The sequence below is a fragment of the Chryseobacterium sp. L12 genome (assembly GCF_056133985.1).
This window is the reverse complement of the sequence record NZ_JBVYOF010000012.1, coordinates 230,686-272,796: the sequence shown is the minus strand read 5'-3', so window position 1 is coordinate 272,796 and position 42,111 is coordinate 230,686. Positions and strand designations below refer to the sequence as shown.

43 protein-coding genes and 1 tRNA gene (1 of these 44 only partly in view) are annotated in these 42,111 nt (G+C 35.9%); 20 read left to right on the top strand and 24 right to left on the bottom strand.

What is annotated here, in order from left to right; translation table 11 throughout:
• The coding region (arsB, locus tag AC0NBN_RS07995; protein WP_160812722.1) for an ACR3 family arsenite efflux transporter at positions 1–975 on the top strand (975 nt) is incomplete at its 5' end.
• A gap of 72 nt (positions 976–1,047) precedes the next feature.
• On the opposite strand, the gene AC0NBN_RS07990 is transcribed toward arsB, so the two are convergent.
• The 8 genes from AC0NBN_RS07990 to AC0NBN_RS07955 all read right to left on the bottom strand — a co-directional run bounded on the left by AC0NBN_RS07990 (position 1,048) and on the right by AC0NBN_RS07955 (position 9,712).
• Positions 1,048–1,926 carry an ORF6N domain-containing protein gene (locus tag AC0NBN_RS07990; protein ID WP_103913875.1) on the bottom strand — a complete coding sequence of 293 codons (879 nt, stop codon included), beginning with the start codon at positions 1,924–1,926 and terminating at the stop codon, positions 1,048–1,050.
• Entirely contained in the window at positions 1,926–4,010 is a 2,085-nt protein-coding gene (locus AC0NBN_RS07985; RefSeq protein WP_160812723.1) for a type IA DNA topoisomerase, read from the bottom strand. The genes AC0NBN_RS07990 and AC0NBN_RS07985 overlap by 1 nt, the downstream gene beginning before the upstream one ends.
• 6 nt (positions 4,011–4,016) lie before the next feature.
• Positions 4,017–5,486, bottom strand: coding sequence for a DUF3945 domain-containing protein (locus tag AC0NBN_RS07980; RefSeq protein ID WP_123879053.1), 1,470 nt, complete (start codon positions 5,484–5,486; stop codon positions 4,017–4,019).
• 102 nt (positions 5,487–5,588) lie between these two features.
• Positions 5,589–5,879: a helix-turn-helix domain-containing protein gene (locus tag AC0NBN_RS07975; protein WP_074230273.1), complete on the bottom strand. Its 291-nt coding sequence runs from the start codon at positions 5,877–5,879 to the stop codon at positions 5,589–5,591.
• An 11-nt stretch (positions 5,880–5,890) separates the two neighbouring features.
• Positions 5,891–6,244, bottom strand: coding sequence for a helix-turn-helix domain-containing protein (locus AC0NBN_RS07970; protein ID WP_074229993.1), 354 nt, complete (start codon positions 6,242–6,244; stop codon positions 5,891–5,893).
• A 251-nt stretch (positions 6,245–6,495) separates the two neighbouring features.
• Entirely contained in the window at positions 6,496–7,341 is an 846-nt protein-coding gene (locus AC0NBN_RS07965) for an RteC domain-containing protein (RefSeq protein ID WP_078674553.1), read from the bottom strand.
• A 407-nt stretch (positions 7,342–7,748) separates the two neighbouring features.
• Positions 7,749–9,056 (bottom strand): UDP-N-acetylglucosamine 1-carboxyvinyltransferase, encoded by a 1,308-nt coding sequence (gene murA / locus AC0NBN_RS07960; protein WP_160812724.1) that lies wholly within the window; start codon positions 9,054–9,056, stop codon positions 7,749–7,751.
• Positions 9,057–9,058: 2 nt separating this feature from the next.
• Entirely contained in the window at positions 9,059–9,712 is a 654-nt protein-coding gene (locus AC0NBN_RS07955) for a DUF4290 domain-containing protein (protein WP_143884595.1), read from the bottom strand.
• 253 nt (positions 9,713–9,965) lie between these two features.
• On the opposite strand from AC0NBN_RS07955, the gene AC0NBN_RS07950 reads away from it, so the two are divergent.
• Positions 9,966–11,393, top strand: coding sequence for an alpha-amylase (locus AC0NBN_RS07950; protein WP_160812725.1), 1,428 nt, complete (start codon positions 9,966–9,968; stop codon positions 11,391–11,393).
• Between the two features lie 66 nt (positions 11,394–11,459).
• Here AC0NBN_RS07950 and AC0NBN_RS07945 read toward each other — a convergent pair whose 3' ends face one another.
• Positions 11,460–11,873: a thiol-disulfide oxidoreductase DCC family protein gene (locus AC0NBN_RS07945; RefSeq protein ID WP_143884593.1), complete on the bottom strand. Its 414-nt coding sequence runs from the start codon at positions 11,871–11,873 to the stop codon at positions 11,460–11,462.
• A gap of 3 nt (positions 11,874–11,876) precedes the next feature.
• On the bottom strand, positions 11,877–12,335 hold the full coding sequence (locus AC0NBN_RS07940) for a heme-binding domain-containing protein (RefSeq protein ID WP_143884592.1): 459 nt from the start codon (positions 12,333–12,335) through the stop codon (positions 11,877–11,879).
• Positions 12,336–12,628: 293 nt separating this feature from the next.
• Here AC0NBN_RS07940 and der point away from each other — a divergent pair, with 293 nt between their 5' ends.
• From der to AC0NBN_RS07910, 6 genes are all read left to right on the top strand, one after another.
• On the top strand, positions 12,629–13,939 hold the full coding sequence (gene der / locus AC0NBN_RS07935; protein ID WP_160812726.1) for a ribosome biogenesis GTPase Der: 1,311 nt from the start codon (positions 12,629–12,631) through the stop codon (positions 13,937–13,939).
• Positions 13,940–14,021: 82 nt separating this feature from the next.
• Positions 14,022–14,675 (top strand): uracil phosphoribosyltransferase, encoded by a 654-nt coding sequence (gene upp, locus AC0NBN_RS07930; RefSeq protein WP_143884590.1) that lies wholly within the window; start codon positions 14,022–14,024, stop codon positions 14,673–14,675.
• Positions 14,676–14,804: 129 nt separating this feature from the next.
• Entirely contained in the window at positions 14,805–15,329 is a 525-nt protein-coding gene (locus AC0NBN_RS07925) for an RNA polymerase sigma factor (protein WP_143884589.1), read from the top strand.
• A complete protein-coding gene (locus AC0NBN_RS07920) occupies positions 15,319–15,603 on the top strand; it encodes a hypothetical protein (RefSeq protein ID WP_143884588.1) in 285 nt (94 codons plus the stop codon). Before AC0NBN_RS07925 ends, AC0NBN_RS07920 begins: the two co-directional genes overlap by 11 nt.
• The gene (locus AC0NBN_RS07915; protein ID WP_143884587.1) at positions 15,596–16,039 is read left to right on the top strand and encodes a Spy/CpxP family protein refolding chaperone; all 444 of its coding nucleotides are present in this window, start codon (positions 15,596–15,598) and stop codon (positions 16,037–16,039) included. The genes AC0NBN_RS07920 and AC0NBN_RS07915 overlap by 8 nt, the downstream gene beginning before the upstream one ends.
• Before the next feature lie 54 nt (positions 16,040–16,093).
• Positions 16,094–17,293 (top strand): cytochrome-c peroxidase, encoded by a 1,200-nt coding sequence (locus AC0NBN_RS07910; protein ID WP_143884586.1) that lies wholly within the window; start codon positions 16,094–16,096, stop codon positions 17,291–17,293.
• A gap of 42 nt (positions 17,294–17,335) precedes the next feature.
• Here the strand turns inward: AC0NBN_RS07910 and AC0NBN_RS07905 are convergent, their stop codons facing one another.
• From AC0NBN_RS07905 to AC0NBN_RS07885, 5 genes are all read right to left on the bottom strand, one after another.
• Positions 17,336–17,989 carry a ComF family protein gene (locus tag AC0NBN_RS07905; protein WP_160812727.1) on the bottom strand — a complete coding sequence of 218 codons (654 nt, stop codon included), beginning with the start codon at positions 17,987–17,989 and terminating at the stop codon, positions 17,336–17,338.
• A gap of 116 nt (positions 17,990–18,105) precedes the next feature.
• Entirely contained in the window at positions 18,106–19,080 is a 975-nt protein-coding gene (locus tag AC0NBN_RS07900; RefSeq protein WP_160812728.1) for a deoxyhypusine synthase family protein, read from the bottom strand.
• A gap of 26 nt (positions 19,081–19,106) precedes the next feature.
• Positions 19,107–19,775 carry an autotransporter domain-containing protein gene (locus AC0NBN_RS07895; protein WP_143884584.1) on the bottom strand — a complete coding sequence of 223 codons (669 nt, stop codon included), beginning with the start codon at positions 19,773–19,775 and terminating at the stop codon, positions 19,107–19,109.
• A gap of 48 nt (positions 19,776–19,823) precedes the next feature.
• Positions 19,824–20,216 (bottom strand): alternative ribosome rescue aminoacyl-tRNA hydrolase ArfB, encoded by a 393-nt coding sequence (arfB, locus tag AC0NBN_RS07890; protein ID WP_143884583.1) that lies wholly within the window; start codon positions 20,214–20,216, stop codon positions 19,824–19,826.
• Between the two features lie 20 nt (positions 20,217–20,236).
• Positions 20,237–21,259 (bottom strand): AMP-binding protein, encoded by a 1,023-nt coding sequence (locus AC0NBN_RS07885; RefSeq protein ID WP_160812729.1) that lies wholly within the window; start codon positions 21,257–21,259, stop codon positions 20,237–20,239.
• A 99-nt stretch (positions 21,260–21,358) separates the two neighbouring features.
• On the opposite strand from AC0NBN_RS07885, the gene AC0NBN_RS07880 reads away from it, so the two are divergent.
• Positions 21,359–21,429: transfer RNA gene (locus AC0NBN_RS07880), tRNA-Gln, on the top strand.
• Positions 21,430–21,541: 112 nt separating this feature from the next.
• On the opposite strand, the gene AC0NBN_RS07875 is transcribed toward AC0NBN_RS07880, so the two are convergent.
• The 5 genes from AC0NBN_RS07875 to AC0NBN_RS07855 form a co-directional block, all read right to left on the bottom strand.
• Positions 21,542–23,119 carry a DHA2 family efflux MFS transporter permease subunit gene (locus tag AC0NBN_RS07875; RefSeq protein WP_143884581.1) on the bottom strand — a complete coding sequence of 526 codons (1,578 nt, stop codon included), beginning with the start codon at positions 23,117–23,119 and terminating at the stop codon, positions 21,542–21,544.
• 146 nt (positions 23,120–23,265) lie between these two features.
• Positions 23,266–24,369, bottom strand: a complete 1,104-nt coding sequence (locus AC0NBN_RS07870) for an HlyD family secretion protein (protein WP_160812730.1) — start codon at positions 24,367–24,369, stop codon at positions 23,266–23,268.
• Between the two features lie 22 nt (positions 24,370–24,391).
• On the bottom strand, positions 24,392–25,591 hold the full coding sequence (locus tag AC0NBN_RS07865; protein WP_474467898.1) for a TolC family protein: 1,200 nt from the start codon (positions 25,589–25,591) through the stop codon (positions 24,392–24,394).
• Positions 25,592–25,688: 97 nt separating this feature from the next.
• Positions 25,689–26,315, bottom strand: a complete 627-nt coding sequence (locus AC0NBN_RS07860) for a TetR/AcrR family transcriptional regulator (protein WP_143884578.1) — start codon at positions 26,313–26,315, stop codon at positions 25,689–25,691.
• Positions 26,316–26,482: 167 nt separating this feature from the next.
• Entirely contained in the window at positions 26,483–27,601 is a 1,119-nt protein-coding gene (locus AC0NBN_RS07855; RefSeq protein ID WP_160812731.1) for a DNA polymerase III subunit delta', read from the bottom strand.
• Positions 27,602–27,846: 245 nt separating this feature from the next.
• On the opposite strand from AC0NBN_RS07855, the gene bamG reads away from it, so the two are divergent.
• From bamG to AC0NBN_RS07840, 3 genes are read left to right on the top strand one after another with little or no spacing between them, the layout of a single operon-like run.
• Positions 27,847–29,124 carry a BamG family beta-barrel-assembly machinery protein gene (gene bamG, locus AC0NBN_RS07850; RefSeq protein WP_143884576.1) on the top strand — a complete coding sequence of 426 codons (1,278 nt, stop codon included), beginning with the start codon at positions 27,847–27,849 and terminating at the stop codon, positions 29,122–29,124.
• A gap of 2 nt (positions 29,125–29,126) precedes the next feature.
• Positions 29,127–29,723: an LPS export ABC transporter periplasmic protein LptC gene (lptC, locus tag AC0NBN_RS07845; RefSeq protein ID WP_160812732.1), complete on the top strand. Its 597-nt coding sequence runs from the start codon at positions 29,127–29,129 to the stop codon at positions 29,721–29,723.
• A gap of 4 nt (positions 29,724–29,727) precedes the next feature.
• A complete protein-coding gene (locus AC0NBN_RS07840) occupies positions 29,728–30,771 on the top strand; it encodes an anhydro-N-acetylmuramic acid kinase (RefSeq protein WP_143884574.1) in 1,044 nt (347 codons plus the stop codon).
• 29 nt (positions 30,772–30,800) lie between these two features.
• On the opposite strand, the gene AC0NBN_RS07835 is transcribed toward AC0NBN_RS07840, so the two are convergent.
• Positions 30,801–31,190, bottom strand: a complete 390-nt coding sequence (locus AC0NBN_RS07835; protein ID WP_034674362.1) for a hypothetical protein — start codon at positions 31,188–31,190, stop codon at positions 30,801–30,803.
• A gap of 29 nt (positions 31,191–31,219) precedes the next feature.
• Here AC0NBN_RS07835 and AC0NBN_RS07830 point away from each other — a divergent pair, with 29 nt between their 5' ends.
• Positions 31,220–31,828: an NUDIX domain-containing protein gene (locus AC0NBN_RS07830; RefSeq protein ID WP_160812733.1), complete on the top strand. Its 609-nt coding sequence runs from the start codon at positions 31,220–31,222 to the stop codon at positions 31,826–31,828.
• Between the two features lie 100 nt (positions 31,829–31,928).
• On the opposite strand, the gene AC0NBN_RS07825 is transcribed toward AC0NBN_RS07830, so the two are convergent.
• Positions 31,929–32,594 (bottom strand): porin family protein, encoded by a 666-nt coding sequence (locus AC0NBN_RS07825; protein ID WP_089745299.1) that lies wholly within the window; start codon positions 32,592–32,594, stop codon positions 31,929–31,931.
• Positions 32,595–32,701: 107 nt separating this feature from the next.
• Positions 32,702–33,658: a PhoH family protein gene (locus tag AC0NBN_RS07820; RefSeq protein WP_089745300.1), complete on the bottom strand. Its 957-nt coding sequence runs from the start codon at positions 33,656–33,658 to the stop codon at positions 32,702–32,704.
• 123 nt (positions 33,659–33,781) lie between these two features.
• On the opposite strand from AC0NBN_RS07820, the gene AC0NBN_RS07815 reads away from it, so the two are divergent.
• The 3 genes from AC0NBN_RS07815 to AC0NBN_RS07805 all read left to right on the top strand — a co-directional run bounded on the left by AC0NBN_RS07815 (position 33,782) and on the right by AC0NBN_RS07805 (position 37,517).
• Complete coding sequence (locus tag AC0NBN_RS07815) at positions 33,782–34,609, top strand: SAM hydrolase/SAM-dependent halogenase family protein (RefSeq protein WP_143884571.1); 828 nt, start codon at positions 33,782–33,784, stop codon at positions 34,607–34,609.
• Between the two features lie 63 nt (positions 34,610–34,672).
• Positions 34,673–35,983 carry a dihydrolipoamide acetyltransferase family protein gene (locus AC0NBN_RS07810; RefSeq protein ID WP_160812734.1) on the top strand — a complete coding sequence of 437 codons (1,311 nt, stop codon included), beginning with the start codon at positions 34,673–34,675 and terminating at the stop codon, positions 35,981–35,983.
• Between the two features lie 175 nt (positions 35,984–36,158).
• A complete protein-coding gene (locus AC0NBN_RS07805; RefSeq protein ID WP_143884569.1) occupies positions 36,159–37,517 on the top strand; it encodes a chloride channel protein in 1,359 nt (452 codons plus the stop codon).
• On the opposite strand, the gene AC0NBN_RS07800 is transcribed toward AC0NBN_RS07805, so the two are convergent.
• Positions 37,514–37,900, bottom strand: a complete 387-nt coding sequence (locus AC0NBN_RS07800) for an immunity 22 family protein (RefSeq protein ID WP_160812735.1) — start codon at positions 37,898–37,900, stop codon at positions 37,514–37,516. The two genes, AC0NBN_RS07805 and AC0NBN_RS07800, sit on opposite strands and share 4 nt — an antisense overlap.
• 182 nt (positions 37,901–38,082) lie before the next feature.
• Between AC0NBN_RS07800 and AC0NBN_RS07795 the strand changes: the two genes are divergently transcribed.
• The 4 genes from AC0NBN_RS07795 to AC0NBN_RS07780 form a co-directional block, all read left to right on the top strand.
• Complete coding sequence (locus AC0NBN_RS07795) at positions 38,083–40,182, top strand: M13 family metallopeptidase (RefSeq protein WP_160812736.1); 2,100 nt, start codon at positions 38,083–38,085, stop codon at positions 40,180–40,182.
• Positions 40,183–40,287: 105 nt separating this feature from the next.
• Positions 40,288–41,316, top strand: a complete 1,029-nt coding sequence (mutY, locus tag AC0NBN_RS07790) for an A/G-specific adenine glycosylase (protein ID WP_160812737.1) — start codon at positions 40,288–40,290, stop codon at positions 41,314–41,316.
• 51 nt (positions 41,317–41,367) lie between these two features.
• Complete coding sequence (gldD, locus tag AC0NBN_RS07785; protein ID WP_160812738.1) at positions 41,368–41,925, top strand: gliding motility lipoprotein GldD; 558 nt, start codon at positions 41,368–41,370, stop codon at positions 41,923–41,925.
• Positions 41,926–41,952: 27 nt separating this feature from the next.
• Positions 41,953–42,111 carry the start of a PfkB family carbohydrate kinase gene (locus AC0NBN_RS07780; protein WP_143884564.1) on the top strand. Its footprint extends 765 nt past the window's final position, so only the first 159 of its 924 coding nucleotides appear in the window; it begins with the start codon at positions 41,953–41,955; the stop codon falls past the right edge of the window.

Sequence of the window (42,111 nt, the reverse complement as noted above, 5' to 3'; positions counted from 1 at the left end):
GCAATGGCAGTAGGTATAGGTTTGGGATATATCTTTCCCGGTATTTCAAAAATTACAAATGCCCTATCCGTAGGCACTACAAACATTCCGTTGGCAATAGGTTTAATATTGATGATGTACCCGCCATTGGCAAAGGTTGATTATTCATTGTTACCTATGGCATTTAAGGATAAAAAAGTAATCGGTATATCCTTATTGCTGAATTGGATTATCGGCACGGTACTGATGTTCGGTTTAGCAGTTTTGTTTTTACGAAACGAACCCGATTATATGACAGGCTTAATTCTTATCGGTTTAGCAAGGTGTATTGCAATGGTTATCGTGTGGAGTGATTTAGCTAAAGCTAACAGAGAATATACAGCTATGTTAGTTGCATTAAACAGCATCTTTCAGATACTTTCTTATAGCTTCTTGGTTTGGTTATTCATCAATGTATTACCTGAAAAATTAGGGTTAGCCAATTTCAATGTAAGCGTATCAATGAAAGATGTTACCGAAAGCGTATTGATATATTTAGGCATTCCATTCTTGGCAGGTTTTTTAAGCCGTTACTTCCTTGTAAAATCAAAAGGTATAGAATGGTATAACCGGAAATTTGTACCCCGAATATCGCCCATTACATTATATGCTTTACTGTTTACGATAGTATTAATGTTCAGTCTGAAAGGCGATAAAATATTAGAGTTGCCAATGGATGTAGTAAAAGTGGCAATACCGTTAGTAATCTATTTTGTACTGATGTTTTTTGTGAGCTTCTTTATCAATAAATCCCTTAAAGTTCCTTACGACAAAAACGCATCCATCGCATTCACAGCCACAGGAAACAATTTTGAATTGGCAATAGCCGTAGCAATAGCAATTTTTGGTATTCATTCGCCACAGGCATTTGTGGGCGTTATCGGCCCACTGGTGGAAGTTCCAGTACTCATATTATTGGTAAGGGCAAGTTTATGGCTAAAGAAAAAATATTACTAAAGTTAATTTAAGAACGTACAAGAGCATTTTGAAGCATCAAAAAACTAAAGAAAACCCTCTGAATTAGAGGGTTTATTGTTGGTTTAAGATTTTGAGCATTCTGCCGACTTCAATATCCATTCTCGAAAAGGCAAACCATTTCTTGCCCAGGTCTTTGAGTGATGCTCCGATATGGTAGAGTTCCGTATCGTCAATAATTAAAAAGCGGTCGTGAGCATCGGAAAAAATCTCAATCTCAATCGGAGGGTATTGGCTATTGTACCGTTGTACATCCAGCCTTAGCTGGTTGCTGATATTTTTGGTATAGATAGTTGCAGTTACAGCATCGTCACGTTTGCCCAATAAGGTTAGTACCGTATCATCTACATAATTATCCAGCAGGATAATGGAGTTTTTGGCATTACGAACAATGTCTGATACAAAGACATAGGCATCAAAAACCTGCCCATTGTAGAAAATTCCTTTTTCACTGTGGAGCTTATCGCTTTCCAAAGCCTTAAAAATCTCTTCAAATTTTTGGTCGGCTTCTAATTGTTTCAGTTCAATGTTATCTAAACGATGAAAAAGAGAGGCATTGCTGGTAAGCATTCTCCGCATTTCTACAAAGGCTTCCATAATTTCAACACTGACTTTAACCGCTATATCTGAACGGAGTATGGCAGAAGCCATTGCGACCCCTTGTTCGGTAAAAACATAGGGCAGATAACGTCTTCCGCCGTAGCTCAAACTTGAGGTTCCAATTTGGAACCTCAAGTTTTCAACGTCCTCTTCGGTCAGTTGAAAGCAGAAAGAAGCAGGAAACCTTTCAATATTTCTTTTTACGGCTTTGTTGAGGTTCTTTGTTTCCACTTGGTATAAGGAAGCGAGGTCGCTATCCAACATCACTTGCTTTCCACGTATGGAATAAATCAGGTTTTTGATTTCCATTATGCTAATAGGCTTATTTTCCATTACTTTTTGTAGCTTTTATTTTTGGTAAACTCAAAAGAGGTTTTGCAATCCTCATTCAACACGATATAAGCATCGAATTTCTTACCTGCCTTGCTTTTCATTCCTTTGATGAGTGAAGTTTTCTTTTTATTGATAAGGCTTTCAATATCGGCTATGCCGATTTGTACGCCACATACATTACGGAACTGTACCCAATTACAAGCCTCATCAGGACACTTCACTATTTTATCACGGATAGTGAGTTGCTGGCTTTTACATTTCGGGCAAACCAATTTTGGCAGGTTATTTTGAGCAATCGAAGTTTGCAACAGTTCATTGGTAATAGATGAGGCGTAAGTTTCCATTTCTTTTTGAAATGCCCCTGCATCGGCTTCGTTGTTTTCGATTTTTTGCAAAGCCAATTCCCATTCGGCGGTCATTGCCACATCCGCAATTTTACGGTCTTTGACCAATTCGTACACCTGCAATCCTTTTTCGGTAGGGATTAAGGATTTCTTTTCACGTTGTACATAGTTACGGGTAAACAGGGTTTCAATTATTGCGGCTCTTGTAGCCGGAGTGCCAATACCGATATTTTGCAGGGCTTTCCGTTCGTCTTCATTTTCGATTTCCTTTCCGGCAGTTTCCATAGCCGACAAAAGCCCTGCTTCGGTATATAATACAGGCGGTTTGGTTTTTTTTTCCAAAACGGAGGCTTCTTTTTTTTTAAGTTCATCGCCTTTTTTCAGTTCGGGCAAATCCTGTACAGGCTCGGTATCATCATCGGAGAAACTGCCTTTGATGGAACGCCAGCCCGCTTCTATAACCTTACAACCCTTTGCCGTAAAATCATAATGCAACGCCTGTAAACCCACATCGGTTATCTCTTTGATGCAGGCTTGTGAAAGGGCTTCGAGCAACCGAAAGGCAATCATATCATAAACGGAGCTTTCCTTTGCGTTCAGGGCAGACGGGATTTTATCCGTAATCAATAATCCGTGGTGGTCGGTAACACGCAAATCGTTCACGATGCGTTTATTGAAACGTCCCCATTTTATTTTTGACACTGCTTGCTTGCAAGTTTCTCTGTCCTGCAAAGCTCTTACGAGATTGGGAATTTCTGCCCACACATCTTCTGGTATGTACTTGCTCCCGGTACGTGGATATGTGATAAACTTTTTTTCGTAGAGGCTTTGGGCAATATTGAGCGTTTCTTCGGCAGAAAGGTTCAGTTTTTTGTTAGCTTCCTTTTGCAGTCCGGTTAGGTCGAACAATAAAGGAGGTTGCTCCGTTACACTTTTGGTTTCTACCGATGTAACCGTTGCCATTTCGCTTCGCCGAATGGCTTTCAGCGTATCATCGGCAAGTTTTTGGTCTTCCCATTTGGTTTTGGAAATGCTTTTAAAATCTATCAGCTCTTTGTTGTGCGATAACTGTATCTGCCAATATCTCTTTACCGAGAAATTTTTGTTTTCCAGATAGCGTTTGCATATCAAAACCAATGTAGGCGTTTGCACTCTTCCGAGTGAATAGATACCATTTCCTGCGGCTATGCTCAATGCCTGTGTAGCATTGATGCCCACGAGCCAATCGGCACGGCTTCTGCCTTGTGCCGCCTGGTAAAGTCCGTCAAATGCTGCCCCGTCTTTAAGGTTATCAAAGCCTTGTTTAATGGCTTTTTCGGTAAGCGAGCTTATCCAAAGGCGTTCAAAGGGCTTGTTACATTTCAGGTATTCATAAATGTACCTAAAAATGAGTTCGCCTTCACGCCCTGCATCGGTTGCAACGATAATGCTGCAACTTTGCTTAAATAGCTGCTCAATAACTTTCAGTTGCTTTAATGCGCCTGTATCAGCGGTATAACCTTTGTCTTTTTTTACTTTCCGGACGGTCAACAAAAAAGGGTTGGGGAGTATCGGCAAAGCAGCTTTGTCAAACCCCGAAATCCCGTAATCTTCTGGCATTCCCAATCCTATTAAATGACCGAATGCCCACGTAACAAAATAGCCATTACCTGTCAGGTAACCTTCCTTTTTATCGGATGCTCCTACAAGTCTGGCTATTTCTCTTGCTACGCTTGGTTTTTCTGCAATGATAGTTTTCATACTTAATTATCTTTTTACGCCTTTGGACTTTGCAGGGGCTTGAGACTTTTCCTGTTGTTCCTGCTGTTGCTTGTTTTTCGGTCTTTGTTGCCCCGATTTTAAAGGCTCATTGATTTTTTTGGTGGCTTCATTGGTTTTCCCTTCTGAATTGACAGCAGTTTGCGTTTTATGGGTTTCAGTAGGTTTTGCTCTTTCCTTGTATTGATTTGGAAATTCAAAATTTGTTTTACCATCTTCTTTATTGAAAGTGATGTAACCTTGATAAGGCTGTCCTTTTTTGTCTACCAATCCGTCAATGTAGATGGTTTGACCATTTTTAAAATCCTTATGTTGCTCATCGGTCAGTTCCTTACCACGGAAAGTTTTTGGAGCTTCTTGTGCTTGGTTCTGCTGATTGCTTTGTTGATTGTTCTGTCCGTTGCTTTGAGTTTGCTTGTTGGTGTTGCTTCTATCAAACAAAAACTCAACATAACGTTTGTCTGCATTAAACTGAACCGTTGCTGAAAATTCCGTTCCTTTGTTTGAAATCATACCCTCTAAATAAAGCGGTTTACCTTCCAATAATGTTTGTTTTTGGGCATCATTGAGTTTCACGCCTTTAATTTCATCAGGGATTTTTATGAAATCTGTCCGTAGGGCAATAATGTCGTTGGTAAGCCTATCTATACTGATGATGGATGGCATCATTTCGCCTGTTTTGGTGTTTTTTAAATCAACCACACGACCCATATTGCCAGTTGCAAGTAGATTTTTTTTGTCTTCATCGGTAAATTTGTGTCCGAAAAATTCAAAATGTAAGGTTGGTTCTTTTTTGATACCGTGAATTCCCACAACAACTTTTCCATCTTCGGCTTGCTGTAATGAAAGACGGGCATCAGTACGGAGAATTGAACCACCGAGATTAACGCCAATGGGCACAAGTTCGTTGGTCTTGAAGCCTTTTAATAAAGGTTCTAACAGATTTCTTTTTTCTAAAAATTCCTTGCTCAATCCAAGATTATTCATTGTGTCCCAATCAATTTGTTCCGGTTTGTAGCGGTATTCGCTAGTTTCCGCTGCTGTTTGTGTTGTTGCCATATCTTTTTGATTTTCTTGTTTATTATCCTGCTTTATTTCTGTTTTTATTTCGTGTTCTTGCATCACTTTTTCGCCTTCGGGAGTTGGCTTATTTACCTGTTTTTGCATTTCCTGTGCTTTTTCAACTGCGATAGGGGCAGGTACTTTAAAGAATGAAAAATTGGTAGGGTTCTTTAGTTGGCTGAAAAAATTGGAAAAAAAATTGGAAAAAAAATCGCCACCCTTATCCACACGCATAAACTGATTTTCATTTTTCTTGGTGGGGTCAACGGTTTCCATTTTCCCTTTCTCGTCGATACTTTTTACGGCTTGGATTTTCATTTTTTCTTTATCCAGCACTAATAATATGTCCGATAGTTGTTCGGGCATTTCCTGCGTATTTGCTGTTTCTTCGCTCATAATTTGAAAAATTTAAAATTCACTATCGAATGTAAAACAAGCATTTACTGGATTGGTGGAAATGGCATTAAAAGGCAGTATTTGTCATTTATTGGCGTTCATTTATTTAGTAGGAGGATTAAAACTTTCACGAATAAATTGATGTACATCGGAAAGTTTATAGTACAATTTTCCACTAATCGTATAATAAGGCAACTTCCCATTCGAACGATACCGCTGCAGAGAACGATTACTGATTTTAAGCATTTGAAGCAAATCCTGATTGTCCAATAATTCCTCGCCATCTATGCTGTTACGCTTTTTTTGCAACTCATTGATATTATCGCCCAGCATATCGAGGCGACCAATAAGGCGTTCCATCCACGCCAAAAATTCCATTCTATCAATATTCATAGCCATACATTTTATGGTTTCCCCAATTTCAGATTTCTTCCTTTTTCGATATAGCTTTTACCTTTTGCCATAAGTTCCTGCAAAAACTCATCACTACTCTCAATTGCATTTGCATTCAGCATATCTTTAATTGCACCGATGGTGTAGAAATACTGACCGTAGATTTTTGAATAGGCAATCTCGCCTTTGGTACGCATACGCCATAAGGTTTTCTCGCTTAGGCGTAGGTATTGAGATACCTCGTGGTTATTGAGCCACAAGTCATCATAACTTTTATCTTCCAATTTTTTCAGATAATCGGCAATGGCATTAATACTGTTATTTAACTTTAGCCAAGCTTCTTCTTCAATTGTGATTATTTTCATTGCATATCATTTAAAGTTCACTATGCAAAATTGTGAAAGGTGGCAGTGTTTGTCTGCCAATGCTTGCCCATTGGTTTTTGAAGTTTTTTGAAAAATTTCACAATCAAGTAAAACCTTTATCAGACAAGGTTTTTAAGGCATTTTGAATATTTAGTATTGAAGTTTTGGAAGAATTTACCAATTGGCAGATATGGGCAAAAAAAACAGTACTTTTTGAGTACTGCTTAAAATAAAAATATCCCCGAATTAACCTAAAGGTCTTTATCCATATATTCTTCGAGTGACAATTTGAGTTGGTCTAAAAATGCAGTTCGGGAGCCAGCCCTTGTTTTCATCCGGTGGAAAGAGTGATGTATATCATTTAAGGGTGTTTGGAAGAGGACTTGAAAAATCAAAGCTAATTTTCGGATACCAATTTTTCCGTAAGCCACGGAATTTGAAGCATAAAGAGCGTATATCAGTTCAATGAGTGCATTTTGTGAATTTGTCCACGAAATATCCTTGTTGGTTTCTAAATTTTGTAAAAGCGCATCGGGATTTTCTTCAGGATTTATTTTGGAAAGTAAATAAGTATAGATTAGTTCATTGGCAATTATATGGGCTATTTTGTGGTCATAATAGGTTGAGAAAGTTAGGTCAATTTCAAATACACCGCTCTTTAAACCATCGTGATAATTTATGTTTCCAAGTGTGAAATAGCTATGGTCACGGTCTGTTCTATTTGCACGATAATATCTGTAAAAATCTTCGTTGCAGATGTTTTCCTCGTATTCGGTTTTAAGAATTTTCAACTGTTTTTCGTAAAAACTTTGGTACATTTTGCCTTTGCTTGCAGGACAAGTTGTTTCAAGACGAAATACCTTATTGTAATAAATAAGTTTGCCTAAAATTTGCGGTTTAATGTTTTTAAAAAAGTCTATTTCTTGTTGTTCATTCTTAAAACCTGATTTTAAAACATCTGCTTTAATGTTATGCAACATCGTATTTAGAAATAAAGTCATTTGGTAAGCCTCGTCAGACGTCTGCATTATATGAGAAGAAAAAATATTTTCTTGATGCCGAATTTTTAATAATATTTCACTTAATAGGATTTCCATAGCGTAATCGATTTTAGGTTAACATTATTTGTTTTATAATCAAATCTTTGATTATTCAAAATTTGAAAAAAATAATGAAACCATTCCCACAGGTTCCCCCAAGGTGGGAATTTTTTTTTTTGAAGTGAAATTTCAAATACAAAAAAAGGCAGACAAAAAAAATGGACAAAGTGTTAGCCACATTGCCCATTAATCATTAAATTTGTAGTATTGATTTACAGGGGTAATTCAATGAAATCAAGCGCAGTAAGCACCATTACTAAATCGTTACCAACAGAGTTTTGCACTCTTGTAAGCTACTGTTTATTAGTCAATTTCGACTTGATTAATCTTTTTCTTATAAAAAAACGTTCAGGATAAACTCTGAACGTTTTTTATTTTGATAAAATATGTGAAATCAAAAATTTCTAAATTCTTTCAATATCTGCACCGATTGCTTTTAGTCTTCCGTCAATATTCTCATATCCTCGGTCAATTTGCTCAATGTTGTGAATGATAGATTTTCCTTCTGCAGAAAGAGCAGCGATCAATAAAGCATTTCCGGCTCTGATGTCGGGAGAAACCATAGTTGTTCCTCTTAAAGGTGCTTCCTGATTTAAGCCGATAACTGTAGCTCTGTGAGGATCACATAAAATAATCTGTGCCCCCATATCAATAAGTTTATCAACAAAGAATAATCTTGATTCGAACATTTTCTGATGTACCAAAAGACTGCCTTTTGCCTGAGTTGCCACTACTAATATAATAGAAAGTAAATCTGGTGTAAAACCAGGCCAAGGTGCATCTGATACTGTTAAGATAGATCCGTCGATGAATTTTTGTATTTTATAATGTTCCTGAGCCGGAATATAAATGTCATCACCGCTCTGCTCAAGCTGTATTCCCAGTTTTCTGAATGTGTTTGGAATTACACCCAGCTGATTCCAGTTGACATTTTTTATGGTAATTTCAGATTTCGTCATGGCAGCAAGACCAATCCACGACCCAATTTCTACCATATCCGGAAGCATTGTGTGTTCTGTGCCGTGCAAATGGGTAACACCTTCAACAGTAAGAAGATTAGATCCGATTCCGGAAATATTTGCTCCCATTCTGTTGAGCATTTTACACAGTTGCTGTAGGTATGGTTCGCAGGCTGCATTATAAATTCTGGTTTTTCCTTTCGCTAAAACTGCTGCCATAACGATATTGGCAGTTCCTGTTACAGAAGCTTCTTCCAGAAGGATAAATTTACCGTTGAGCTCTTTGGCTTTTAATGAATAGAAAGATTCTTCCTCATCATAATTGAACTCCGCACCCAATTCTACCAATCCCTGAAAATGTGTATCAAGTCTTCTTCTTCCGATTTTGTCACCACCCGGAGTCGGCATATAGGCTTCACCGTAACGAGCAAGCATTGGACCCATCAGCATGATAGATCCTCTCAGTTTTGCACCGTCTTTTTTAAATTCTTTAGATTTTATATACTCAAAATTGACTTTGTCTGATTTGAAAGTGTAATCTCCATGAGCATTTTTGGTAACTTTCACACCAAAATCACCTAAAATTTCAATAAGTCTGTTGACATCATGAATATCAGGAATATTTTTTATTCTTACTTCTTCATCTGTCAGTAAAACTGCACATAAAATTTGAAGCGCTTCATTTTTTGCTCCTTGTGGAGTGATTTCACCTTGCAGTCTTTTCCCTCCTCTTATTTGAAATGTTCCACTCATTATTATCTTCTGTTCTTGTGATTGTTATTATTAAATCTTCTTTTAGCAGGCTGATTTCTGTTGTTTGAGTTTTTATTATTGTTGTTATTCCTGTTGGCATTGTTGGCGTAGTAGATTTTACTTTTCTCCAGGCTGTCAATTCCGGTGAGGTCTAATCTGTTTTGCGAAAGTTCCTTTAAATGTCGGAAAATCACATCATCCGTAACGTGCTCTTTGTTATAAACATTATAAGATTTCTTCATATTGTTGGCAATTACCTCTATTAAGGCTTCTTTCTCGTCACCTGCTTCAAGTTCAATTGCTTTTTCGATTAGCTGAAGAATACTCTTTCCGTAAAACTTAAAATCACCCTGAAGTTTTGGATACTCCATTCTTTTAGGCTTTTCTTCCAGTTCTTCCTTTGTAGGAAAAGGGTAGGGAGAGTCTACATCCAGATCATAATTGGCAAGAATGTAAAGGTGATCCCAAAGTTTATGTTTGTAATTTTCTTCGTCACGGAGCTGTGGGTTTCTCTGACCCATAAAATCAATGATTGCCATTGCCATTTCGTTTCTTTGTCCTTTGTCTGAAACTTCTTTGCAACGCTCAACCAGCTGCTGTATAATTCTGCCGTATTCCGGCATATTAAGATGTGTTTTTTGGGTATTGTATTCCATAGTAATGCAAATATATGGATTAATAAAAAAACACTCGAAAATTTTTTTTATATATGAACATTGCTATCATAATATAAGTTCTGATCAGGACAGATTAACGAGGGATAAAATTTTATTTAATTTAAATTTAACATAATATAAATTATTTAATTTAAATAACTTTAAGTATTTATATTTTCATTTAAAAGTTGTATTTATTGTATATAATTTATTAAAATTGCAATTTATAAACTAATTCAAAAAAAATATTTAAATGAAAAAATTACATTTTTTAGCGTCTGTATTGACGCTAGTTTTAGTATCTTCTTGTCAGAATGACGAATTGGTTGATAAAACTTCGAATCAATTAGAAGTTCATGACAAGATAGTAAATGTTACCAATCACGATGGGCGACCTTTCAGTACAGGAGGAAACCTCAACGGAAAATTTGTAGCAGGACCGGGTGGCGGAGTTTTAATGCAGGGATTTTATTGGGATGTTCCAGCAGGCGGAAACTGGTGGAATACAGTAACTGGTAAACTTACAGACTGGTCAAATGCCGGAATTAGTGCAGTATGGCTTCCTCCTGTATCAAAAGCGCAAAACGGCCCATACTCAATGGGATATGATCCTACAGATTATTATGATTTTGGAGAATACAACCAAAATGGAACTGTTGAAACACGTTTCGGATCCCGATCTGAACTTGAAGCACTGATTTCAAAGGCTCATGAGGAAAATATGCAGGTGTATGCTGATATTGTACTCAACCATAACAGCGGAGGACAGTCTGAAGCCAATCCTTTTACCGGAACCAATACATGGACAAATTTTTCTGGCGTAGCTTCAGGGAAGTTTACCAGAAATTACAATGATTTTTATAAAAACTCATACGGAAATAATGATGAGGGGGCTTTTGGTGGTTTTCCGGATTTGTGTCATGCCAATCCTTATGTGCAGAGCTGGTTGTGGGGAAGGGAAGATTCTGTAGGAAAGTATTATAAAAATGTGATGAAATTTGACGGTTGGAGATTTGATTATGTAAAAGGTTTCGGACCGTGGGTGGTCAATACATGGAATTCTAATATCGGAGGATTTTCTGTGGGAGAATTGTGGGATTCAAATGTGAATACATTGGAATGGTGGGCAAATAATGCTAACAGCTCTGTATTTGATTTTGCAGCATATTATAAGATGGACGAGGCATTTGATAACGGAAACCTGAATATATTAAATGACGATATGATGTGGAAAAGGAATCCGTTTAAAGCAGTAACATTTGTAGCCAATCATGATACGGATATTATCTGGAACAAAATGCTGGCGTATGCTTATATCTTAACGCACGAAGGTTATCCTACCATTTTTTATAGAGATTACGAAGAATGGCTGAATAAAGAAAGACTGAATAACCTGATCTGGATCCATAATAATAAAGCAACAGGAAATACTTCTATTCTTTACACGGATAATGACGAATATATTGCTAGACGTAACGGTTACAACGGAAATCCGGGTCTGGTTGTTTATATCAACAATTCATCAAACTGGCAGGAAAGATGGATTCAAACCAACTGGAGCAATCAGCAGATTAAAGATTTTACGGGACACTCCAACTGGCATCCGACTACTCAGGGAGACAAATGGGTGAAAATTCAGTGTCCGCCGAAAAGCTATTCGGTTTGGTCACTTAATCAGTAATAAAATACAAGTTAAAAAAATTGCCCCGATGTTGGGGCATTTTAATTTTAATAACCTGGAGTTAATTTACATCTTTATAAATTTCTTTTTTTGATGCTGATCCGGCAAAAAACATTTCTGACTGGCAAGCTTCATTCTGTTTTTTGAGATTTTATCGTAAATACTGTCGGTGATTATTCTGGGAAATAAATTGGCAACAGAAGAAATTTTAAAAATTCCGCCCAGCAAATTGGCAATTTTAAGAACAGCTTTAGACTTTACAAGATAATACTGATGAGGTTTCCAAAGATACAATGTGCTAAGTTCATTTGTATCTAAGCCTCGCTCCTTTAGAAATCGCTGTCCGAAATCTGACTGTAATGAAGCAAACATAAATTCATCATTTTTATCGCGCTCCAAAATCCACTGTACCCAAAAGTTACAAAATCCGCACTCTCCATCGTAGAAAACGATATGTTTTTCTTCCCATTTTTCCGGCATAGATTATTTCATTTTAATTTTGGTTTCTTCTATTTCTCTTTTGAAATATTGTATGAGTTCTTGTCTTTCGGCATCGGTTATTTTTGCATCCTGATGTCCTAGATAATAAGATTCTAGAGGCATTTCATGTTTTTCCAGCATTTCTACGCATTCCTCCATTTTGTGAATCTGTCTTTTGGGTTCGTAGGTTGCAAAAATGGAAAAATTAAGATGTTTTCTGCCTTCATCCACATGATTTTTAAGCCACCAGGATACGGGTGCAATGCTGGAATACCACGGGTATTTCGTTTCATCCGAATGGCAGTCGTAGCAAGAGTTACTGATTAGTTTTGAAATCTCTGGAGAAGTTTTTTTTATTTTCAAAAAATCCATTCCGGGATTTACAGGTTTATTTGTTTTATCAATCGGGAAAAACTGAATCATAATGAAAGCAACCAGTAGTACGACAAGAATTTTTTTCATAGGGAATTTTTATTTTTCATTTATTGCAATTGCATCTTAATCCTAATAATTTTTAATCAATTAAAAGTACAAAAAAATAGTGGCTTTTTGAGTTTATATTTAATTACAAAAATCATTTTTATGCATTATAGACAATAAAGACTTATCTTTGCAAAAAATTTTGGGCTTCGAAAGACGAAGTAACCCATTCTTAATAAGTACGGCAAAAGATTTGGAAATTAGCGGTTTAAAGATTTTTAAGAAAATCTCTTAGATTGTTTTCTTTTATTTTTTGTCTAAAAGAAACAAATTTTATGTCAAATATTGTTGCCATTGTTGGGCGTCCCAACGTAGGAAAATCCACGTTATTTAATCGTTTGCTAGAAAGGAGAGAAGCTATTGTAGATTCTACTGCAGGTGTTACCAGAGACCGTCATTACGGAAAATCTGACTGGATCGGAGTAGAATTTACCGTTATTGATACCGGTGGTTATGATGTAAATAATGATGATGTATTTCAGGGCGAAATTTCAAAACAGGTGCAGCTTGCCGTAGATGAGGCAACTTCAATTATTTTCATGCTGAATGTGGAAGAAGGTCTTACAGATACAGATTATGAAATTCATGAGATGCTGAGAAGATCAAACAAACCGGTGTATATTGTGGTCAACAAAGTAGATTCTTCTAAAGAAGAGCTGGATGCTACAGAATTTTATCAGCTTGGAATAGAAAAATATTATACATTATCATCTGCAACAGGAAGCGGAACCGGAGAATTGCTGGATGATGTGGTGAAAGATTTCCCTACTACAGAATATAAAGATCCTTTTGAAGGGCTTCCGAAAATTACAATTGCAGGTCGTCCTAACGTAGGAAAATCAACACTTACCAATGCTCTGCTTGATAAAGACCGTAATATCGTAACCGATGTTGCAGGAACTACCAGAGACAGTATTCAGACTTTATATAATAAATTCGGACACGAATTTGTGTTGGTAGATACCGCGGGAATGAGAAGGAAATCTAAAGTTTCGGAAGATCTTGAATTTTATTCCGTAATGCGTTCGATCCGTTCTATTGAATATTCTGATGTGGTAATTATCATGGTAGATGCTACTTTGGGATGGGAGTCACAGGATATGAATATTTTCGGTCTGGCTCAGAAAAACAGAAAAGGTATCGTGATTGTGGTTAATAAATGGGATTTGGTTGAAGATAAAACTACGAATACAGTAAGGGATTTTGAAAAATCTATTAAAGATAAAATCGGTCAGTTCAGTGATATTCCAATTCTTTTTGTTTCTGCACTTACAAAGCAGAGAATTTTAAAAGTAGTAGAAACGGCAATGACTGTTTATGAAGACCGTAAGAAAAAAATCAAAACTTCAAAACTGAATGAAGTGATGCTTCCGATTTTTGAAGCAACACCGCCACCTGCAAACAAAGGCAAATATATCAAGATTAAATATTGCGTACAGCTTCCAACGCCGTCACCACAGTTTGTATTCTTCTGCAATTTACCTCAGTATGTAAAAGAACCATACAAAAGATTTACTGAAAACCAGCTGAGAAAAGAGTTCGGGTTTACCGGAGTTCCTATCGAAGTGTATTTCAGACAAAAATAAATTATAATCCCTTTCAGATTTTCCTGAGAGGGATTTTATTCTTAATTAAATTTTATACTTTAGCTAAAAGCTTTTCAAAATAATGAACACCATCGTTTTATCAGAACAATTTTCTTTAGTTAATTCCTGGATCAATGAACTTAGAAACGTAGAAATCCAGCAAGATCGTATGAGATTCCGCAGAAATATGGAAAGAATCGGCGAAATTGCTGCTTTCGAGATCAGCAAAACACTGGAGCAGAAAGAAATTGAAATTCAGACACCTCTGGATACGATTAAAGTGAAGGAAATTGCGGTTCAGCCTGTGATTACCACCATTTTGAGAGCCGGAGTTCCTTTGTTTGAAGGAATTTTGAATTATCTTGATAAAGCAGATTGCGGATTTGTTGCCGCTTACAGAAAACACGATGCCAACGATTATTTTTCTATTAAACAGGATTATTTAACGTGTCCGAATATCGAAGGCAGACCTTTAATCGTTGCCGATCCTATGTTGGCAACCGGAGCTTCTCTTATTGAAGCCATCAAAGATCTTTTAACAAATGGAAAACCAACACAACTTCATATTGTTGCTGCTATTGCTTCGAGACAAGGTGTTGAAACCATCGAAAAAGCGTACCCAAACGCAAAGATTTGGGTTGGAGCTATTGATGAAAATCTTACTTCCAAAGGATATATCACTCCAGGATTGGGCGATGCCGGAGATCTCAGCTACGGCGAAAAATTACAGCGATAAATTATTTTTCCTCAAATAATTTTGCATTCTAAATTCTGCTAAATTTACGGAAACTAATTTTTAAAAAAGCGAAGGAAAAAATATTTTTTTTCGTCTAATTAAAAAAGTGACTGTAATGAAAACCGAAATATGAATTTCGAGTTTATTTTTTATCAGTATCAGAAAATGGTGTATAATCTTGCTTTGCAGTACACCCAGAATACAGAAGATGCAGAAGAAATAACTCAGGATGTTTTTGTGAAAATATCACAAAAAATAGATGGCTTCAAAAATGAGTCATCTCTAAAAACATGGATTTATCGTATCACGATTAATACTTCTTTGGATTACATAAAATCCAAAAACTCAAATAAAAAATCTTTTTTTGGTTTGTTTAAAGATGATTCTGAAAACAGGCAGTACGAACCGGTTGATTTTAATCATCCAGGTGTTGTTCTGGAACAGAAGGAGGAAGTGATGAAAATTTTCAGCTTTATTAATATGCTTCCGAATGATCAGAAAACAGCAGTTATCTTACTGAAAATTGAAGGGAATTCTCAGCAGGAAACCGCTGAAATCATGAATGTGAGTCAAAAAGCTGTGGAATCTCTTTTTCAGCGCGCCAAAAAAAATCTTATCCAAAAACTAAATCAACAGAAGGAATATGAAAAATAACTCGTCTAAGTATGTAATGGAAGATCAGTTGCAGCTATTAGAAAAAATTCAGAAAGTGGAAGCCCCTTCAGAATTATATGAAAAAATTCTCAGTAAAATTGAGAATCATAGGAAAGATGTAGTTTCTCCAAAATGGATTTTCGCAGCTGCAGCAGTTATTGTTATTCTGATCAGTTTTAATATTAAACTTATTCAAAATACAAAAGACTCTTCAAGATCAGATTTTGAAACTTTGTTTATGATGAAACCAGAAAATACTTTTTCTTATGACTAAGAACAGGTTTTATATTTTTATGATTGTCGGTTTGCTGATTTCCAATCTTCTGTTGGTGATCTTCATGCTTACGCGAAAACCTCCGCATCATTCTGGTCCGCGAGATCTCATTATACAACGGCTGCATTTTGATGAAAAACAGGTACAGCAGTATGACGGACTGATTGAACAGCACAGAATGCAGATTAGAGAAAAAGAACACGAAATGATGGATATGAAAACGCAGTATTATTCATTATTAAAAAATAAAAATCAGAAAAAAGAAGATTCTCTGGTTCAGCAGATCGGAAAAATAAGTATGGAAACAGAGAAAATCAATTTTGAACACTTTCAGGATATCAGAAAAATTTGCTATCCCGATCAGTTGCAGGATTTTGATCATCTTATTGATGAGTTTGAAAACTTGTTTAATCGACCAGGTAAGCCACCTCGTTAAGTCAATTTAAAAATCTGAAAAAATACTAACCTAATAAAACTTAAAAACCTCTTTATGAAAAAAATGATAAGAACACTTATTGTTCCTGTTCTCGCTGTTGCAGCAGTTTTGTATTCCTGTTCCGGAGACGATGTTTATGAAGGAACGCCTGTTTCAGATGAATATCCGGGAATTTTGGCGGCTTTCGGTTCTAATATCAACCTTAGCAGTCTTGAAAATTACGCCAACCAGACGAAACCCAATTATATAACAAGAGATAATTCCGCAGGTAATCCTATTACCGATAAAGGAGCTACTTTGGGAAGAATGTTGTTTTACGACAAAAATCTTTCTAAGAATAATACTATCTCGTGTTCAAGCTGTCATAAGCAGGAATTGGCTTTTGGAGATAACGTTGTGGCAAGCGTGGGTGTAAACGGAACTACCGGAAGACATTCTATGAGACTAGTCAACGCAAGATTTGGAAACGAAGCAAAGTTTTTCTGGGACGAGAGAGCAGCGACTCTGGAAGCACAAACGACTTTTCCAATTCAGGATCATATTGAAATGGGTTTTAGCGGAACTAATGGAGACGGTAACTTTCAGGATTTGATTGCAAAACTTCAAAATTTAAAATATTATCAGGAAATGTTCAAATTTGTTTATGGTGATGCTGCAGTTACCCAAGCAAGAGTTCAGAGTGCTTTGGCGCAGTTCATCAGAAGTATACAGTCTTTTGATTCTAAATATGATGCAGGCAGAGCAGTAAGCGCTAATGACCAGCAGTCTTTTCCAAATTTTACAGCACAGGAAAATCAGGGTAAAAATTTGTTTTTATCACCTCCTGTTTTTGATGCTGCAGGAAGCAGAACCGGCGGCGGTTTGGGCTGTGCCGGCTGTCATGGTGCGCCTGAATTTGATATTGACCCTAATTCAAGAAACAACGGAATCATCGGAAATATCAGTGGAATCGGCATTGATATTACAAATACCCGAGCGCCAAGTTTGAGAAATATAACCAACCCTAATGGTATAGAAAACGGACAGTTTATGCATACCGGAGCTTTCACTACATTACAACAGGTAATCGGACATTACGGAAATATCAATATTGCTCCCGGAAATACAAATTTAGATCCGCGCCTAAGACCAAACGGAAACGGACAAAAATTAAATCTTACTGCGACAGAAGTAAATGCGGTTGTAGCATTTCTGAAAACACTATCCGGAACAGATGTTTATACCAATAAGAAGTGGAGTAACCCTTTCAAATGATAAGAATTAAAAGCTGTCTACAAGGACAGCTTTTTTATTTCATTAAATATCCATTGCCATAACCAAGATGCTTATCTTATTATTTCCTTTCTTTAAAATTTCCCATGCAACGGAAGCCAGCGTGTTTCCTGTTGTAAATACATCATCAATAAGCAGTATATGAGTGTCTTCGATTGTTTTGGTGACCGAAAATGTATTTTGGTTTTCGAGCCTGCGTTTCTTGTCTTTGAGAGCCTGTGCTGATGAATAATAATTTCGTTTGATTAAAGTATGATCAAAAGGGATTTGATATGATTCAGAAAGCTGTTCGGTAAAAAGGTGAAGCTGATTATATCCTCTCTCTTTTGTTTTCCTGGGATGCAGTGGAACGGTAACCAGTAAGTCTGGCTTCTCGTCTTTAAAATCAAGATATTCTGTAGTCCATTCTGCTAAGATCTTTCCCGCTTTTTCTCTGCTTTTATATTTTAATTCATGAATAATTTTGCGGCTAAGGCTTTCTTTTTCAAATTCCATCAGTGCAAAAGCATTTTCCAGCGGAAAGAGTAATTTACATCTTTCTTTTAATGAATTTTTAGATAAAAAGTCATGATAAGCAAATTGAATCTGGCTGAAACAGACAGGGCAAACCAATGATTCGCTTTCGATAATCCGGTTGCATTCCAGACAGCGGTTGGGAAATAACAAATCTAAAATCATTTGTGTATAATTTAGGACTAATTTAAGCTTTTATCGCAATAAAAAAAGTTACCACTGAAAAAAATCAATGGTAACTTCCTTAAATATATTGAGTAAAATAATTTACTTAATAGTGTCTATGCATTTTCTAAAATATATGAAAACATTAAAGGAGCACAAATGGTAGCGTCACTTTCAACAATGAATTTTGGGGTTGTGATGTCTAATTTTCCCCAGGTAATTTTTTCATTAGGAACAGCACCCGAATACGAACCGTAAGATGTCGTAGAGTCTGAAATCTGGCAGAAATAAGACCAGAAAGGAATGTCATGCATCTCCATATCCTGATACAGCATCGGAACTACGCAGATCGGGAAATCTCCTGCAATTCCACCACCGATCTGGAAAAATCCTACACCTTTTCCTGCGGAATTTTTGGTATACCAGTCTGCAAGATAAGTCATGTATTCAATTCCTGATTTCATAGTGGTTGCTTTCAGCTCACCTTTAATGCAGTAAGAAGCAAAAATATTTCCCATCGTAGAATCTTCCCATCCCGGAACTACAATCGGTAAATTTTTCTCAGCTGCAGCAATCATCCACGAGTTTTCTCTCGGAATTTCATAATACTGTTCCAAAACTCCGGAAAGAATCATTTTATACATAAACTCGTGTGGGAAATATCTTTCGCCTTTAGCTTCGGCATCTTTCCAGATTTCTACAATGTGTTTCTGCAGTCTTCTGAAAGCTTCTTCTTCAGGGATACACGTGTCAGTTACTCTGTTTAAGCCTCTTGCTAAAAGATCCCATTCATCCTGAGCTGTCAGATCTCTGTAATGAGGAACTCTTTCATAATGAGAATGAGCGACAAGATTCATCAGATCTTCTTCAAGATTGGCTCCTGTGCAGGAAATAAAATCAACTTTTCCCTGACGGATCATTTCTGCTAAAATTTTTCCTAATTCTGCTGTAGACATTGCTCCTGCAAGAGTAATCATCATCTTTCCGCCGTCTTTAAGGTGGGCAACGTATCCTTTTGATGCGTCTACCAAAGCAGCTGCATTGAAGTGCAGGTAATATTTTTCTATAAACTCGGTAATCGGCTTGCTCATTATTTTATTTTTTGCAAAGATAAAATTTAAAAACGGAAAGTAGCGGCTGCGCTCAAAGAAAGTCTTGTTAAACCTTCTTTTTCATCTCCTAAATCTACTGTTGTTCCGTTCAGTTTCATTTTACTTAAAGTACCTCCGGTCATTCCGATTTTTGGTCCTATAAATATATTGTTGGTAATGGCATATTGATAAGCAAAATTGATTTCAGCACCTAAATTTGATCCTGTTCCTTTGATGTTGCCGGTTGTAGTATTATAAGTAATAACTCCTAATGCAACGTCATAAAATAGTTTGTGCTTTGTGTCGCTGCTGAAGTTTGAAAACATATAAGCAGCTCCTATAAAGTGAATCTGATCTTCTGTACTTACAAATCCTCCGACCGTTTGCCCGTTACTATCCTGTACGGTAATTCTCCCATTGCTTGAAGCGAAATATCCTGAATATTTTAATCCGACACCAACATTTCCTTTGATAAGGTAATACGCAGAAACGCCTACATCTACACCGCTTTTCAGTCCTTTCAGATAATCTCTTGTGTCTTTTGAGATTCCTGAAGGCATTTTAGCAAGTCTCCACGCATATCCTACCGAAGGAATGATTGCAACCTTAGATTCCGAAACTTTCACTTCTGTATCCTGTGCTGAAAAAAGAAAAGGAGCGAAAATAACTCCTGCAATTATTAGTTTTTTAAGCATTATTAAATTTTTTTTGCAAAAATAGAGTTTTTCTCTAAATAAGGGGATTTAATATCTGAATTTTCTGTTTTCTTTTTTCTCGGAAATTTTCTTTTTATTTTCCAGACGTTTTTCAATTTTTCCTTTACCCGGTTTGGTGGCAATTCTTTTTTTGGGAATAATCAATGCAAGATTTACAATTTCCTGAATTTTTTCGGCTGCAATTTTTTTGTTCTGCAGCTGGGTTCTGCTTTCTGAAACGGTGAATTGTAAAATGCCTTCGGAATTTATTCTGTTTTTAAGCTTGAAAAAAATTCTTTCTTTTTCAGTCTCGGTAAAAACAGCAGAATCTTCTATCTTCCACATGACGGTTACAGAAGTTTCTACTTTGTTTACGTTTTGCCCGCCGCTTCCGCTGCTTCGTGAGGTTTTATAAGAAAGTTCGTGTTGGAATTTTTTCATGCTAAAATGGGAAATGTCTTTTAAATTAATTTTAAAACTTCTCGTCTTAAAACTTTTCCGTTTTCTGATCTGGGAAATTTTTCTAAAAATAGAATTTCTTTTGGAATATGAAATTTACTTTCATAATTAATCTGAGAAAGATGATTATTGATTTCTTCAGTTGCAATACCCTCAATAACCAGAGTCAGTTTTTCGCCCAATTTTTCATCTGGCTTTCCGATAAATATTAAATCTCTGTCAATATTTCTTTTAACTAAATTTTCGAGTTCTTCAGCAAAAATTTTTACGCCTCCGGAATTGATGACGTTATCGTACCGTCCTAAAAACCTGAATTGTTTTTCGCTGATTAATTCTACAATATCGTTCGTTTGCAGAACTTCCGGGTTGAGTTTCGGGGCAGAAATTGTAAGACATTTTCTGTCATCCGTAGAGATTTTAACGCCATCCAAAATTGTAAAAAACTCTTCCTGTACCGGGTAAAGTTGTTTTAATGCAATATGAGAAAGCGTTTCAGACATTCCGTAAGTTTCAAAAATTCGGGTTAATGAGTTGGAGTTTATGAGAGTTTGAGAGATTTTTTTCTTTAATGATTCTGAAACAGAAGCTCCGCCAATAATTAAATTTTTAATCCAGTGAATTTTGTTTAAGGAGTTTTCTACTTGCAAAGGAGTCATTGCGCAGAAATCAATGAAATCATTAATTTCCTGCAGCGGATTTGTGGAAGGTTCTTTCGTTATCAGTATAAGTTTTCTTTCAAAAGCTCTTGCGATCATCATTTTTCCTGAGATATATTCAATAGGAAGACACAGCAAAGCTGAATTTTCTTTTTTTAAATCTAAAAAATCACAGGTCATTTTTGCGGAACTAAGCATTCTGCTTTTTTCAATTTCAAAAATCTTGGGTGTTCCGGTAGAGCCGGATGTCTGAATTTTGACTTTTTCCGTGTGAGACAACCATTCTTCAAAAAAAAAAATGATTTTTTTTTGAAATTTATTTTCGGGATTTAATTGATTAATTTTGAGATTATTGAAGTCGATTTTCACGTTGTAAGCCTTATAAATTCTGAGTAAATTTAAAAAAAAGTTTTAAAAGTATTTGCAAATAAACAAAAACGCTGTATATTTGCACCACAAAACAAACAGAGACCCATGGTGTAGCGGTAACACTACTGATTTTGGTTCAGTCATCTGGGGTTCGAATCCCTGTGGGTCTACTGATTACTTAAACAGCTTACTAAAATAGTAAGCTGTTTTTTTATGCTTTTCAATGAGTTTTGAAGCTTATAAATAAACAAAAAACCTCCGAAAATTTTCAGAGGCTGATGTTTAATGTAATGCTTCGCTCAAATCTATTTTTTCTTTGCTTTTCCTTTCTCTTATAAATAAAATAAACGGAATACAAATTAAAAACGCTACACCGAGATAGAGGAAAACATCCATATAAGATAGAACGGTTGCCTGTTTGGTGACATTCAGGTCAAGGATTTTATAAGCAGCATTCATTGCGGCATCGGGAGTCATTCCTTTTGCTATGAAACTGGCTTTTAAGCCCTGCAGCCTTTGTTGTACATCAAAGTCATTGGAGTCTAAATGACTGATGAGATTCACCCTGTATTTTTGGCTCGCATTAGCAATGAAGGTTGTAATTGCAGCAATTCCGAAAGAACCACCCAATTGTCTCATCATTCCCGTAAATGCGGCGCCCTGTCCGATTTCCTGTCCTTTTAATGTACTTAAGGAAAGTGATGTTATAGGAATAAACAGTAATCCTAATCCCATTCCCCGCACAATCAGCATCCAGAAAAATGCATCTTTACTGGTGTCGGGAGTAAGAATTTTATATCCCCAAAAGCTGTAAATGAAAAATATAAGTAATCCTAATGAAACTAAAATCTGCTGTTTCGCTCCTTTTGATAATAATCTTCCGATAATCGGCATCATAAAAGCTGTTGTGAGAGCGGCAGGGATCATTAAAGCTCCTGATTGCAACGCCGTCCACCCTAAAATACTTTGAGTATACAAAGGAACTATGAAAGTGGAACCGTACAAACCAAAACCTAAAACGAAAGACATTACGGTTCCGATTCTGAGGTTTCCGTTTTTTAAGACTCTTAATTCTACAATCGGATATTTAAAGGTAAGCTCACGCCACAGAAATAAAATAAATCCTATAACTGCAGTTGCTGTAAATGTTACGATCATTCCGCTTTCAAACCAATCTTCTTCGTGTCCTCTTTCCAAAATAAACTGAAGAGATCCTACCGTTAATGCCAACAACATAATACCGAGCCAGTCAACATCAGAAACTTTTCTTTTTTCAGAAAATTTCGGACTTTTTACAAACTGTAGTGTCATTAAAGTTGCTGCAATTCCAATCGGAATATTAATATAGAAAATATATGGCCAGCTGTAATTGTCTACGATATATCCTCCCAATGGCGGACCAAGAGTAGGACCAATAATTACTCCTAAACCATAAATCGCCTGAGCCATGCTGCGTTTTTCAACCGGATAAGATTCGGTGATAATAGTCTGTGAAGTGACAAGCAGAGCTCCGCCTCCAATTCCCTGCATCAGTCTGAAGAAAACAAGTTCCCAGATATTGGTCGCATTACCGCACAAAAATGAAAATAAAGTAAATATCATAATGGAAGCCGCAAAGTAATTCCGTCTTCCAAACTGCTGAGAAAGCCAGCTCGTCATAGGAACAATGATGACGTTACCAATAGCATATGCTGTAATTACCCAGCCCACTTCAGAAAGCGTAGCACCAAGATTTCCTTTCATCTCATTCAGTGCAACATTGACGATGGTTGAGTCTACAATTTCAAGCAAAGCACATAGAATGGCAGTAATCGTAATGATTACCCGCCGTGCTCCGTATTCTACTAATGAATCCTGCATAGTTTTTTACAATGTAAAAAGTAAATTGTCAGTGGTCAGTCAACTTTATGGCTAATTTTATTGCTTCATTTCCAGAATACCATCAATTATTCATTTCGATTATAATTGATATGATTCAGCAAAACTGACAATTCGCTATTTCAATATTATTTTAAAGAAACTTCTGCTTTTACATTCATTCCTGTTCTCAGTTTTTGAACAATTGTTTTGTCTAAGTTTACAAAATCAATTTTCACCGGGAGCCGCTGTACGACTTTTACAAAGTTTCCGCTTGCATTATCTGGAGGAAGAATAGAAAATGTAGAACCTGTTGCCGGAGAAAAAGAGCTTACTCTTCCTTCAAAATCTTTATCAGGAAAAGCATCAATTTCAATATGAACTTTCTGACCTTCTGCCATTTTCGCAACCTGGGTTTCTTTAAAATTGGCAACTACCCATTTCTGATCGTTTTTGATGAGTGAAAAAAGCTGTGAACCAGCCTGTAAGAATTGTCCCGCCTGAATAGGAACTTTTCCTACGAAACCGTCTTCCGGAGCTAAAATTACTGTGTAAGAAAGATTCAGTCTTGCATTTTCTACATCTACTTCTCTTTGTTTTGCTATAGAACTGGCAACAGAGATCTGCTGAGTGCTTGCTGCAGTTTGCGAAGATGCAATATTGGTTTGCTGTGCAATTTGATTTTTCTGATCTACCAGTACCTGCATTTGTTTGTCGGCAGATTGTTTTGCTGCTAAAGCCTGTTCGTACTGCTGTTGGGTGATAGAATGGTCTTTTACTAAAATTTCATATCTTTTTAGATCCTGAGAAGTTTTCCAGACGTTAACTTTGGCAGCTTCAATCTGTGCGTTAGCAGTTTTTACGGCTGCTTCAGAACTGCTGATGTTTTTTGAAGTGGCATTGGTAGCAGACTGTGCAGATGAAATATTGCTTTTTGCTGTTCCCAAAGCGGCAAGAGCCTGTTCCAAAGCCATTTTTTGATCTTTATTGTCTAAAATGACCAAAGTGTCTCCTTTTTTTACAAATTGATTGTCTTTTACTTTTACTTCTGTCACATATTCTGATATTTTTGATATTACAGGATTCATGTTGGAGGCAATCTGTGCATCATCGGTTTCCTCATGATATTGGCTGTATGTATAAGATCTGTATCCGAAAATACCGCCTCCAATGAGAACTGCAGCTAAAATAATGGGAAAAACTAAACTTTTTTTCTTTTTAGGTTCAATATTGCTTGTATTGTTATTTTCCATTTTGGATGATATTCTTTGTTTATTATTTAATAGTTAATGTTCCTGTGGTCTGTAAAAGTTTTCTGTAAGCAAGAGCTGCATCGGCTTTAGCATTGATTACGCCTACATTGGCTGAAATTTGGGCAGCATCAGCATCCAGAAGTTCGGTCATTGTTGCAAGACCGTTGTCGTATTTATTTTTTGTAATTCTGTAGTTTTCATTAGCCTGTTCGGCTGATTTCTCAAAGACGGCAATTCTTTTTCTTGAATAATCTGAATTTTGATATTCTTTGTTGACTTCTAATTTAATATTGTCATTCAGCAAATCATTGGTTGCAGAAAGCTGCATTTCTCTCGCCTTCGACTGTTGTAGAGAAGAGTTCTTTTTCCAAACATTTGATAAGTTGTACGAAATGCCCACACCAAAATTCACTGCATTATAAACTGTGAAAAACTTCGGAATATCTGCTGCAACATAGCCTCCTGTTAATGCAATCGAAGGTAAATTTTCAGCTTTTGCTGCTTTTGTTCCCAATTCGGCTGCTTTTTTTTGCTGGTCAAGTGCCTGAAGATCTTTACGGTTTTGCTGTGCTTCAGTAAGATAGTAATTGACGGGTTTTAAATCTGAAATTTCATCAATATAATTCTCGTCAACCTTTAATTCTGTAGTTTCGGGAAGCCCCAAAAGCAAATCCATATTGATATTGGCAATATTGTAGTTGTTTTTAGCTTCTAAAAGCTGCAGCTCAATATTAGAAGTCTGAAGATTAGCTTTCAGGCGGTCATTTCTGGCTATAACGCCATTGTTTTCCAGTTTAAGAAAAGTCTCATCTCTTTTTTGTGATGCAGTAAAATTTTCTTCCAGTACTTTAATTGCCTGATTGGCCTTAAACAAATTGTTGTATGCCTGTGCAATATTATAAGCAATGGCTATTTTATCATTCTCTGTATTCAGTTTAGAAGCTTCTACAAGATATTTTGCAGACTGAATGCCGTATTTAATTCTTCCGCCACTATAAAGCGGAACGCTCAGATTGGCAGATCCAAATGCTACCTGATGAACTTCCGGTCCGCCTTCTGTGGAAACACCAGGTATTTTCAGATCAATAGTTGGCTTCAAAGGCAGATACATATAACTTCCCGAAACTTTCAGCTCCGGAAGCTGTCTGTTTTTAGCTTCCAGAAGATCTGCTGTAGCTTCTTCAATTTTTGCAGCATCAATTTTCAGACTTTTGCTGTTCATTATTCCAAGCTGTACTGCTTCATCAAGACTTAGCTGTTTTACTTCCTGCGCCTAAAAAAAAGACATTGCTCCCCAAAAAAGCAGTGCAATGACTGAATTATTTATTCTCTTCATAACCTAAAAGGTCTTTTAAAATATGTTTGATATGTTGTGTGAGTTCGTTGTAGTAATTTTTTTCAAACAAATCTTCTTCTTCGCTGTTTTTAAGAAACTCTTTGTACATTTCCTTTGAGTTGGAAGCGTAGAAAAGTGTTCCGCTGATCGTGGAGTGGAGAAGATATATCGGTGGGTTTTTAGTGAAAACTCCTTTGCGGATTCCGCTTTCTAATATTTTAGAATAGGTATTAAGGAAACTTATTTTGGTGTCTTTTAAAGATTTTACGATCTGAGGATTTTCACTATAAAGCTGTTCGCGCTGCATAATTCTGTAGAAATATTTTTGCTCACGGATACGGCTTGCAAATTTATCTACGATAATCATCATTTTCTGCCCTTCATCAATATCTGTTCTTTCTAAAATATCTTTGGCGAAAAACTGTCCTTCGTTGGTTCTGTACTCTACAAGTTTCTCATACAATTTTTCTTTAGATCCGAAATAATAAGAAATCATCGAAATATTAACGTTTGCGGCTTTTGATATTTCTCTTGTCGAGGTTCCGGGAAATCCCTTCTCAGCAAAGAGTTTTTCGGCGGCAAATAAAATATTTTCTTCTTTTGAAATCATAAGATTGATGTTTTACGGGTGCAAAGTTACATTATATTTCAATATAATCAAACGATTGATTGATTTTTTATTTTTAATAATATTAAGCGTGATCAAAATGAAATAATTAAATAAAAAAAGCGCTTTCTGAGAAAGAAAACGCAAGATTATAATTAATGATAAAAAGACTAAGAATTTTTATGGATGTATCTGGATAATTTAATTCCTAAATCCGTCCATACTATTTTGGGATTTCCGTTTCTGGTCAAGTGAAGGTCTGCTGTGCTGATCTCATCTAAAATACTGATGATATTAGCTCCACTGATAAATTTTGAAAATCCTTCCCAGTTAAATCCGTTGGCATCAATTTTTTTGTACACCAGATTTTGAGACTGATAATTCTGCAGCAATGCCAACCTAAAAATTTCAGAAGCATAATCTAAAAAATTTTTCTGTTTTTCTCTGTTCCATCCTGCAATTTCCCTTGCCCACAAAATAATATTTTTTAGAAATTCCGGTTTCTTTTTGACCATAAAAGCATCCCGAACCCACTGGACAAATAATTTTTCAAACTCAGGGTTTTTAGTTTCAGATTTTAAATATCGTAATGCATCATTGAGATTTCCCTGTGCCTGATGCACGATTTCTTTGATTTTGTCTTCTGCTGCTTCAGTATTTTTTTTCAGGTAAGCTTCAAGATCTTCATCTGAAATCCTCGGAACTTCAATAATCTGAGTTCTGGATAAAATGGTAGGCAGAATATCATCTGTAGAATCTGCTGTAAGAAAAATGAGGGTTTTTGCAGGCGGCTCTTCCAAAAATTTGAGAAATTTGTTGGATGCTGCGATATTCATCTTATCAGCTCTCCAGACAATCAGGATTTTTGTACCACCTTCAAAGCTTTTAAGGGAAAATTTCTGATTTTGCTCATCAATCTCATCAGCAGAGATAAAAAGCTGTTTGTTTTCAGATTCCAGATAGGCAGACCAATCCTCATAGCTTGCATACGGAGATTGAAGAATCATTTCCCGGAAATCGTCGAATCTGTTTTTGCTTACTGAAGTTTTTCCCTCAGTAAAAACTGGGAAACTAAAGTGCAGATCAAGATGGTTAAGATGTTCGACTTTGGATGCGGCATGCTCATTTTCACTCATCAGAATCTCTTTAGCGTATGCTAAAACCAATGGCAGTGTTCCGTAGCCTTCTTTTCCTATGAAAAGCTGGGCGTGGCTCACTCTGTTTTCAGTAATGCTGTCTTTCAGTAATTTTTTAAGATTTTGCTGTCCGGCAATTTTTTCCCAATTCATGTTTCAAAGATAAGAATTTTTAGAACGCATATTTTTTGAATAGTCAATTTTGCTTTGCAAGTCAATCGTTAATTTATCAAATGATTTTCTATTTAATTGATCTTGGAAATTCACTATTCACAGTAAAGTTGATTCAATTCATTATAGAAATTCGTAACAAATTCCCCTTAACAAACTTTAACCTCAGTAAATTTTTACAATTCATTAATATTTAAGATATTTGCGCATTATTTTAAAAATCTAGAATGAAAAAAATTTTTGTAGTATCATTCATTTCGGTGGGATATTTCCTTAACGCGCAGAGTTTAAGCAACTCTCCTTACGCAGTTTATGGAATTGGAGATGTAAAATATGATAATACGATTGAAACTGCTTCCATGGGAGGTATATCTACTGCTTATATCAGTGACTTTACAAGCAATTTTAACTTCGGAAACCCGGCAAATAACAGTAATTTTGATCTGACAAGCATCAGACTTGAAGCTACTAATGAAAATAATTACTTTAAAACCAATTACAACAATACAAAATCTACAAAACATTCTACTTATTTATCCAATATCGCTTTAGCTTTTCCTATTTCATCCAAAGTGAAAATGGGACTTCTTTATCAGCCCTACAGCTCAAAAAGCTATGATATAATTCATACCGAAACATTATCAGACGGTACTGTATATGGTAACAGATTTAAAGGGAGCGGGACATTGAATACGGCTCAGGCTGCTGTTTCTTACAAAATTAATTCTGAATTTTCAGTAGGTGCACGTGCCAATTATTACTTTGGAAATCTTTATGATCTGAATGAATTTACCTCATCAAATGCCGAATTGATCAACGGTTATGAGACTAAAAACAGCATTAAGAATTTCAACTTTACATTAGGTACAAGTTATCAGAAATTAGACACAAGAACAGACAAAAAATTCACTGTCGGAGCTACAGCTACATTCGGAAATACAAGTGATATGACAAATGAATACATCAACAGTACATATTATTATTCTGATGTAGATATAAAAGCAGGTGAGACAGTTATTGAAAGAAAAAATACAACCTCCAATAACCTGTTGCCTTTGCAGGCATCTTTAGGAGTTGGGTACGGTAGCGAAAACCAATGGTTTGTTTCAGGACAAATTGATTACAAAAAAGGGGAAACAGTAAGCTATTTCGGAAATACTTTTGATTTTAAAGATTCTTACAGGATTTCTGCAGGAGGTTGGTACTTGCCGAATTACAACAACTTCAGAAGTTATTTTTCGAGAGTGGTTTACCGTTACGGAGCTTTCTATGAAAAAGGAAGTATTGAATTAAGCGGAAACAGCATCAATAAGTTCGGGGTTTCTGCGGGAGTTTTACTTCCTTTCAAAAACAGCAGTATTACCAGAATGAGCGGTTTGGAAATTGGTGTTGAAGTAGGAAAAAGAGGAACTCTGAAGGATAACCTTATCAATCAGAATTTTGTAAACGTGAGAGTTGGTTTCAACTTTGCAGACAAATGGTTTAGAAAATCTCTTTACAATTAATAATGAAATTTATTTCAGATAAAACATTTAAAAATATAGCATACCTTTTTAGTTGTGCTATATTTTTTATATTCACCTCCTGTGAAGAAGATCTGACGAAACTGAATGGAAACGATGACAAAAATTTTCCGTCGCAGATTATTTACAATGCTAAAATCATCCAGAGAGATTCCGGCTTAGTAAAACTTCGGGCAAGTGCTCCGATTATTGAAAAATATGAGCTGATTGATAGTCCTTATATTGTTGCTAAAAAAGGGATGCGCATTGAGTTTTTCGACAAGAAAAAGCCTAAAAATCCTGGAAATATTACGGCTAAATATGCCAAAATTTTTGAATATAAGCAGTTTTACGAAGCAAGAGGTGATGTTAAGATTTTGACCAGCGACGGACAGAGGTTTGCTACGCAAAGTGTTTTCTGGGATCAAAAAAGAAAAAGAATTTACACCAGAGATACGGTTTATGCCACGATGGAAGATGGTTCTACACTTGTCCACGCCAACGGAATGACAGCCAAAGATGATTTTTCCGAATATACGTTTTATAAAAATTCGGGAGATCTGGATATCAGCAAAGCTAAAATGGCTCAGCCAGAACCATAGTGTGATGATCAATGCAATCGGCTTAATGTCGGGAACAAGTCTTGACGGTCTTGATATCTGCTTTGCCAGATTCCTGAAAGAAGATTCCGGATGGAAATTCACTATTTTAAAGGCTGAAACTGTTTCTTATCACGAAGTTTTGGAAAATCAGCTGAGAAATGCAATTCATTTATCGTCGCAGAATTTGCTGGCTCTGCATTCGGAATACGGTTTTTATCTTGGTAAAGAAGTGAAAAAATTCGTTTCAAAAAATAATATAGAAAAAGTTGACCTTATTGCTTCCCATGGTCATACCGTATTTCATCAACCTTATAAGAAGTTTACACTACAGATTGGGGACGGACGGGCAATAAAGCTTGAGACCGGACTTCCTGTTGTCTACGATTTTCGTTCTCAGGATGTTTTGATGGGGGGAAACGGCGCGCCTTTAGTACCGGTTGGTGATGAATTTCTTTTTGCAGAATATGATGCCTGTGTTAATTTGGGCGGATTTTCGAATATTTCTTTTAAGCTTAATAATAAAAGAATAGCTTTTGATATTTGCCCGGTCAATATTGTTTTAAATCAATTCGCACAAAATGCGGGACATAAATTTGATGAAAACGGTAATTTGGCAAGAAAGGGAACTGTTGACTGCGATCTTTTGGAAAAACTTAACGATATTAATTTTTATTCACAAACTTATCCGAAATCTTTAGGAATTGAATTTTGTAATGCTGAGATTTTGCCTTTGCTTTATGTTAAAGATCATTTTGATCTTTTGGCAACATTTACTGAGCATGCTGCACATCAGATTTCGGAAGTTCTCAATAAATTTAAATTTTCAAAAGTTCTTTTTACAGGTGGTGGAACGTACAACAACTTTTTGATTGAAAAAATTAAAATAAAAACTTCTTCTCAGGTCGTGATTCCGCAAAAAGAAATTATTGACTTCAAAGAAGCTCTGATTTTTGCTTTCATGGGCGTTTTGAGATACAGAAACGAAATAAATATACTGTCTTCTGCCACAGGAAGTTTCTGCGACCACAGTTCAGGAGTTATTGCGTAAAAAAACCTTCATTTCTGAAGGTTTTTAGACTATTTATAAGCTTCAATCTTATCCGTTAAAGTATTGATAAAGTTCTGAAGAGGCTTTTCGACCATCATTTTGATAAAAGGGTTGAATTTTCCTTCAAAAAGCATCTGAACTTCTGTCTGGTTTTCGTTCAGCGGTTTTAATGTTGCAGTCAGTGCAAAATCAAGACTTGAGCTGGCTGATTTCAAAACTGCCTTTTCGTCGGTGACTTCGTCAATTTTTAAAGCAATTTCCGGCATTCCCTGAAGTCCGAATTTAAAGCCGTCTTCTCTGGTTTCAAACTTCTGAAGACCATCCGGCATAAATTCTTTGTAATTTTCCGGAGATTTAAGCAGTTCAGATAAGTCTTTAGATGATTTATTGACAATAATCTTTCGTCCTTCTAAATTCATTTTTTATTTTTGTATTTAAATTCTTACAAATGTATAAAGTTTTTGTGAACGAAAAAAAATTATTAATATCTAAGAATCCCGAAAACTTAGAGAAAATCCTTCCATTTGAAAATTTTACCACTTTTGAGATTGCGCTGGATCTTCTTCAGAATACCTCAACATCAGAACTGAATGTTTACGGAGAAAATATTGATGAAATTTGGGAGTCATTTAAAAAACTTTTCAGAATTATAGAAGCAGCAGGCGGAATTGTAAATAAACCTTCAGGAGAAATTTTATTTATTAAAAGGCTTGGGAAATGGGATCTTCCGAAGGGTAAAATGGAAAAAGGGGAGTCCCGGGAAGAATCTGCTGTAAGAGAAATTGAGGAAGAAACAGGATTGAAAAATGTAGTGTTAAAAGATTTTATCAATACAACCTACCATATTTACACAGAAAGAAACGGAGATCAGGTTTTGAAGTATACCCACTGGTTTGAAATGTTCTTTGACGGTGAAGACACATCTAAGCCGCAAATAGAAGAGGGTATTACAGAAGTAGCGTGGAAAAATAAAGCACAGATAGAAAGTGAAGTTTTTCCCAATACATTTAAAAATATCAAATTAATTATTACAGAATTATTCAATAAATCCAGATAATTATCAATTAACTTTATAAGAAAGTCCCAATTTAGATTTCTAAACTGGGACTGTTTATTTTCGAGAACTACCTTTTGAGGAGTATTTTCGATTTTAAATATTAGTTTCCTCCAAATTTAAAACCTACACCAACTTGTAAAAAGCTGTTGGTTAATTTGGCATTTCCTGCATTTTTTGCAAGGTTTGAAACACCATAGTTATATCTTGCATCAAAGAAAATTCCGTTTTCTAAAGCAAACTCTGCACCTAAAAACGGAGCAATATTTAACGTATTGATATTATCTTTGATATCTCTTTCGTCATCTGCAGAAATTTCAAATCCTGGAATTACTCCTAATCCTAAATCAGCAACTGTTTTTGATTTTGCAGAAAGGATTACTCCAAAACTTGCACCTGCTGAAATAGAAAAACTATCAGAAATAAAATACTTTGCAGATACAGGAATTAATAAAGTACCTAAAGTAGTTTTGTTCTGAATTTTGATGAAAGTAGCAACATCATCCGGATCTTCAACTTTTTCGCTGATTTTACCTCCAAGTGGTGAGTATAAAACTTCTCCCTGAAGTCCAAACTTATCACTCATTTTATACTCCACAAGTCCGCCTACGTAGAATGTATGCATTGGATCTGTACTTTCTACCTCCTGATTGTCTTTAAACTTTAAAGTTGATAAAGAATAACCTGCTTTTGCCCCGAATCTTACTTCCTGAGCACTAACTGTAGCTCCCATGATTGCTACTGCAGCAACTAGTAATAGTTTTTTCATAGTTTCAAATTTTTATAATAATTTTTTAGGCACCAAATATATCACTTTTTATAGAAGTGCAAAATATTTTTTTTAAAATTTGAAAACTTATGTGTATTTAAAAAAACTTATTCCCGATTTCTCTTTTCTTCCTCGTTGTACGCCAGTATAATTTTCTTTACAACAGGGTGTCTTACCACATCTTCTTCCGTTAAGTAAACAAAACCTATTTCTTTTACATCTTTCAGGATTCTCATGGCTTCTTTCAGCCCGGAATGCTGTTTTGGCGGCAAATCAATCTGCGTAGGATCTCCTGTAATGATAAATTTGGCATTCATTCCCATTCTTGTAAGAAACATTTTCATTTGGGCATGAGTGGTATTTTGCGCTTCATCCAGAATGACAAATGCATCGTCCAGAGTTCGTCCTCTCATAAAAGCTAAGGGTGCAACCTCAATCACTTTTTTCTCTATAAAACCTTCAAGCTTCTCATGCGGAATCATATCACGCAACGCATCGTATAAAGGCTGAAGATAAGGATCAAGCTTTTCCTTTAAATCTCCCGGCAAAAAACCCAGGCTTTCTCCGGCTTCTACGGCGGGTCTGGTAAGAACAATTCTTTTAACTTCTTTATCACGCAATGCTTTTGCTGCCAAAGCTACGCTGGTATATGTTTTACCCGTTCCGGCAGGTCCGATCGCAAACACCATATCTTTTTTCTCGGTTTCTTTTACAAGTTTTTTGAGATTGGTAGTTTTGGCTTTAATAATTTTTCCGTTAACACCTTTTACGATGATATCCTGATCAAAAACAAGCTGTTTCTCGTTTTCGTCTTTGATGTTTAATATATTTTCTACATCTTTCAGCTCAATAGAATTATTTTGTGATATGTAAGAAACAATGTCATCAAGTTTCTTTCTGAATATATCTAAAGCTTCCTGATTGCCCATGGCAAAGATAAAATGATCTCTTCCGGTGATTTTTAATGTAGGAAAGCTGGATTTGATTAAATTAAAATATTGGTTATTAACTCCGTAAAAGTTTTTTGCATCAATACCTTCTAAGTCATACGTTAATTCAAACATGCAAATTTTTTTTAGTTTTTAAATTTAATAGTTTTTTTGTGATCTTCGTCAAAATTCTTATCCACAAATTTTATTCCTTTCCTTTTATTTTAGATAAATTTGCAGTTCTATCACATATATCTCATGTCAATTATTACCCTCACTTCAGATTTCGGACGCATAGATTACAGAGTTTCAGCAATGAAAGGGAAAATTCTGTCCTTAAACAGTGAAGTCACAACAGTTGATATTACACACGACATTCAGGCTCACAATTTAATTCAGACTTCATATATCGTAAGAAATGCGTACAAATATTTTCCAAAAGGAACCATTCATGTCATTTCAGTCGACAGTTTTTTTCATAAATCAAGAAAAAATATCTTATATAAAGCTGACGGATCTTATTTTATTGCAGCAGATAACGGCTTGTTAAGTCTGATTTTTTTTGATATAAAACCGGAAGCTATTTATGAAATTACGCTGAATAATCGTTTCGACGATATTGTAAACTTCACATCTACAGATGTTTTTATTCCCGTTGCGGTGCATTTGGCAAACGGCGGACTTCCTGAGGTGATCGGGCGGAAGATAGATGCCGCAAAACAGCTTTTGTTTCCCAGACCGGTTTTTAATGAAAACGAAAGTATGATTATAGGAGAAGTAATGTACATTGATAATTTCGGAAATATAATATCAAATATCAGCAGAGATTTTTTTGAAACTTTAGCAAAAGGTTATGAAAATTTTACGATTAAATTCAGAAACCTGAGCCTTTCAAAAATCTATTCAAGCCATTGTGAAGTAGTTGCAGACTGGGAAAGAGAAACCGAATACCACGGGCAATCTGCGGCAATCTTCAATGATAGCGGACAGTTGGAGCTCACGATTTACAAAGGCAGTAAAAAAAACGGTGCTAAAACACTTTTCGGACTCAATGTAGGAGAAAATATCTACATCGAATTTTTCTAAAATTATCTATTTCATAAAAAAACCGATTTTTTTTATATATTTGTCAAAATCTAAAATTTAAAAATGGCAGAATACAAATTATTGCTTCCTTCGATGGGAGAAGGCGTGATGGAAGCTACAGTTATCACTTGGTTGTTCAACGAAGGAGATCAGGTAAAAGAAGATGATTCGGTAGTGGAAATTGCAACAGATAAAGTAGATTCAGACGTTCCGACACCGGTTTCGGGAAAAATCGTAAAAATTCTGAAGCAAAAAGATGAGGTTGCAAAAGTGGGGGAAGCCATCGCTATTTTAGAAATTGAAGGTGAGGGTGGAAGTACTTCTGCAGAAGAAGCAAAGGCTGAAACTGCCTCAGCTCCGGATGCTGAAACCTTAAAAACTATTGAAGAACCATTAAATACAGCTGCTTCGACTGAGTTTTCGGGAGATCTTTATCTTTCTCCGCTTGTAAAATCTATTGCACAGCAGGAAAATATTTCTGAAACTGAACTGAAATCTATTAAAGGAAGCGGTTTAGAAGGCAGAATCACTAAAGAAGATATTCTAGCATACGTTAAAAACAGAGGAAACCAACCTGCTCCTCAAGCTGCTCCTGTTCAGCAGCCAGCTCCTGTTTCTCAGCCTGTAACTCCTTCTGCTCCGGCATCTACTATTACCGCTGCTGCAGGTGATGAGATCATTCCGATGGACAGAATGAGAAAGATCATTGCTGAAAACATGTTAAAAGCAAAGCAAATTGCACCACACGTGACCTCTTTCATAGAAACTGATGTTACCAATGTTGTAAAATGGAGAAACAAAAACAAATCTCTTTTTGAAAAACGTGAAGGTGAAAAACTGACTTTTATGCCTATTTTCGTAAGAGCAGTTGTAAAGGCAATTCAGGATTTCCCAATGATTAATGTTTCTATTAACGGTGAAAATATCATCAAAAAGAAAAACATCAATATTGGTATGGCAACAGCTTTGCCAGACGGAAACCTTATTGTTCCTGTCATCAAAAATGCAGATCAGCTGTCGTTATCAGGTTTGGCAAAAGCGATCAATGACCTTGCTTACAGAGCAAGAAATAAAAAATTAAGACCTGAAGATACTCAAGGTGCGACATATACCATTTCAAATGTAGGAAGTTTCGGAAATCTTATGGGAACACCTATTATTCCTCAGCCACAGGTAGCGATTTTAGCCATTGGAGCAATCGTTAAAAAGCCTGCAGTTCTTGAAACTCCGGATGGTGACGTTATTGCGATCAGAAATCTGATGTTTATGTCTCACTCTTACGATCACAGAGTAGTTGACGGTTCTTTAGGCGGAATGATGCTAAAACATGTTCATGACTATCTTGAAAACTGGGATCTGAACACAGAAATATAAGTAATGAATTTTTGGCAATGATGGATGTTGCCAAGTCAGATATAAACCTCCGAAAATCGGAGGTTTTTTTGTTAAATGTTTAAGATGGAATTTTAAAATTATAGATTTCTAAATTTTAACATCATTATTGAATATTTTTTTTCGGATTTAATAAAATTTAGCCTAATTTTGAAGTATGCGTAGAATAATGGTCTACTTCCGAAGAGCTCTTAAAAAATCTTTTGACAACATCCGAAACGAACAGCTGAAAAACAATCTTCTTCAGGCGGTTCCTTTTTGGATAGGCTCTGTAATTACAGGTTTTTTTGCAGTGATGTATGCTAAAATATTTGCGTGGGGAGAAAACCTTCTGCATTTTATTCTCAACTGGCACGACTGGATGATTTTTATTATTGCACCGATAGGTTTTGTTCTTTCGTGGTGGCTGGTAAAAGAATTTGCTCCGAATGCTAAAGGAAGCGGTATTCCGCAGGTAATGGCAGCAGTAGAATTGGCAAATCCGAAAGAACACCGTAAGATAAGAAGTCTTCTAAGTTTAAAAATAATTATTTTTAAAATTCTCTCATCAGTAGTTTTGGTAATTGGTGGGGGTGCAGTCGGAAGAGAAGGTCCTACCATTCAGATTGCAGGCTCCATATTCAGGAAAGTAAATGAGTATCTTCCCGACTGGTGGCCCAAGATTTCAAAGAAAAACATGATTATGACCGGAGCTGCAGCCGGATTAGCAGCCGCTTTCAATACCCCATTAGGAGGAATTGTTTTTGCGGTGGAAGAACTTTCAAAAACACATATCAATTATTTTAAAACAGCATTATTTACCGCAGTTATTATTGCTGGTTTAACGGCACAGACTTTGGCCGGATCATATCTTTATTTAGGGTATCCCAAAACCAATGACGTATCTTTAATGGTGATGTTTCCAATAATTTTGGTGGCAGGAGTTGCCGGGATTTTAGCCAGTCAGCTTTCCGTTATTATGCTTAGAATAAATCACTGGAAAAAAAGAAAACTGAAAACAGATCGTTCAAATATACTTTTTCTGATTGGCTGTGCTTTAATTATTGCCTGTATTTCGTTTTTTATCAGCCGAGAGATTCTCGGATCTGGAAAAGAAATCATGGAACGTGTTCTTTTTACTCAGGATAAGCACGAAGCATGGTATGTTCCTGTCTTAAGAATGTTTGGACCGGCTTTATCATTTACTTCTGGCGGAGCAGGAGGTATTTTTGCACCGGCTCTTACTGCGGGAGCAAGTATTGGTTCTGTAATTTCGGGTATAATTCATTTAACACCAAACGAAACTAACGTTGTTGTTTTAGGTGGAATGGTCGCTTTTCTTACAGGAATAACGAGAGCTCCGTTTACATCAGCAATTATTGTTCTGGAAATGACAGACCGCCATTCGCTTATTTTTCATCTGATGCTTGCAGGAATGATTTCTTCAATCTTTTCTATTCTGGTCAGCAGACATTCGCTTTATGATGTTTTGAAAGGTAATTTTCTTTCTGAACTGAGAAGTGAGACAAAATCTTAAAATTCAAATTCAATGCCCCCTACATAAGTCAAAGAAAAATTATCGTTTTCTACTGATTTTGGCTGTGGAATTTGCCCGTGACTTACGAAGACCAGAGAATTTACTTCAAATTTCAGATTCATTTCATTTATTCTGTTGACAAGAACAGGGAGCCATTGCTCGGCAAAAGAATATTCTGCAAAATGCTGGATGCTGTTTTCAAAACCATATTCCAGAAAATCCTGATCAAACCATACGGTATCCTGAGATTCTGCAAATTTTGAAATATAGCTGTCATCAGATTCTTCGTTGATGTAATAGTTTTCATCTTCTTCTACAAATTGGTAAAAATCATCTTCACTTGTGAAGTCTCCTACCCAAAAATCTAAAATCTGCTTGTTCATTGTCTTTATTTGAAAGTTCAAAGGTAATATTTTAGGGTGATAAATATCTAATCGAGATTTAACATATTTGCTTATATTTGATCTATTAGCAAAGAATAAACTTCGTAGCTTACGATAAGTTTAAGATTTGTATAAAACACCAATGAAAATCAATAATATAATTTAAGATAATCAATCTCAATATGAAAAAACTCAATATCGCAGCGCTTGCATTTTCAGGTGTTGTATTTTTAAATTCTTGCGGAACGGCTAAACAAGCTGCTGAAAAACCTGAAGTAACAATTGATTTAGTCCGTGCAGAACCGGTAAAAAATGCAGAACAAAAAGAAGAAGGTCTGAATCTTGCTTACATGGATAAAACTGTTCGTCCGCAGGATGATTTCTTCAATTATGTAAACGGAAACTGGATCAAAACCACGCAAATCCCTTCAGATAAAGCAAGCTGGGGTTCTTTCAATGCTTTACGGGAGAATGTAGATGACGCTTCTTTAGGTATTTTGAATAAAATTTTAAACAAAAACTACGCAGAAGGTACGGAAGGTCAGAAAATTCAGAATCTTTATGCATCTTTTATGGATGTAGAAAAGCGAAATGCGCAAGGGATTGCACCTATTAAGTCTGATTTGGCTAAAATTGATGCCATCAAAAATGTAAATGATCTGCAGAAATATCTGTTGGAAGCCACAAAACTCGGCGATAATTCTTTCTATGGATGGCGGGTAGGTGCGGACCTGAAAAACTCTAAAATGAATGCTGTTTATCTTGGCGGACCAGATTTGGGACTGGGAAGAGATTATTATCAGAAAGTTAATGAAGCCAATACTAAAACTTTAGCAGAATATCAGAATTATGTGTCAAAACTGTTCAGCGTTTTAGGGTATAAAAATTCTGATCAGGCAGCAAAAAATGTAGTTGATTTTGAAAAGCAGCTGGCTAATAATCTTTTAACACTTGAGCAGAACAGAGATGCCAATTTAAGATATAATCCTAAAAATGTTTCGGAGCTTTCAGGTTTGGTAAAGAATGTTAATCTTTCAAAGTATCTTACCGAAGCTGGTGTCAATACAGATAAGGTGATTATTGGTGAGCTGAAATATTATCAGAATATGGATCAGTTCATCAACCAGAAAAATCTTTCTTTGCTGAAAGATTACCTGAAATACCATGTCATCAATGGAAATGCAAGCTATCTTGGAGATAATCTCGACAATATCCGTTTCGATTTTTATTCTAAATATTTGCAGGGGCAAAAAGAGCAGCGTGCGATGGATAAAAGAGGTCTTGCTTTGGTAAACGGAGTTTTAGGTGAAGCGTTTGGAAAGCTGTATGTGGATGAATATTTCAGTCCAGAATCTAAGAAACAGATGGAAATGTATATAGATTACATTTTAAAATCTTTCAAAAATCACATTGATGAGATGGATTGGATGTCTCCTGAAACCAAAGTAAAAGCGCAGGAAAAACTTTCTAAATTTTCAGTGAAAATTGCATATCCTGATCAATGGAAAGACTATTCTAAGTTAAAAGTGGGATCTCCTTCTCAGGAAGCAACATTATATTCTAATCTGCAGAATGTTTCAGCATGGCAGTACCAGAAAAGTCTGGAAAAGGTTGGCAAACCGGTTGATAAAACAGAATGGGGGATGTCTCCTCAAACCGTTAATGCATACTACAGCGGATCAAACAACGAGATTGTTTTCCCTGCAGCAATTCTTCAGCCACCTTTTTACAACCCTAAAGCTGATGCAGCAGTAAATTTTGGAGGCATTGGTGCTGTTATAGGACATGAAATTTCACATGGTTTTGATGACAGCGGTTCAAGATTCGATGGTGATGGTAACTTAAATAACTGGTGGACAGAACAGGATCGTAAAAATTTTGATGCAAAAGTAGGTCAATTGGCTGCACAGTATGACGCATACGAGCCTGTAAAAGGAAGTTTTGTCAACGGAAAGTTTACAAGCGGAGAAAATATCGGAGATCTGGGTGGAGTAGCAGTTGCTTATGATGCACTTCAAATGTATCTTAAAGATCATGGAAATCCAGGATTGATAAGCGGTTATACACAGGATCAGCGTTTTTTTATGAGCTGGGCAACAGTATGGAGAACAAAATCTACCGATCAGTATATGATGAATCAGGTAAAGACAGATCCGCATTCGCCGGGATACTTCAGAGCTTTTGGTCCGTTGGTTAATCAGGACTCATTTATAAAAGCTTTTGATATAAAACCGGGCGATAAATTGTACAAAGCACCGGCAGAAAGAATAAAAATCTGGTAATTATTTGGAAAGCACGTTTTTTAGCGTGTTTTTTTATTTTTCAGATTCAAAACACTGAAAACAATAGTTATCTTTGTTGCAAATAATAACTTTCTTCATTTTAAATTGAAAAATAATAACTCAGATTTTCTTCATTTAGGAAACAAGCTCCTTCAGTGGTATTCTCAAAATGCACGTGATCTGCCTTTCAGAAAAACAAAAGATCCTTATAAAATCTGGATTTGTGAAATTGTTTTCCAGCAGACAAGAATTTCGCAGGGATTGAATCATTATAATAATTTTGTGAAAAGATTTCCTGATGTGAAAACTTTGGCAGAAGCTTCTGAAGATGAGGTTTTATTGCACTGGAAAGGTTTGGGATACTACTCAAGAGCGATTAATATTCACAAAGCTGCAAAACAGATCATGTCAGATTACAATGGGATTTTTCCTTCTGAGTATGACGAAATTTTACAACTAAAAGGAGTGGGTAAATATACTGCAGCTGCAATTTCAAGTATTTGCTTTCATGGAAAAATGCCTGCGGTAGATGGTAACTTTTACAGAGTTTTGAGCCGTGTTTTTGCTGATGATTTTGATATTTCATCATCCAGAGCTTTTGCGTATTTTTCAGAATTGTCCCACCTTATTATGCCGGATAATGTTGGAGATTTTAATCAGGCAATGATGGATTTGGGATCGGAGATCTGCAAACCACGAAATCCTGTATGTTTAGAATGTCCTCTTAACAAAGACTGTCTTGCTTTTTCTTTGAATAAAACGAATGAATTTCCGGTTAAGACCAAAAAGGTAAAAGCAGAGAATTTGGATCTGAGCTATTTTTTTGTTCACAGAAACGGAAATTTTTTAATTCAGCAGAGAAAAGATGATTTTATCTGGAAAAAATTATTTGAATTTCCTAATTCAATTCCCGAAGCTTTGAAGCCGTTTAACAAAGGAAGTAAAACCTTACAGCACAAGCTTACACACAAAAATTTAACGATAGAAGTACATGATATTGAAGTTTCTTCCGAAGAGGTTTGGAATGATTTTACATCAAAAAATGAATATCTTATCACTAACTTTGAATCATCATTAATGAGATCTTTTCCGAAACCATTAGAAAATTATATACAAAACCGGTTGAAAAAGTGAAATTTAAAGTGCATTCTCTGCAAAGTCAAATCTAATTTGTATTTTTGCCAAATGATAAAAAAGGTCATTTTTATTTTTGTTTCGCTGCTGATCATTTCCTGCGGTAAGGAGGCATCACCAAAGCCTTACGGTGAGCTCAGATTAGAATATCCTGCACCAAAATATAAGAAGTTTGAGCCCAACTGTATGTATTCCTTCGAAATTTCAGATTTCGCTAAAATTTATGATGCTAAAAAACCTTGCTGGTATTATCTGAATTATCCTAAAATGAAAGCTAAGATCTTTCTTACATATTATCCCATCAATAACGATTTTGCACAGCAGATTCAGGAAACTGAAAAAATGGTGTATAAGCATACCATAAAAGCCAGCTCAATTGATACAAAATCTTTTGAATATCCTGAAAAGAAAGTCTTTGGCAATTTTTACGAACTGAAAGGTCAGGCTGCATCAAACCTGCAGTTTTACGCAACAGACAGTACAAAGCATTTTGTTACCGGTTATCTGTACTTCAATTCAAGACCGAAACCCGATTCTCTTGCTCCTGCGGTAGATTATATCAAAAGAGATGTAATGCATCTTCTGGACACATTTGAATGGAAAAAATAAACTTTAAAAAATACAATAGATAATTATATGAAACTATTAGTCGTAGGAAGCGTGGCATTTGATGCAATTGAGACGCCATTTGGTAAAACAGATAAAATTTTGGGCGGAGCCGCTACTTATATCGGGATTACATCTTCGATTCTTGGAGTTGATTCCGGAATTGTTTCTGTAGTGGGAGGCGATTTT

Coding starts and splice junctions, on each gene's coding strand:
- AC0NBN_RS07990 (WP_103913875.1), bottom strand. CDS start 1,926: ATGGAAAATAAGCCTATTAGCATAATGGAAATCAAAAACCTGATTTAT.
- AC0NBN_RS07985 (WP_160812723.1), bottom strand. CDS start 4,010: ATGAAAACTATCATTGCAGAAAAACCAAGCGTAGCAAGAGAAATAGCC.
- AC0NBN_RS07980 (WP_123879053.1), bottom strand. CDS start 5,486: ATGAGCGAAGAAACAGCAAATACGCAGGAAATGCCCGAACAACTATCG.
- AC0NBN_RS07975 (WP_074230273.1), bottom strand. CDS start 5,879: ATGAATATTGATAGAATGGAATTTTTGGCGTGGATGGAACGCCTTATT.
- AC0NBN_RS07970 (WP_074229993.1), bottom strand. CDS start 6,244: ATGAAAATAATCACAATTGAAGAAGAAGCTTGGCTAAAGTTAAATAAC.
- AC0NBN_RS07965 (WP_078674553.1), bottom strand. CDS start 7,341: ATGGAAATCCTATTAAGTGAAATATTATTAAAAATTCGGCATCAAGAA.
- murA (WP_160812724.1), bottom strand. CDS start 9,056: ATGAGTGGAACATTTCAAATAAGAGGAGGGAAAAGACTGCAAGGTGAA.
- AC0NBN_RS07955 (WP_143884595.1), bottom strand. CDS start 9,712: ATGGAATACAATACCCAAAAAACACATCTTAATATGCCGGAATACGGC.
- AC0NBN_RS07950 (WP_160812725.1), top strand. CDS start 9,966: ATGAAAAAATTACATTTTTTAGCGTCTGTATTGACGCTAGTTTTAGTA.
- AC0NBN_RS07945 (WP_143884593.1), bottom strand. CDS start 11,873: ATGCCGGAAAAATGGGAAGAAAAACATATCGTTTTCTACGATGGAGAG.
- AC0NBN_RS07940 (WP_143884592.1), bottom strand. CDS start 12,335: ATGAAAAAAATTCTTGTCGTACTACTGGTTGCTTTCATTATGATTCAG.
- der (WP_160812726.1), top strand. CDS start 12,629: ATGTCAAATATTGTTGCCATTGTTGGGCGTCCCAACGTAGGAAAATCC.
- upp (WP_143884590.1), top strand. CDS start 14,022: ATGAACACCATCGTTTTATCAGAACAATTTTCTTTAGTTAATTCCTGG.
- AC0NBN_RS07925 (WP_143884589.1), top strand. CDS start 14,805: ATGAATTTCGAGTTTATTTTTTATCAGTATCAGAAAATGGTGTATAAT.
- AC0NBN_RS07920 (WP_143884588.1), top strand. CDS start 15,319: ATGAAAAATAACTCGTCTAAGTATGTAATGGAAGATCAGTTGCAGCTA.
- AC0NBN_RS07915 (WP_143884587.1), top strand. CDS start 15,596: ATGACTAAGAACAGGTTTTATATTTTTATGATTGTCGGTTTGCTGATT.
- AC0NBN_RS07910 (WP_143884586.1), top strand. CDS start 16,094: ATGAAAAAAATGATAAGAACACTTATTGTTCCTGTTCTCGCTGTTGCA.
- AC0NBN_RS07905 (WP_160812727.1), bottom strand. CDS start 17,989: ATGATTTTAGATTTGTTATTTCCCAACCGCTGTCTGGAATGCAACCGG.
- AC0NBN_RS07900 (WP_160812728.1), bottom strand. CDS start 19,080: ATGAGCAAGCCGATTACCGAGTTTATAGAAAAATATTACCTGCACTTC.
- AC0NBN_RS07895 (WP_143884584.1), bottom strand. CDS start 19,775: ATGCTTAAAAAACTAATAATTGCAGGAGTTATTTTCGCTCCTTTTCTT.
- arfB (WP_143884583.1), bottom strand. CDS start 20,216: ATGAAAAAATTCCAACACGAACTTTCTTATAAAACCTCACGAAGCAGC.
- AC0NBN_RS07875 (WP_143884581.1), bottom strand. CDS start 23,119: ATGCAGGATTCATTAGTAGAATACGGAGCACGGCGGGTAATCATTACG.
- AC0NBN_RS07870 (WP_160812730.1), bottom strand. CDS start 24,369: ATGGAAAATAACAATACAAGCAATATTGAACCTAAAAAGAAAAAAAGT.
- AC0NBN_RS07865 (WP_474467898.1), bottom strand. CDS start 25,591: ATGAACAGCAAAAGTCTGAAAATTGATGCTGCAAAAATTGAAGAAGCT.
- AC0NBN_RS07860 (WP_143884578.1), bottom strand. CDS start 26,315: ATGATTTCAAAAGAAGAAAATATTTTATTTGCCGCCGAAAAACTCTTT.
- AC0NBN_RS07855 (WP_160812731.1), bottom strand. CDS start 27,601: ATGAATTGGGAAAAAATTGCCGGACAGCAAAATCTTAAAAAATTACTG.
- bamG (WP_143884576.1), top strand. CDS start 27,847: ATGAAAAAAATTTTTGTAGTATCATTCATTTCGGTGGGATATTTCCTT.
- lptC (WP_160812732.1), top strand. CDS start 29,127: ATGAAATTTATTTCAGATAAAACATTTAAAAATATAGCATACCTTTTT.
- AC0NBN_RS07840 (WP_143884574.1), top strand. CDS start 29,728: ATGATCAATGCAATCGGCTTAATGTCGGGAACAAGTCTTGACGGTCTT.
- AC0NBN_RS07835 (WP_034674362.1), bottom strand. CDS start 31,190: ATGAATTTAGAAGGACGAAAGATTATTGTCAATAAATCATCTAAAGAC.
- AC0NBN_RS07830 (WP_160812733.1), top strand. CDS start 31,220: ATGTATAAAGTTTTTGTGAACGAAAAAAAATTATTAATATCTAAGAAT.
- AC0NBN_RS07825 (WP_089745299.1), bottom strand. CDS start 32,594: ATGAAAAAACTATTACTAGTTGCTGCAGTAGCAATCATGGGAGCTACA.
- AC0NBN_RS07820 (WP_089745300.1), bottom strand. CDS start 33,658: ATGTTTGAATTAACGTATGACTTAGAAGGTATTGATGCAAAAAACTTT.
- AC0NBN_RS07815 (WP_143884571.1), top strand. CDS start 33,782: ATGTCAATTATTACCCTCACTTCAGATTTCGGACGCATAGATTACAGA.
- AC0NBN_RS07810 (WP_160812734.1), top strand. CDS start 34,673: ATGGCAGAATACAAATTATTGCTTCCTTCGATGGGAGAAGGCGTGATG.
- AC0NBN_RS07805 (WP_143884569.1), top strand. CDS start 36,159: ATGCGTAGAATAATGGTCTACTTCCGAAGAGCTCTTAAAAAATCTTTT.
- AC0NBN_RS07800 (WP_160812735.1), bottom strand. CDS start 37,900: ATGAACAAGCAGATTTTAGATTTTTGGGTAGGAGACTTCACAAGTGAA.
- AC0NBN_RS07795 (WP_160812736.1), top strand. CDS start 38,083: ATGAAAAAACTCAATATCGCAGCGCTTGCATTTTCAGGTGTTGTATTT.
- gldD (WP_160812738.1), top strand. CDS start 41,368: ATGATAAAAAAGGTCATTTTTATTTTTGTTTCGCTGCTGATCATTTCC.